53 protein-coding genes (2 of these 53 cut by a window edge) are annotated in these 56,801 nt (G+C 56.1%); 22 read left to right on the top strand and 31 right to left on the bottom strand.

Annotation, left to right across the window (positions count from 1 at the left end; translation table 11 throughout):
• From MCM46_01820 to MCM46_01805, 4 genes are all read right to left on the bottom strand, one after another.
• Positions 1-658, bottom strand: the 5' portion of a protein-coding gene (locus tag MCM46_01820; GenBank protein MCG3110536.1) for a response regulator. The gene continues 446 nt to the left of window position 1, outside the view; the window shows 658 of its 1,104 coding nt (coding positions 1-658); the start codon lies at positions 656-658; its stop codon lies off the left edge, out of view.
• A 2-nt stretch (positions 659-660) separates the two neighbouring features.
• The gene (locus MCM46_01815; GenBank protein MCG3110535.1) at positions 661-1,101 is read right to left on the bottom strand and encodes a response regulator; all 441 of its coding nucleotides are present in this window, start codon (positions 1,099-1,101) and stop codon (positions 661-663) included.
• Between the two features lie 10 nt (positions 1,102-1,111).
• The gene (locus MCM46_01810; protein ID MCG3110534.1) at positions 1,112-4,450 is read right to left on the bottom strand and encodes a PAS domain-containing protein; all 3,339 of its coding nucleotides are present in this window, start codon (positions 4,448-4,450) and stop codon (positions 1,112-1,114) included.
• Positions 4,451-4,588: 138 nt separating this feature from the next.
• Entirely contained in the window at positions 4,589-5,407 is an 819-nt protein-coding gene (locus tag MCM46_01805) for an alpha/beta fold hydrolase (protein ID MCG3110533.1), read from the bottom strand.
• Between the two features lie 139 nt (positions 5,408-5,546).
• Between MCM46_01805 and MCM46_01800 the strand changes: the two genes are divergently transcribed.
• The 5 genes from MCM46_01800 (at position 5,547) to MCM46_01780 (ending at position 10,248) form a co-directional block, all read left to right on the top strand.
• Positions 5,547-5,900 (top strand): hypothetical protein, encoded by a 354-nt coding sequence (locus MCM46_01800; GenBank protein MCG3110532.1) that lies wholly within the window; start codon positions 5,547-5,549, stop codon positions 5,898-5,900.
• Between the two features lie 177 nt (positions 5,901-6,077).
• On the top strand, positions 6,078-6,572 hold the full coding sequence (locus tag MCM46_01795; GenBank protein MCG3110531.1) for a hypothetical protein: 495 nt from the start codon (positions 6,078-6,080) through the stop codon (positions 6,570-6,572).
• A gap of 9 nt (positions 6,573-6,581) precedes the next feature.
• A complete protein-coding gene (locus MCM46_01790) occupies positions 6,582-7,727 on the top strand; it encodes an SPFH domain-containing protein (protein MCG3110530.1) in 1,146 nt (381 codons plus the stop codon).
• Between the two features lie 25 nt (positions 7,728-7,752).
• On the top strand, positions 7,753-9,258 hold the full coding sequence (locus MCM46_01785; GenBank protein MCG3110529.1) for a hypothetical protein: 1,506 nt from the start codon (positions 7,753-7,755) through the stop codon (positions 9,256-9,258).
• Between the two features lie 51 nt (positions 9,259-9,309).
• On the top strand, positions 9,310-10,248 hold the full coding sequence (locus MCM46_01780) for a metal-dependent hydrolase (protein ID MCG3110528.1): 939 nt from the start codon (positions 9,310-9,312) through the stop codon (positions 10,246-10,248).
• Between the two features lie 5 nt (positions 10,249-10,253).
• Here the strand turns inward: MCM46_01780 and MCM46_01775 are convergent, their stop codons facing one another.
• Positions 10,254-11,147: a GGDEF domain-containing protein gene (locus tag MCM46_01775; protein ID MCG3110527.1), complete on the bottom strand. Its 894-nt coding sequence runs from the start codon at positions 11,145-11,147 to the stop codon at positions 10,254-10,256.
• Between the two features lie 169 nt (positions 11,148-11,316).
• On the opposite strand from MCM46_01775, the gene MCM46_01770 reads away from it, so the two are divergent.
• The gene (locus MCM46_01770) at positions 11,317-11,940 is read left to right on the top strand and encodes a hypothetical protein (protein ID MCG3110526.1); all 624 of its coding nucleotides are present in this window, start codon (positions 11,317-11,319) and stop codon (positions 11,938-11,940) included.
• A gap of 142 nt (positions 11,941-12,082) precedes the next feature.
• Here MCM46_01770 and dinB read toward each other — a convergent pair whose 3' ends face one another.
• The gene (gene dinB / locus MCM46_01765; protein ID MCG3110525.1) at positions 12,083-13,312 is read right to left on the bottom strand and encodes a DNA polymerase IV; all 1,230 of its coding nucleotides are present in this window, start codon (positions 13,310-13,312) and stop codon (positions 12,083-12,085) included.
• 168 nt (positions 13,313-13,480) lie between these two features.
• Between dinB and MCM46_01760 the strand changes: the two genes are divergently transcribed.
• On the top strand, positions 13,481-14,251 hold the full coding sequence (locus MCM46_01760) for a glycosyltransferase family 2 protein (GenBank protein MCG3110524.1): 771 nt from the start codon (positions 13,481-13,483) through the stop codon (positions 14,249-14,251).
• On the opposite strand, the gene MCM46_01755 is transcribed toward MCM46_01760, so the two are convergent.
• The gene (locus MCM46_01755; GenBank protein ID MCG3110523.1) at positions 14,226-15,395 is read right to left on the bottom strand and encodes a PAS domain-containing sensor histidine kinase; all 1,170 of its coding nucleotides are present in this window, start codon (positions 15,393-15,395) and stop codon (positions 14,226-14,228) included. The two genes, MCM46_01760 and MCM46_01755, sit on opposite strands and share 26 nt — an antisense overlap.
• 299 nt (positions 15,396-15,694) lie before the next feature.
• On the opposite strand from MCM46_01755, the gene MCM46_01750 reads away from it, so the two are divergent.
• The 3 genes from MCM46_01750 (at position 15,695) to MCM46_01740 (ending at position 20,885) form a co-directional block, all read left to right on the top strand.
• Positions 15,695-17,434, top strand: coding sequence for a radical SAM protein (locus tag MCM46_01750; GenBank protein MCG3110522.1), 1,740 nt, complete (start codon positions 15,695-15,697; stop codon positions 17,432-17,434).
• 1,045 nt (positions 17,435-18,479) lie between these two features.
• The gene (locus MCM46_01745; protein ID MCG3110521.1) at positions 18,480-20,123 is read left to right on the top strand and encodes an amino acid adenylation domain-containing protein; all 1,644 of its coding nucleotides are present in this window, start codon (positions 18,480-18,482) and stop codon (positions 20,121-20,123) included.
• A gap of 135 nt (positions 20,124-20,258) precedes the next feature.
• Entirely contained in the window at positions 20,259-20,885 is a 627-nt protein-coding gene (locus tag MCM46_01740) for an exopolysaccharide biosynthesis protein (GenBank protein ID MCG3110520.1), read from the top strand.
• A gap of 1 nt (position 20,886) precedes the next feature.
• On the opposite strand, the gene MCM46_01735 is transcribed toward MCM46_01740, so the two are convergent.
• Positions 20,887-23,358, bottom strand: a complete 2,472-nt coding sequence (locus tag MCM46_01735; GenBank protein ID MCG3110519.1) for an MMPL family transporter — start codon at positions 23,356-23,358, stop codon at positions 20,887-20,889.
• Between the two features lie 162 nt (positions 23,359-23,520).
• Positions 23,521-24,090 carry a class I SAM-dependent methyltransferase gene (locus tag MCM46_01730; GenBank protein ID MCG3110518.1) on the bottom strand — a complete coding sequence of 190 codons (570 nt, stop codon included), beginning with the start codon at positions 24,088-24,090 and terminating at the stop codon, positions 23,521-23,523.
• A gap of 216 nt (positions 24,091-24,306) precedes the next feature.
• Between MCM46_01730 and MCM46_01725 the strand changes: the two genes are divergently transcribed.
• Positions 24,307-24,708, top strand: coding sequence for a CBS domain-containing protein (locus MCM46_01725; GenBank protein MCG3110517.1), 402 nt, complete (start codon positions 24,307-24,309; stop codon positions 24,706-24,708).
• A gap of 152 nt (positions 24,709-24,860) precedes the next feature.
• The gene (gene mtnB / locus MCM46_01720; protein ID MCG3110516.1) at positions 24,861-25,502 is read left to right on the top strand and encodes a methylthioribulose 1-phosphate dehydratase; all 642 of its coding nucleotides are present in this window, start codon (positions 24,861-24,863) and stop codon (positions 25,500-25,502) included.
• 66 nt (positions 25,503-25,568) lie between these two features.
• Here the strand turns inward: mtnB and MCM46_01715 are convergent, their stop codons facing one another.
• The gene (locus MCM46_01715) at positions 25,569-25,754 is read right to left on the bottom strand and encodes a DUF1059 domain-containing protein (GenBank protein ID MCG3110515.1); all 186 of its coding nucleotides are present in this window, start codon (positions 25,752-25,754) and stop codon (positions 25,569-25,571) included.
• 147 nt (positions 25,755-25,901) lie between these two features.
• On the opposite strand from MCM46_01715, the gene xth reads away from it, so the two are divergent.
• Together xth and MCM46_01705 are read left to right on the top strand one after the other, a co-directional pair.
• A complete protein-coding gene (gene xth, locus MCM46_01710; protein MCG3110514.1) occupies positions 25,902-26,672 on the top strand; it encodes an exodeoxyribonuclease III in 771 nt (256 codons plus the stop codon).
• 116 nt (positions 26,673-26,788) lie between these two features.
• Positions 26,789-27,106, top strand: a complete 318-nt coding sequence (locus MCM46_01705; protein ID MCG3110513.1) for an HNH endonuclease — start codon at positions 26,789-26,791, stop codon at positions 27,104-27,106.
• Here the strand turns inward: MCM46_01705 and MCM46_01700 are convergent, their stop codons facing one another.
• Genes MCM46_01700 through MCM46_01690 form a run of 3 tightly spaced genes read right to left on the bottom strand, consistent with a single transcriptional unit; the run spans position 27,107 to position 34,009 of the window.
• Entirely contained in the window at positions 27,107-28,546 is a 1,440-nt protein-coding gene (locus tag MCM46_01700; GenBank protein ID MCG3110512.1) for a glutamate synthase subunit beta, read from the bottom strand.
• Positions 28,547-28,602: 56 nt separating this feature from the next.
• Complete coding sequence (gene gltB, locus MCM46_01695) at positions 28,603-33,141, bottom strand: glutamate synthase large subunit (GenBank protein MCG3110511.1); 4,539 nt, start codon at positions 33,139-33,141, stop codon at positions 28,603-28,605.
• A 13-nt stretch (positions 33,142-33,154) separates the two neighbouring features.
• Positions 33,155-34,009: a hypothetical protein gene (locus MCM46_01690; GenBank protein MCG3110510.1), complete on the bottom strand. Its 855-nt coding sequence runs from the start codon at positions 34,007-34,009 to the stop codon at positions 33,155-33,157.
• Positions 34,010-34,305: 296 nt separating this feature from the next.
• Here MCM46_01690 and MCM46_01685 point away from each other — a divergent pair, with 296 nt between their 5' ends.
• The 4 genes from MCM46_01685 to MCM46_01670 all read left to right on the top strand — a co-directional run bounded on the left by MCM46_01685 (position 34,306) and on the right by MCM46_01670 (position 36,994).
• On the top strand, positions 34,306-34,542 hold the full coding sequence (locus MCM46_01685; protein ID MCG3110509.1) for a LuxR C-terminal-related transcriptional regulator: 237 nt from the start codon (positions 34,306-34,308) through the stop codon (positions 34,540-34,542).
• Between the two features lie 231 nt (positions 34,543-34,773).
• Entirely contained in the window at positions 34,774-35,397 is a 624-nt protein-coding gene (locus tag MCM46_01680; protein MCG3110508.1) for a hypothetical protein, read from the top strand.
• 67 nt (positions 35,398-35,464) lie between these two features.
• Positions 35,465-36,451 carry a formylglycine-generating enzyme family protein gene (locus MCM46_01675; protein MCG3110507.1) on the top strand — a complete coding sequence of 329 codons (987 nt, stop codon included), beginning with the start codon at positions 35,465-35,467 and terminating at the stop codon, positions 36,449-36,451.
• A gap of 66 nt (positions 36,452-36,517) precedes the next feature.
• Positions 36,518-36,994, top strand: a complete 477-nt coding sequence (locus tag MCM46_01670; protein MCG3110506.1) for a hypothetical protein — start codon at positions 36,518-36,520, stop codon at positions 36,992-36,994.
• Here MCM46_01670 and MCM46_01665 read toward each other — a convergent pair.
• From MCM46_01665 to MCM46_01645, 5 genes are all read right to left on the bottom strand, one after another.
• The gene (locus MCM46_01665) at positions 36,991-37,395 is read right to left on the bottom strand and encodes a DsrE family protein (GenBank protein MCG3110505.1); all 405 of its coding nucleotides are present in this window, start codon (positions 37,393-37,395) and stop codon (positions 36,991-36,993) included. The two genes, MCM46_01670 and MCM46_01665, sit on opposite strands and share 4 nt — an antisense overlap.
• A gap of 5 nt (positions 37,396-37,400) precedes the next feature.
• Entirely contained in the window at positions 37,401-37,553 is a 153-nt protein-coding gene (locus tag MCM46_01660) for a hypothetical protein (protein MCG3110504.1), read from the bottom strand.
• A gap of 122 nt (positions 37,554-37,675) precedes the next feature.
• A complete protein-coding gene (locus MCM46_01655) occupies positions 37,676-38,062 on the bottom strand; it encodes a DsrE family protein (protein ID MCG3110503.1) in 387 nt (128 codons plus the stop codon).
• 11 nt (positions 38,063-38,073) lie between these two features.
• Entirely contained in the window at positions 38,074-38,520 is a 447-nt protein-coding gene (locus tag MCM46_01650) for a DsrE family protein (protein MCG3110502.1), read from the bottom strand.
• Positions 38,521-38,551: 31 nt separating this feature from the next.
• A complete protein-coding gene (locus MCM46_01645; GenBank protein MCG3110501.1) occupies positions 38,552-38,878 on the bottom strand; it encodes a DsrE family protein in 327 nt (108 codons plus the stop codon).
• A gap of 364 nt (positions 38,879-39,242) precedes the next feature.
• Here MCM46_01645 and MCM46_01640 point away from each other — a divergent pair, with 364 nt between their 5' ends.
• On the top strand, positions 39,243-40,340 hold the full coding sequence (locus MCM46_01640; protein MCG3110500.1) for an HDOD domain-containing protein: 1,098 nt from the start codon (positions 39,243-39,245) through the stop codon (positions 40,338-40,340).
• Between the two features lie 5 nt (positions 40,341-40,345).
• On the opposite strand, the gene MCM46_01635 is transcribed toward MCM46_01640, so the two are convergent.
• The 13 genes from MCM46_01635 to MCM46_01575 form a co-directional block, all read right to left on the bottom strand.
• Entirely contained in the window at positions 40,346-40,876 is a 531-nt protein-coding gene (locus tag MCM46_01635; protein MCG3110499.1) for a hypothetical protein, read from the bottom strand.
• Positions 40,873-41,316 (bottom strand): flagellar export protein FliJ, encoded by a 444-nt coding sequence (gene fliJ, locus MCM46_01630; protein ID MCG3110498.1) that lies wholly within the window; start codon positions 41,314-41,316, stop codon positions 40,873-40,875. Before fliJ ends, MCM46_01635 begins: the two co-directional genes overlap by 4 nt.
• Positions 41,317-41,365: 49 nt before the next feature.
• The gene (locus tag MCM46_01625) at positions 41,366-42,682 is read right to left on the bottom strand and encodes a FliI/YscN family ATPase (GenBank protein ID MCG3110497.1); all 1,317 of its coding nucleotides are present in this window, start codon (positions 42,680-42,682) and stop codon (positions 41,366-41,368) included.
• Positions 42,679-43,326, bottom strand: a complete 648-nt coding sequence (locus MCM46_01620) for a hypothetical protein (protein MCG3110496.1) — start codon at positions 43,324-43,326, stop codon at positions 42,679-42,681. Before MCM46_01620 ends, MCM46_01625 begins: the two co-directional genes overlap by 4 nt.
• Entirely contained in the window at positions 43,307-44,308 is a 1,002-nt protein-coding gene (fliG, locus tag MCM46_01615; protein MCG3110495.1) for a flagellar motor switch protein FliG, read from the bottom strand. Before fliG ends, MCM46_01620 begins: the two co-directional genes overlap by 20 nt.
• A 42-nt stretch (positions 44,309-44,350) precedes the next feature.
• Positions 44,351-45,925 (bottom strand): flagellar M-ring protein FliF, encoded by a 1,575-nt coding sequence (fliF, locus tag MCM46_01610; protein MCG3110494.1) that lies wholly within the window; start codon positions 45,923-45,925, stop codon positions 44,351-44,353.
• A 10-nt stretch (positions 45,926-45,935) separates the two neighbouring features.
• Positions 45,936-46,226: a flagellar hook-basal body complex protein FliE gene (gene fliE, locus MCM46_01605; protein MCG3110493.1), complete on the bottom strand. Its 291-nt coding sequence runs from the start codon at positions 46,224-46,226 to the stop codon at positions 45,936-45,938.
• A gap of 13 nt (positions 46,227-46,239) precedes the next feature.
• A complete protein-coding gene (gene flgC / locus MCM46_01600) occupies positions 46,240-46,677 on the bottom strand; it encodes a flagellar basal body rod protein FlgC (GenBank protein ID MCG3110492.1) in 438 nt (145 codons plus the stop codon).
• A gap of 3 nt (positions 46,678-46,680) precedes the next feature.
• A complete protein-coding gene (flgB, locus tag MCM46_01595; protein ID MCG3110491.1) occupies positions 46,681-47,085 on the bottom strand; it encodes a flagellar basal body rod protein FlgB in 405 nt (134 codons plus the stop codon).
• On the bottom strand, positions 47,082-48,491 hold the full coding sequence (locus MCM46_01590; protein MCG3110490.1) for a sigma-54 dependent transcriptional regulator: 1,410 nt from the start codon (positions 48,489-48,491) through the stop codon (positions 47,082-47,084). The genes flgB and MCM46_01590 overlap by 4 nt, the downstream gene beginning before the upstream one ends.
• On the bottom strand, positions 48,488-49,411 hold the full coding sequence (locus MCM46_01585) for an ATP-binding protein (protein MCG3110489.1): 924 nt from the start codon (positions 49,409-49,411) through the stop codon (positions 48,488-48,490). The genes MCM46_01590 and MCM46_01585 overlap by 4 nt, the downstream gene beginning before the upstream one ends.
• A complete protein-coding gene (locus MCM46_01580; GenBank protein ID MCG3110488.1) occupies positions 49,386-51,452 on the bottom strand; it encodes a tetratricopeptide repeat protein in 2,067 nt (688 codons plus the stop codon). Before MCM46_01580 ends, MCM46_01585 begins: the two co-directional genes overlap by 26 nt.
• A 237-nt stretch (positions 51,453-51,689) precedes the next feature.
• The gene (locus tag MCM46_01575) at positions 51,690-53,126 is read right to left on the bottom strand and encodes a sigma-54 dependent transcriptional regulator (GenBank protein MCG3110487.1); all 1,437 of its coding nucleotides are present in this window, start codon (positions 53,124-53,126) and stop codon (positions 51,690-51,692) included.
• A 276-nt stretch (positions 53,127-53,402) separates the two neighbouring features.
• On the opposite strand from MCM46_01575, the gene MCM46_01570 reads away from it, so the two are divergent.
• The 3 genes in view from MCM46_01570 to MCM46_01560 are tightly spaced (at most 57 nt apart) and all read left to right on the top strand, a layout consistent with a single transcriptional unit that may run on beyond the window.
• The gene (locus MCM46_01570; GenBank protein ID MCG3110486.1) at positions 53,403-54,905 is read left to right on the top strand and encodes a flagellar hook-length control protein FliK; all 1,503 of its coding nucleotides are present in this window, start codon (positions 53,403-53,405) and stop codon (positions 54,903-54,905) included.
• A 57-nt stretch (positions 54,906-54,962) separates the two neighbouring features.
• Positions 54,963-55,571, top strand: coding sequence for a hypothetical protein (locus MCM46_01565; GenBank protein ID MCG3110485.1), 609 nt, complete (start codon positions 54,963-54,965; stop codon positions 55,569-55,571).
• 23 nt (positions 55,572-55,594) lie between these two features.
• Positions 55,595-56,801, top strand: the 5' portion of a protein-coding gene (locus MCM46_01560; protein ID MCG3110484.1) for a flagellar hook protein FlgE. It continues 83 nt past the right edge of the window; the window shows 1,207 of its 1,290 coding nt (coding positions 1-1,207); its start codon is at positions 55,595-55,597; its stop codon lies off the right edge, out of view.

Here is a 56,801-nt window from a genome sequence, read left to right as displayed (position 1 = left end):
GGACGGTCTTGATTGCAGTGTCGACCAAGTCCGATGTTGAATTAAGTCGTTCTTCAATGTCCGTACTTATTTCCGAGCGATCCGCTTGTTTGAAGATGCGCTTTCGTAGGAGGGAGAGTTCATATTTGATGCTGGTAAAGAGTTGGCCCAATTCATCATGGATTTCACGCGCGATCCAGGCCCTCTCTTTTTCACGGATGGAATCAAGACGGGCCGCGAGATCACGGAGCTGTTGCCGGGAGTTTCTCAGTTCCTCATCGGCCTGCCGGTGTTCGCGCCGGCGGACGGCCTCCTGCATCTCCCGCTCGATCGCCGGCGTCAGCCTCGATAGATTGTCTTTCATCATATAGTCGTGGGCGCCCGCTTTCATCGCACGGACGGCAATCTCTTCACCGATGCTGCCGGTCACGATGATGAACGGGATGTCGAGCCCGGCCTCTTTAATCAGGCGCATCGCCGCAAGCGCATTGAAGCGCGGCATCGTGTAATCGGAGACGACCACGTCCCAAGGGCTTTGGCGGAGGGCGTCGATCATCTCTTCGGGGGTTTCAACCCGTTTGTAAACCGGGTGAAAGTCCCGCTCTTTCAGCGTTTCCAGAACCAACGCGGTGTCGTCTTCCGAGTCCTCTACGATTAATATCCGAAGCGATTTTTCCATTCCTATCTCCCGGGGGGAGGTTCGTTTAATAGAAGCCAATAGAGGCCGAGTTGCTTCACCGCATCGGTGAACTGGTGAAAATCGACCGGCTTTCGGACATAGCTGTTTGCGCCGAAGCTGTATCCGGCGAGGAGGTCCTGCTCTTCGTTCGATGAGGTGAGAATGACGACCGGAAGGAATTTTGTCCGGTCATCGGCGCGGATAGCGCGAAGGACGTCGAGGCCGTCGAGCTTCGGAAGCTTCAGATCGAGGAGAACCACTTGAGGCTTGTCGTTGAGATCGCGTCCGGCATACCTTCCTCTCCCGAACAGGTAATCGAGGGCTTCGACGCCGTCGTGGGCGACAACGATCTCATTGAGCAGGTTGTTCTCTTGAAGCGCCATTCGGGTTAGCAGCTCATCGTCGGGATTATCTTCCACAAGGAGAATCGTTTTCTTGGGCACGGAAGCTCCTTTATCCAAGGGTGAAGTAGAAAGTGGCTCCCTTCTCCACTTCTCCTTCGGCCCAGACTTTTCCGCCGTGGCGATGGATGATCCGCTGAACGGTGGCGAGGCCGATTCCCGTTCCCGGAAACTCGCTCAGGCTGTGGAGGCGTTGAAAGGGTCCGAAGAGCTTGTCGGCGTATGCCATGTCGAATCCAGCCCCGTCGTCTCGGACGAAATAGGTCGTTTTCCCCTCCCGTTCGATCCGCCCGAATTCGATTGTTGCGACCGGCCGCTTCATGGTGAATTTCCAAGCGTTTCCGAGCAGGTTTTCCAGAGCGATTCTCAGGAGGCGGGGGTCCCCCGATGTCTTCAGATCGTCCCGGATGACAATTGTAACCTTTCGCCCAGGCTCGGAGCGCTGAAGTTCCGAGGCGACGGTTTTGGCAAGGAAGCTCAAGTCAACCGGCTCTTCGCGAATTTCGCTTCGGGTGATACGGGAGAGATTCAGCAGATCTTCGATCAGCTCTCCCATTCGGCGGCTGGCGGCATTCACCCGTTGCAGAAAGTCTTTACCCTCAGGGTCGAGCCGGTCGGCATACCTCAGCAGGAGGACCCGGCTGAAGCCGCTAATCCCCCGAAGCGGCGCCCGCAGATCGTGAGAGACGGAGTAGCTGAACGACTCCAGTTCCTTGTTGGTCGCTTCGAGCTGGGCCGTCCGCTCGGCGACCCGCCGTTCCAGATCCAAGTTCAATTTCTTGATCTCTTCTTCGGCCCGTTTCCGTTCGGTGATATCGAGCATCGCGCCGATCATCCGGACCGGTCTTCCGTTCTCATCGTGAACGATATAGCCCCGGTCGAAAACGGCGACGTAACTCCCGTCTCTCCGATGGAATCGATACTCACCCGACCAAAACTGCTGCCCCTGCTTGATTGCGGCATCGACCTCCGAGAGGATCCACCCTTTGTCTTCGGGATGAATCCGGTTGGTCCAGGACTCGACCCCCGATTCGATCTCCTCGGGTTGATAGCCGAACAGGGTCTGGAACCGTTCGTTCCATCGAACGGCATTTGTCATCAGATCCCAATCCCAGATGGCGTCGTTGGTGGCGCGGGAGGCGAATTGGAAGCGCTCCTCGCTTTTGCGAAGCGCCTCTTCCGCCTGTTTGCGTTCGGTAATATCCATGACCACGCCGATCATCCGCACAGGCTGTCCCGCGTCGTCATAGAAGGGTTCCCCCCGGCCCGCAATCCAATGGACGCTGCCGTCTGGCCAGACGATCCGAAATTCGTTCCGGGCTGCGCGGCGTCCGGCAGCGGCCTGCTCCAAGACGCGGTTAACCCCCTCGCGGTCTTCAGGATGCAAGCGGGCTTCGAACTCTTCGTAGGTCCCTTTGAAGGCGCCTGGCGCCATTCCCCACAACTCCTCGTGACCACGAGACCAAACGATTTTTCCGGTGATCATGTTCCAGTCCCATGTTCCGATCCGGCCCGCTTGCAGCGCGAGCCGAAGCCGGGCTTCCGCCTCTTGCAGCGCCTGCTCCGCCTGTTTGCGATCGGTGATGTCCATGATGGCCCCGACCATCCGGACCGGCCTTCCTTTCTGATCACGAATGACATGGCCGCGATCTAAAACGTTTGCATAGCTTCCGTCTCCCCGACGGAGCCGATACTCTTGCGCCAAGAACTGCTCGCCGCGGTCGATCATCGCTTGAAGCTCCGAGAGAAGGTGCTCTTTGTCTTCCGGATGAATCAGGCTTTCCCAAAATTCGAACCCCGGTTTGATCTCCTCGGTCTTATAGCGGAACGTTTCCTTGAAGGTCTTGTTCCACCAGATTGTGTTCGTGGCCAGATCCCAATCCCAAACGGCATCATGAGTGGCAAGGGCGACGAGTCGGAAACGCTCCTCGCTCTTGCGCAGCGCCTCTTCCGCCTGCTTACGCTCCGTGATGTCGGTTGCAACCCCACCGATACCGTAAACCTTTCCCTGTCGGTCCCGCAGGGGAAACTTAACCGTCATCACGACGCGCGGCTCTCCACCGCTTCTGCGTGCAATGATCTCTTCAAGTTCTAGCGCCGTTGCGGTCTTCATGATCTTTTTATTGGCCGCTTGAAGCCTGTCCGCAATGTGTTTGGGAAAAATATCTTGTTCCGTCTTTCCCAAGATCTCTTTTTTGGAGATTTCAAAGAGCCGGGCCAGCGCATCGTTGGCCAGAATAATACGATGTTGCAGATCCTGCGCGAAGATATAGGAAGGGGAGCTATCGATGATGTTGTTCAACAACTCGCGGCTTGCATGCAGCGCCTCTTCGGCCTGTCGGCGCGCGGTGGTTTCCATGATCACTCCTCGCATCCGGCGGGCCATGCCGTTTTCGTCAAAGGTGAATTCACCGCGGCCGAGCACCCAATGGATGCTGCCGTCGGGCCAGACGACGCGAAACTCGCCTGCCCAGGGCTCGCGGGCCGCGCGGGTGCGGGAGATCTCGGCTTCTATCCCCGGCAGGTCTTCGGCATGGACTCTTTCCGAGAACGCTTCATAAGTGCTGCCGAATTCGCCCGGTGCAAAGCCCCAGAGTTTTTCATGGCCGCGCGACCAGGTGACCCGATTCCGCCGCATGTCCCAATCAAAGGTTCCCATCTGCGCGGCGTCGAGCGCCAGTCGAAGCCGCTCCTCGCTCTCCCTCAGCGTTTCCTCCGCCCGTTTGCGCTCGGTGATATCTTGCAGCAGCGCCACGAAGTGGTCGACCGAGCCGCCCGGACGGCGCACGCATTTCACCGAAATGGTGGAGTCAATGACCTGGCCGTCCTTGCGGATAAATCGTTTGTCCATCGAATAGCCGTCGATCTCTCCCGCCGTGACTCGGTTGAAATGGGCGACATCTGCCGCCAGATCGTCAGGATGGGTTAGCTCCGCCCAAGTCCGTTTCGCCAACTCGTTTCGATCATATCCTAAGATTTCGCAGATCTTGTCGTTGACTTCCAAAATCCCTTTGGTCGGAGAGGTGATCGCCATGCCGATCAGCCCGAGCTCGAAATAGCTCCGAAAGCGTTCTTCGCTCCGGCGCAGCGCCTCCTCGGATTTCTTCATCGAAACAAAAAGAGGGGTGATCGCCGCAATACCGGCCGCCATCAGAATCGAAATGATCATGGAGACGGTCAAGGGGATCGACTCAGTGTAAAGGTCAGAGGGACCCCCATTTGTGAGATGGTGAAACAGGCTGATGGAGCGTCGGACGGCCATCAGGGTGATGGCGGCGGCGATCAGGCTCCAGCCGGTCCATCTTCCCGTAATTCGAATCAGCCTCAGAGCAAGCAACGCCGCGACGAACTGGAGGGTGATCGATATCGTCAGGATCAGCGTTTCCAACATGGATTGTTCAACCCTTGTTGTAGATGTTGAGTATTTCGGAATTGCCCTGGTTTGTTTCGGGTGTTTAGTGCGCGGTTTGAGATTGTTGCATACCTAAGTATACTAAAGTAAAGATCATCATAAGGCAAGGGGGAGCGCTCAGGGATGAGACAGATCGTTGAGGAGAAAGTGGCGGATGGCTTCCGCAACCTCTTTCGGTTTGTCCATCTGAGGAAGATGCCCGCAGTCGGGGAGGGTGGTCAACTGACTGTTCGAAAGCCGCTGTCTCAGTCGGTGCGCATGGTCGATCGGCAGCCAGCGGTCTTTTTCGCCCCAGAGGATGAGGACCGGCTGATGAATTCGAGGAAGGAGCGCATCGATCTCCCGCATCGTTTCGGTGGAGATTCCCTGAAGGAATCGGAAGAGATCTTTCCGCCGGCGCAAAGTCGCGAAGGGGGCGATGACCCGCTCGACCAGGGTATCCGTGAGGAGACGAGGATCGTTAAGAGAACGCGAAAAGAGGGCTCGGGCGCAGTGTTTCAGGACCGGCTTATTCAAAAGATAGGGGAGGAGTGTGCCGAGAATCCGGCTCCGGGCGACTTCCGCGGCGACCGGGGGGGAGGGGAAGCCGTAGGGATTGATTAAAACGATTTTGTCCACTCGCTCCGGATGTCTCCCGGCGACGCCCAGGGCGATGCCCCCCCCCATCGAGCTTCCGACGATCGAGGTCTTCTCGATCCCCTTCGAATCGAGGAAGGCGACGACCGCCTCGATCATCCCCGAAAGACTCTCTTCCCACTCTTCCGGAAGAGGGCTTTTCCCGAACCCCGGCAGATCGATCGCGCAGAGTTTGAATTGATCCGATAGAAGCGGGGTCAACCGCTCCCACGTTTCGAGCAGGTCGAAGAGACCATGAATGAAAAGCAGCGGCGGGCCGGCGCCGGTTTCAAGGCAATGAAGTCGATTGAGTGGGTCCATGGCGTCGTTGACCAGGTGAGTTGTTCTTTTCCGGAACTATATCAGATCAAGGGGATATTTTGAAGGTGACTCCGCCTCCCTTGTGATCCATTCCGGAATTAGCCTAAAATATTAAAAGGGAATGATTGGAGGAAGAACGATGAAGAAGATTAATTCAGGTTGGCTGCTGATCACGCTGGTGATCATCCTTTTCTCAGGGTTCGGATGTGCCTCAATTCGGAAAGAGAAAGCGATCCCCGTCCCCATTTCGGAGATCCAAGGCCATCCGCGCGAATGGGTCGGCAAAACAGTCCAGGTCTCCGGAGAGGTCAAGGAGGCCTTCTCTTTGGTTCTTTATAAATACTTTATTGTGAAAGATAAAACCGGTGAAATCAGGGTGGTCACCTCAAAGCCGCTTCCACGAAAGGGAGAGCAGATCAGGGTGGAAGGAAAAGTAGAGGAGGGCTTCGCGATCGGGAGCGATCCGCAAACCGTTATTAAGGAGAAAGGTTAGGTTTTCAACGGCCCGATCCCCAACCGAATCGGCACTGACCTTGACAGACCCGAAACATCTGGTACCCTTTCATCATAATACTCGGACGGCATGAAGAAGGCCTCGATTCACCGGCCTTCCTCACCTCAGGCCGTCCCACTCCGGACGAAAATCGCACGACAAAACGAGAGAAGCAAGATGAAGCTGGCACAGCATCTGAAGCGCTTTGCGAGGGTTGTTCCCGGCGTCGCCGGATATCAAAATATGGAGGACCTGCGGGAGACCGATCGAATGATTCGCGTACGCCTTGCCGAGGATCTTAGGGAAGGGGAACGTGACATTGAAGGGATCAAACGGCGATTGATAGAGAAAAAAGAGCTTTCCTTTCTCCCCGCGCTCGATTACCTGACGGCAAAAATGGATAAGTTAAGTAACGTGATGAGATATGCCGGCCAAGGTTACCGTGGGTTCTTCGACCCATTTCCGGTCGATCGGGAAAAGCTGGAACAGCTCTATGCGTTTGATCTCACACTGTTTGATGAAGTTCAGGCGATACAAGAGCGGGTCCATGCGTTGGAGGAGATTGTCGATGATCTCTCCGCGCTCAAAGAAGCGATCCATGCCTTTGATGAGGCCCTGGACGGGTTGGAGAAGATCTTCTCAACCCGCTGCAATCTCTACACGATCCATTAGGAGGCGATGATGTCTCAATTCATGGAAGTGATCGAGTGGTTGGATCAGACCGGATCGGAGATTGTCCATCGTTATCCGAAGCAGGGGTCGGCGGAGATCAAATTCGGCGCGCAGCTGGTCGTCCGGGAAAATCAGGCGGCGATCTTCGTTCGAGACGGGAAGGGGCTCGATATCCTCGGCCCGGGACGGCACACCCTCTCGACGATGAATCTTCCGATCCTGACCAAAGTCCTCTCGCTCCCCTGGGGATTCAAGAGCCCCTTCCGGGCGGAGGTCTACTTTGTCAGCCAGAAGATCTTCACGAACATGCGATGGGGAACCAAAGATCCGGTGGCGTTCAAAGACAGCGAGCTGGGGCTGATTCGCTTGCGCGCCTTCGGCGCTTTTACGATGCAGGTGACGCAGCCGCTTCTTTTTGTGAACACCCTGGTCGGCACCCAAGGCTCTTTCCAAACGACCCATATCGAAGATTATCTGCGCGAGGTGATCGTCTCGCGTCTGAACGATTTTCTCGGAGAGATGGTCGATAGCCTGATCCACCTTCCCAAGTATTACGATGAAATGGGGGTGGCGGTGAAGACCCGTCTGACAGAGGATTTCCGGAAATACGGAACCGAGCTGGTCGATTTCTATATCAATCGGATCACCCCTCCCGAAGAGGTCCAGAAGATGATCGACGAGCGGGCCGGAATGGCCGCCGTCGGCGACATCGAAAAATTTATGAAGTACAAAGCGGCAAAGGCGATGGGGGATGCGGCGACCTCCGGAGGAGGGGCGCCCGGGATGGGACTGGGACTTGGCGCGGGGATGGGCGCCGGTATTGGGATGATGATTCCCGGCATGCTCTATCAAACCCTTGGGAAAGAGGGGATCGCTCCGGAGATCTCCTCCAAGGGGACGGTTCATTGTCCGGAGTGTCATGGCGAAGTGAATCTCGACAGCCGGTTTTGCGCCCACTGCGGCCATCAGATGGTGGTGATCAAGAAATGTCCTCAATGCAATAAAAACATTACCGCCAACGCCAAATTCTGCCCCGCCTGCGGGGTCGATCTGAAGAGTAAATTGCAGTGTAAACAGTGCAAGACGAAGCTCCCGCCCGGAACGAAATTCTGCTTCAACTGCGGCGAGCCGATTCCCGCGCCGGCGAAATCATGACCTCTCCCCATCCCGCCTAGGATCGATGAACAGCCGGCTGACCGTTTCCACCGGATGTCCCACCTGCGGGGCGCCTCTTGATTTTACGGAGGGGAGTCACGCGATTCAATGCGGCCACTGCCGCTCCCGCCTCCTCGTCACCGGCCGAAAACAGCTCCTCAGCTATTTTATCTCCCCCAAGCTTGATGTCCATCGCGCGGTGGCAAAAGCGCTCCTGGCTCTAAAGGAAGAAGGGGTTGAATGCCGGGTCATCGAGCCGCGTCTCTACTTTATTCCCTATTATCGGCTGATCGGCCACGATTTTCTCTGGGAGAAATCGGCTCCAAAACCGAAGATCGAGCCGATCGATCTTTCGGCGTTTTCTCCCGACCCTCCGCAGGCCGATCTGACGATGACGCTTCAAGCGGCCTCCGATTTCCTGGGAGATCTCTGGGAAATTGGAAAGAAAATATATCGGGGAGAGGATGAACCCCTTTCTGAGCCCGATGAATCGAAACCGACGGGACCGATCGAGCGCAAGCAACCGGTTGTGGATCTGCGGCGAAAAGGGGCGGCGCCGGCCTCCGAAGAAGAGGAGATGACATTTCGGGATCGGTATGTTGAAAAGAATTTTATCGCCTGCGACTTAAAGGGATGGGGAGCTTATTCGCTCGGTGTCCGGGCGGCTGTTCTCAGGCTGGAGCTGTTCCGGAAAGAGGTCCTGGAGGAGCAGGGGACGATCGTGGGGGTGACGCTTTCCTCCGAGGAGGCGCTCCGTCAGGGAATGAGGAAGGCCGAACCGGAGAATGTTCTCTATCGTCAGGTTCTCGGCCGGGTTTTATCGCTGATCTATTTTCCTTTCTGGGTGATCCGGGTGCAACGCCAGGGAGAAGACCGGTTGGTTTTTCTTGATGCCGTCTCCGAGCGGGCGATTCATTCGGATGCCCCGATCTCTCTTCTCGAATTTTTGGGCCGTCCCGCGTCGGGTGAGGCCACGACGGTCGGCTTTCGACCCCTCACCTGTCCGAATTGCGGATGGGATCTTCCGTTTGATTCAGAGGATATTCTCTTCTTTTGCACCTCCTGTGCCCGAGGATGGCAGATCGAGGGAAGCGCCCTTTCCCCGATTGATTATCAGGTTGCCGCTCTGCCTGATGGAGTAGCCGCCTCTCATTACCTTCCCTTTTGGGTGCTTCAGGCGGAGGTGGAGGGGAATCCCCCCGCCCGCTTCTTTCTCCCGGCGTTCCGTTATCGCCGCTTGAAGCTCCTCGGCGATTTGGCCAAACGGCTCTCCAAGGCACAGCCTGTCTACACGGTTTCAACGGCGCCGTTCGTTCCTTCCCAGGGGGGGTGCTACGATTCGGAAGACGCGGCTTCCCTTGCCCGGTTTACCTGGGCTGGAATGCGGGGGACGCAGGAGATGAAAACGCCGGAGGAAAAGCCATTCTTCGTTCGGCGTGCCACGCTGATCTGGTTTCCGTTCCAGGTAGAGGGGAATGCCCTGCGGGATCCGTTTACGGGGATAAGTCTTCCCCAAAATCTTTTCGTCTGATTTCATCCGTCGGGGATTGTCCACCGCGGAGCCGAATGATATAATCCCGCCGTGGATCCCGTGACACATACTCTGGTCGGCGTCGGAATCGCGAACGCTTTTTTTCGGAAGCGGATCGGAAAGGCCGCCGTCCCGATTCTTGCCCTTGCCTCCAACCTTCCCGACATCGACGGCGCCGTCATGCTGACCGGAGATCCGACCGCCGTCCTGATGCGGCGGACCTTCGGCCATTCCCTCTTTCTCCTTCCAATCTGGATACTGGCGCTCAGCTTTATTTTTCGCCGTTATTATCCGCATCTTCGCTGGGGGACGCTGATCGGTCTTACTTCCATCGGCGCATTGGTTCACCTCTTCTTTGATCTGGTGAACTCTTTCGGCGTGGTCCTCCTCTGGCCATTCAGCGATTGGCGGCCGGAGCTTGGAATTATCTTCATCATCGATCTGATCCTGACCGGATTGCTCGCCGCCCCTTTATTCCTCTCCCGGATTCCATCGATGCGGGAGTCGCTTGTTCCCCTGTCGCGCGGAGCGGTCGCCCTGGTGGCGGTGTATGTTCTTCTTTGTGTCTTCAGCCGGATGCAGGCCGAGCGGCTCTTAAAAGAGGGATCGACACAGCCGGCCGATTTCAGCTATGTCTTCCCGGAGCCGCTCGGACCCCATCGGTGGCGCGGGGTGTGGCGGGAGGGGAATCTCTACCGGGTCTATTTGCTTCACCTCTTCTCCGGGGAAAAGGAGGAGCGCGATCAGGTGGTGACCGAGACCGGCGACCCGCGGGTCGAGAAAGCTCGGGCCACCCCGTTGGCCCGCCGGATTGAGTGGTTCTTCAAGGCGCCGGTCTGGCAAATAGATGAAGAGGTGGAGGGAGGGTCCGCAGATGTGCCGGCCGACGTTTTGGTTTATGATTTGAGGTTTAAGACGCTGGTGGTGGAGCGTTCCGTTCCGTTCGTTTACCGGTTCAGAGTAGATGACGAGGCGCGGGCCGCCGACTGAGTCGGTCAGGGGCCGCTGAGACAGCAGGTCCGGTTTCGGCCTTCCCGTTTTGCCTGGTAGAGGGCTTTGTCGGCGCGGGCGATCAGCGGTTCAATCGTTTGATCGGCGTCGATCCGTTCGGTGACCCCGATGCTGATCGTGACCGGAAGCCGCTGTCCTTCGAAGAGAAACGAGTGATTGGCGATCCGATTGCGAATCCGTTCGGTGGCAATCGGAGCCTCTTTCAATCCGGTGTGGGGGAGAATCAGGCCGAATTCTTCGCCGCCCCATCGGGCGAAAAGATCGGTCGGACGGATCGTCGGTTTAATCAGGTTCGCGAACTCCTTTAAAACAGCGTCGCCCGCAGGGTGCCCCCACTGGTCGTTGATCCTTTTGAAAAAATCGAGATCGATCATGGCGACGGAGAGGGGCTCGCCGAGATCCTTGCAGCGCAGGAGGATCTTCTCCAGACAGGTGTAGAAGGTCTGTTTATTGAACAGCCCCGTCAGCGCGTCGCATTTGGCGCGCTCGGAGAGTTCATCCAGATAAAACTGCTCCACATTGTTCGGCCCCAGGTACTTCAACGTCGCATTTCCGGTCCGGATCAGATCGCCATCCTTTAACTCGATCTCCAGAATTTTGTGGTCGTTGATATAGGTCCCGTTTTTACTTCCCAGATCACGAAGAATGAGGCGGCCCCCTTTTGAGAGGATCTCGGCATGTTTGCGCGACATTGAATCGTCATTAATCCAGACCTCCGCTTCCCGATGACGGCCGATGATGGTCCGCTCTTTGGTGAGCGGGAACTTTTCCCCAAGGGAGGGCCCGGCGACGACCACCAGACAGGGGAAATGGAAATGGACCCGGTCGAGCCGCCTTCTCTCTATTTTGAGTGTATGTGTTTTTGTCTCATCTTCCATCGACACTCCCCAAAGCCATCCTCATCGGAAAATCGTTTTAAGATTACCAGCTTTTGTCCCCGTGTCAATCTCGAAGCATTATCCACTTGGATGAATTGACCGCTCCTTTCAACCGATGTTAGCCTGAGCTTAAATAGACAACAGAACCCGAAATGAAAGGAGGACATTGATGCGATATAAATTGTACGGTGCAGTTTTTCTCGGTCTATTTCTGCTGGCCGGAATTTCTTTTGTGTCGGCGCAGGAAGGGACGACGGAAGATAAAGGAGGGCTGGTCCCAAAACTTTCAGAGAGTGATCAGATCCGGCTTGCGATGAGCGCCGCTCCCGATCGGATTGCAAAAAATGCCGCCATCGTGGCGCTTAACCAAAATGGAACCCTCATGACGGTCAAAGAGGGGACGAACCAATTCACCTGTTTGGCCGATCTTCCGGGCACTCCTAAGGCCGATCCGGTCTGCGCCGATCCGAATGCGATGCAATTTATAACGTCGCTTCTGAAGGGGGAACCGCAGCCGGCAAACAAAGCGCCCGGAATTGCCTACATGGGCAATGGAGGACAACATTGGAACAAGGACGGAAAGATCCTGCTGCAAGAAGAGGAGGGGGCCAAATTGGTGAATGAGCCGCCCCATTGGATGCTCCTCTGGCCGTTCGATGCGGAGACGACCGGTCTTCCGACGGGTGAAAACCCGGGGGGCGTTTACATCATGTGGGAGGGGACGCCATACGCCCACTTGATGATTTATCAAGACCCGAATAAAATACCCGCCGTTCCCAGCGGCACCGGATAATGAGTGCAGGCGCCGGGTTTGCGTGCTTTTTTATATTTTGAGCGGAAGCGAAGTCTCTCTCGTTATTTCGGAAAAGGATACGAACGGGGATGCTTGGCTACGCTCAGCATGACAAGATGATTAATAACGTGACAAGTGACAATTAGAGGTACCGCCGAACCCCGTCGGGCCGCCAGGCGGGGGAGAGGACCCCTTTATGGTTCTGTCGCTCGATCAGGCTGCCCCAGGTGAGGGTCCATTCGCCGAAGCGCTCGTTCACCCGATCGAGTGCTTCATAGAGTTGTTCCGATTTATTCACCTCCGGGAAGAGGGAGGTTTGCGTTCCCCTGGGTACCAGGTCGGCCATGCTCACGCCGACCAAACGAATCGGTTGAGGAAGGGAGATCGATTCGAAAAGGGCTTGCGCCGCCTCATAAATCCTCCGGCTCTCCCAGGCGGGGGAGGGGAGGCGGCGCTGATGGGTGTGGGTGGTGAAGTCGTGATTCCGGAGGGTCAAGCCGACGACCCGTCCGGCCCAGCCGCCCCGCCTCAGCCGGCGGCCGACCTTTTCCGAGAGCTGTAGGAGGAAAACTGAAAGCTGCGTCCGATCCGAGATATCTTGCGCAAGGGTCATCGAGTGGCCGATCGATTTCGGATCGGCCCGGATCTCTTCCGGCACCACCTCTCCCGGATCTTCCCCCCGCCCCATCATTGAAAGCCGCTCCCCCCAGATGCCGAAGGCCCCCCTCAACGTCGAGACCGGCATCCGGCCCAGCTCTCCGCACATTTTGATTCCCATGGAGTTCAACTTTAACTTTAACTTCGGGCCGATTCCGCAAAGCTCTTCGATCGGAATCTCTTCGAGAAGTGCCGGAATGAGAGCTGGTTTCAGAAGGGTCAGGCCGTTCGGTTTCTGAAGTCCGGACGCGAGCTTGGCCATCAGCTTATTGGGAGCGATTCCGACGGAGCAGGCGAGCCCAAGCTCTTTCTGAATCTCCGCTTTGATCAACCGGCCGATCCGCTCCGCTCCTTTGAAGAGGGAGAGGGAGCCGGTGATGTCGAGGAAGGCTTCATCGATCGAGAAGACCTCCACCTCCGGCGTGTACCGCCGAAGGATTTCCATCATCCGGTTGCAGGCGGCGACATAGGCGGCGTTATTCGCCGGGACGCGAATTAATTGGGGACACTTTCGATACGCTTCCGGAACTCTCATCCCGGTCCGGACGCCGAAGGCCCGCGCTTCATACGACGCGGTGAGGATCACCGTCCGCTCCCCCGCGCCGGTCACCGCAATCGGCTTTCCCCGCAGCGCCGGATTGCGCGCCTGCTCGACCGAGGCGAAGAAGGCGTCCATATCGACGTGAAGGATGGTGCGGGGAGCGGATGGATCCATGGGGTTTATCTCAGGTTGGAATGCTTGAGGAAAGGATAATGAAGTGGGGAAGGGAAGTCAATCGATCAGGTTTCCAATGGTCCTGACGGATGATACCCTATCTGTCACTACTTCCATTTTGACCATTAATATATCCTCAGGTATACTCCCATTGTGATGAAGCTCTCCGTGATCATCCCTGTCTATAATGAGGAATCAACCGTCGGCGAGGTGATCGAACAGGTCTTGTCGGTCGAACTCTCCTGCGTCGAAAAGGAAGTGATTGTCGTTGACGACGGCTCCACCGATGGGACGGCGGAAGTCTTAAAGCACGAACAGTCGGAACACGCCGACGTCGTCACGGTCTGCAGCTCGCAAAAAAATTTTGGGAAGGGGAGGGCGGTCCGAATCGGCCTGAAGTATGTCACCGGGGAGATTGTCCTCATCCAAGACGCCGATCTGGAACTCGATCCCAAGGAGTACGGCGTCCTCCTCGCCCCGATCCTCTCCGGCCAAGCCTCGGTGGTCTACGGCTCCCGCTTTCTCAATTCCGCCAATCGAATTCCCTGGAAAAGCCGTCTGGCCCAGCGGATTCTCACCCCTCTGATCCGCATTCTCTACAACGCCCGCCTGACCGATGAAGCGACCGCTTATAAGCTCTTTAAGGCCGACATCCTGAAAAGTCTCGACCTCCGGTGCACCGGTTTTGAGTTCTGCCCGGAAGTGACCGCCAAGCTCTTGAAGCGGGGTTATCGGATCAGAGAGGTTCCGATTTCCTATCAGCCGCGAACCGATGTCGAAGGAAAAAAACTCCGGTTCGTTCGGGACGGGATGATTGCGCTCTATACGCTCATTAAATATCGCTTTACCCGTGAGCAAGCGATGGGATCAAAAGTTGATTTCTCAGTGGAGGAAGCGGGTGGGAAGATTTCTTTCAGGGAATCTCATAGGGGAAGGTAACCGTAAACGTGGAGCCTGTTCCCGGCTCACTCTTTACATCAATCGTTCCTTTTAAAATATCGACAAACTTTTTCACGATGGGCAGTCCCAATCCGACCCCTTCTTCCTCTCCCGGCCGGCCTGACTGGTAGAACGGCTCGAAGATGTGGGAAAGATCTTCTTTGGAAATGCCGTACCCGGTATCTTGAATCGCGACCGAGACCTTCTTTGCCTCGAGGTTGTGGATAATGCGGACGGTAATGGAGCCCTTTTCGGTAAACTTCATTGCATTTGTAATGAGATTGACGAAGATCTGGCGAAGTTTTACACGATCAGAATACATCTTCGGCCCGGTGGGCTCATCGCGCAGGCTGACCTTCAACCCTTTTTCCTCCCATAAAGCTTTGTAGTCCTCTAAAACTTGTTGGACGACTTCCGAAATTGAAATCTCCGTCACCTCTGCGTGGAGGTCGGTTTGTCCGGCTTCAATTTTATTGAGGTCAAGAATTTGATTGATCAGGTCGAGTAGGTTGGTGGTATTTCTGTAAATGTGTCCGTAGATCTCCCGTTGCTTCTCGGCCTCTCTAATCCTTCCTTCTTCTTTTAAAAGACTGGCATACCCGAGGATGGCGTTGAGGGCGTTTCGTATCTCATGGGAAGCGACAGAGAGAAAGTAGCTCTTCAGCCGGTTTGCTTCTTCCAGTTGATTCGTTTTCTGTTTTAGTTTTTCTTCCGTTTCTTTGAGGTAAGTGATATCGACCGAAAGGCCGCGATAGACAATTTCACCCTTATTACGGGCCGCGTGGATCCCGGTATGAAACCAAACGACACGCCCATCCGCTGCAATGAACCGATGATCGGAGTGTTCGTCCTCTCCATCCAACGCTTTCTGAAATTTAGTCATGACCCGGTCCCGGTCCTCCGGGTGAAGGTGCTTCTCCCAGAAATCAGCCTCGCACCACTCATCGAGAGAATAGCCGGTCATCCGCTCGGCCCTCCGGCTCACCATGCAGAACTGGAACGCTTTATTGGCTTCCCAGACGATGCCGTGGTCGATTCCCTCCGCCAGGTCCCGATATCGCTCCACCGCAATCGCCGCATCTTCCTCTTGCGCCTGTTGCCCGGCGGAGGGTTGTGTGTTTTGATTATTTTTTTCTTTATTCATGACTCTTAATTCAAGGGGTAACATTTTCATGCAGTGAAGTCAACCCGATGGGTTCCTTACTTAAGATGGATCGAAATTCCAAAAAAGGTGAGGCTCTGGCTCAGACGGGTCCATCAAAGCTTTTGCAGCGCGACCCGGACAGTTCTAAACAGTAAATTCTGCTGGCATCTCTTTCCAGTAACCTGGTATACTCTTCCCTGCCAGCAAGCGCTATCTGCCTTGCTCTCCACCCTGGTTGCTGGTTTCTTCTACCAGGGAGCACCTGCCCAAAGAAATGACTGTTCGCGTAAGGAGGCCGTTTGAAGCGATCGTTTCGCGTCGTGCTGATCAAGCCGTCCCATTATGATGATGACGGGTATATCATTCGGTGGATGAGGTCCTCCATTCCGAGCAACACGCTTGCCTGTCTCTATACGATCGCGGAAGCGGTCAAAACCTCAGGCAGATTGGGAGAAGGGATCGATCTGTCGATCGACGTCTATGACGAGATCAACCAGCGGATTCCGGTCGAAAAAATCATCCGGCAACTGTCGGCGCAGAATACGTCGGGGGTCATCTGTTTTGCGGGGGTGCAGTCGAATCAGTTTCCGCGCGCGGTCGATTTGGCGCGGCCGTTCCGGGCCGCGGGGCTTCCGGTGATGATCGGCGGGTTTCATGTGAGCGGGTGCCTTTCGATGTTGAAGCGCCTTCCAGAAGATTTGACTTCGGCGATGGACGAAGGGATCACGCTGGTGGCGGGAGAGGTGGAGACACGCTTCGGAGAGTTGTTGGAAGATGCGCTGCACGGCCGCTTAAAGCCGCTCTATAATTTCCTCGATGATCTTCCGTCGCTCGAAGGGCAGCCGATGCCGGTCCTGCCGGCCGACGTCATCTCTCGCAATCTGGGTCGGATGACGACCTTTGATGCCGGACGGGGATGCCCCTTCGAATGCAGCTTTTGCACGATCATCAACGTCCAAGGGAGAAAATCGCGCTGGCGGACGGCGGATGACGTCGAGGGGATCATCCGGGAAAATCACAAGCGCGGGTTGAACTGCTACTTCATCACCGATGATGATTTCGCCCGGAACCGAAACTGGGAAGCGATTTTGGATCGGATCATTCTCCTGCGCGAGCGGGACAAAATCCGGATCTCCCTTCTCATCCAGGTCGACACCGCCTGTCATCGGCTGCCGCGGTTTATTGAAAAGGCCGCAAAGGCCGGCTGCCGGAAGGTCTTCATCGGCCTCGAGAGTGTGAACCGCGACACCCTGAAAGAAACCGGGAAGAAGCAGAATAATGTGGAAGAGTACCGCGCGATGCTTCAGGCATGGCGGAAGGCGAAAGCGGTCACCTACGCCGGATACATCATCGGCTTTCCGAACGACACCTATGAATCGGTGATGCGCGACGTGGAGGTTCTCAAGAAGGAGTTGCCGCTCGACCTGGTCGAGTTCTTCGTCCTGACGCCGCTTCCCGGATCGGAGGACCATCAGATCTTGGTGAACGAGGGGGCGTGGCTTGATCCCGACATGAACAAGTACGATTCCGAACATCCCTGCGCCAACCACCCGAAGATGTCGCATGCAGAGTGGATGCGGGCGTATCAGCACGCATGGAAATCGTTCTACACGTTCGAGCACATCGAGACGATTTTTCGCCGGCGCCTGGCCGACGGGCAGCGCAACGTCGGAAAGATGATCAGCCAGATGATCTGGTTTCGCGGTTCGATATTTGTCGAGGGGGTCCACCCGCTTCAGGCCGGGTTTTTCCGGCGGAAACACCGCTCCGAACGGAGGCCGTCCTTTCCACGCGAGGGCCGGCTGGTCTTTGTCTGGCGCCGTCTGTGGGAGATCGGATCATCGCTGTTCGGTGTGGCCGCATTATACTGGAAGCTCTATCGTATCGCCCGGAAGGTCGAGAGAGATCCCTCTTCAAAGACCTACCGAGACATGGCGCTGGCCCCTCCCGAAGGCAAATCCCATCCGCTGACGGTTCTTTCGGCAGTCCCATCAAGAGCGGCGGAAACGATCGGGATCGGAGAAGCTCCGAACAAATAGGTGCAAGAAAGGGGATGATAAGGGAAATCATCAAAATCCGCCAGGGGCCGCGGCTTCGATGTTCTGATCTTTCTTTGGTCCTGCCTTCTGTCCATCCCGCATTCACTTCCGAGCCTCTCCACACCGTTCCTTTCTTTCACGCCCTTCACGGCATATCAATCTTCATTAAATAAAAATGTCTTCGCCGATTGTCCGTCGCCTCTTCGCATTATTATTCCGAAAATGGCATCAGCCGTTCACTTTTTATGCAAAGGTTTGCGTCCAAAATTCCTTTTTAATCCTCAGATCGTCCCTATTTCAGCTTTTATTGGTTTTTAGAAGGAACAGTCTTTGCAAATTTCCCGCATCGGTCTGCACTTTTGTGATAAGCATCACATTCTTCAGCTTGCATTCCAAACGTAGATTCATTAAGATTCCGGAGAATAACCTAAATAGAGAGGCCGGACAGCATGCAATCTGAACACGTACCTACTCCCTGAAATATAAAACTGGAAAATTCTCATGCAGATCGGAGTGGCTAAGTGGAAGAGATTCGGTCTCTTATAGGCCTTAGAAGTCAGCCGGGGATCCTCGTTTTAAGCCAAAATGGCAAAATACTGTATCAAAACAAGTGTGCATTCAAAATAATTGATTCAATCCGGAAGAAGAAACTTCCGGATAATTTATCGAACCGTTTCCTCCCTTCTCGGGTTCTATCCGAGATTTATCCTGATTTTAAAGAAAGAATGGAGACAAAAAAGGAGGGATGGAAGGAACCGATTCCATTCTTAAAACGGGTTTTCAGCCATGGGAAAGTCCGCTACCACCTCCGATCTATTCCATTACCGGGAGGGGATCGTTATCCCACATATCTGATGATTTTAATTGAACCGGTATCATCGCGTTTCATATGAAGCATTGGAGATACCGATCAAACAACCTCGAAAGAAGAGGGACAGGTCGTCTTTGAACAGTCAAAAGGTAATGAAGAAGCGGCCGCAGCGCGAAGAAAGTCTGTTTACTGAAAGGGTTTTAAAAGGGCGAATAAGAGACGAGAGGATACGAAATGGCAACCTTACTACAGCATTGGTTAACCGAGCAAGCAGCCTGCCAGCCTGATTCGACGGCCGTCGTTTTGGGAGAGGAGAGCCTTACCTATGGGCAATTGGAGGAAGCAGCCAATCAGTTATCTCGCCTCCTTATCGCAGCCGGATGCCGGAAGGGAGATCGGGTCCTCCTTGTCATGCCGAAATCACCGAGCGCTATTATCAGTATTCTGGGGGTTCTCAAGGCCGGCTGCATCTATGTTCCGATCGATCCGACCAGTCCTGCCTCCTGGGCGGCAAAGAAGGTTGATTTGTGTGAATGCCGTATGATCCTTGCGGCAGGGGCTGTGGCCGGGTTACTGGACGAGATCGTCCATGAAAAGAAAACCAATGGCAATCTTTCGATCGGATGGGTGGGGAATCAAAATATCGAAGGAGCCGGATTGAAGACAACTTTCACTCGACAGGACTTTCAAAGTTACTCAGGAAATCCGCTGGATGATCAGGTCCGCCCGGAGGATCCCGCTTATATTCTCTTCACTTCCGGATCGACAGGTGTTCCGAAAGGGGTGGTGATTACCCATGCCAATGTGATTCATTTTGTCGAATGGGCCGTCCGGTATTTTGGGATCAATTCAGCGGATAAAATCTCAGGCCATCCTCCGCATCATTTTGATCTGTCTGTTTTTGATCTATTCGGATCACTGGCGGCAGGGGCATCCCTCCATCTCGTCGCTCCGGAACTCAACTTCTATCCGAATAAATTGGCTGAGTTTATTCTTCACTCCGGCCTCACCCAATGGTTCTCGGTCCCTTCCATCCTCAACTATATGGCCAAGCTTGATGTAGTGAAACAGAATGATTTTCCAACATTGAAACGGGTCCTCTGGTGCGGCGAGGTTTTTCCGACTCCGTCCCTGATCTATTGGATGAAACGGTTGCCCCATGTGACATTCACCAATCTTTATGGGCCGACGGAAGCAACCATTGCGAGCAGCTATTATACCCTTCCAGCGTGTCCACGAAGTGAGAAAGTCCAAATTCCGATCGGCACCGCATGCGAGGGAGAGAAACTCCTTGTGCTGAATGCCAAGATGGAACCGGTTTCCCCGGAAGAGGTCGGCGATCTTTATATCGGCGGGGTCGGTTTGAGTCCGGGGTACTGGAGGGAACCTGAAAAGACGGAGAAAGTCTTCTTGAAGAACCCGCATTCCGCCGATCCTTCCGAGCGGATCTATAAAACGGGGGATTTGGCGAGAGTGGGGAAAGAGGGGTTGGTTTATTTTCATGGGAGGAATGATTTGCAGGTGAAGAGCCGCGGGTACCGGATTGAGCTTGGAGAAATTGAATCGGCCCTGAATACCCTCCCTTTTCTACAAGAGAGTGCTGTTGTTGCCCTTCCTACCGACGGTTTTGAAGGAACCATTCTCTGTTGTACCTATGTTCCGGTGAAAGGAGAGGATGTTCCTCCGCTCCGTATCCGGCAAGAACTTAGCCGGATCCTTCCCCGTTATATGCTCCCCTCCCAGTGGACCGTTTTCAATCAGCTGCCCAAAAATGCCAACGGCAAAATCGATCGGCGCAAGTTAAAAGAATTGCTTGAGCGAGAGAAAACTCAAGATCATCGAAAGGAAACGAAGGAGTCTGTCGCGCGCTTCTCTTAAGGGGATTTGCTCGAAACGTCCTTCTAAAACCGACTTTAAAGAAAAAGGGGTTGTTCCACTTCTCATCCTCCGATATAATGGTCCGGTTCTGCGAATGATCGGATGGCCGGAGGATTGTCGGATGGGAGAGTGGATGTGAAGAAGTCGAAAACGAGCCATCGTCCCACGCGTCTTTCCGAAGACCTCCGGCGGATCTTGGACCAGGCGGACGGCAAGGGGGTGACGATTGGAAAGATCATCGAAATCCTCCACGGCCGCGGCTTCGATGTCCTCATTATTATCTTGGTTCTTCCTTTTTGCACGCCGATTCCGCTTCCCGGCCTCTCGACCCCCTTCGGGCTGATCTTGATGTTCTTCGGCCTTCGCATCGCGCTCCGACAGCGTCCCTGGCTCCCGAAACGACTGCTCAACATGGAGATTCCCTATCCGACCCTCGCGAAGGTCGTCAAGGGGGCACTGGCCGTCTCCACCCGCCTGGAAAAGGTTCTCCATCCACGGTTTCGTTTCTTCAAAGATTGGCCTTCCTTCAATTTTCTGAACGGGCTCGCCATCCTCTTGAGCGGGTTGGTCTTGAGTCTCCCCCTTCCGATCCCCTTTACCAATACCATCCCGGCCTGGTCGATTCTATTGATCGCGGCGGGGATGATGGAAAACGACGGCGCCGTCATCGTCGCCGGCTATCTGATGGCCGGCATGACCTGGGTCTATCTGGCTTCGTTGGTGTGGGTTGGAAAAGCGGGACTCACCTGGATGGGATTCTAATCTACTTCTTCGGTTTTTTCAAAACGTCCCCCTCCACATTGAACTTCTGAGCATCGCCCCGGGTGTACAATTCGATCCACTCGGAGGGGATGACTCTGAAGATAAAGTGGGGTCGGAAGGTCATGATGGCGGCGGGGATGAAGATCACCGCCGCAGCGGCGCTCGTCAGCATGGCGAGCGGCATCAGGATCCCTTCCATGTGAAGGTAGTAGCCGGTGAAGGTAACCAGGAAAGTGCCGGCGGCGAAGGCGACGGCGATCAGGAGAATCGCCTTTCCGGCGGTGGCGAGGGTGACCTGGACGACCCGGTCGAGGTGGCGGTTGAGGGAGAGCTCCTCGCGTAATCGATAGAGAATGTAGATCGCGTAATCGGCTCCCATTCCGACCGCCATCGCGGAGACCGCCGCCGTCGAGATGCCGAGCGGAATGCCGGTCAATCCCATGAAACCGAAATTCCAAAGGACGGCAAAGAGGAGGGGAATCGTCACAACCACCCCTCCCCAGAACGAACGGAAGATCACCGAGGAGAGGATAAAGGTAATCGCGATCATCTGCACCACGTTCAAAAGCTTGCCGTGGATGATCACATCGTTGAGCGCCAGGGTGACCGGGACGCTTCCCGCGATCCCGACCGTCACATCGGGGGGGAAATGGGCCGCCTTGTATTCATCGATCGTCCGGATCAACTGCTCGGCCAGTTCTGTCGCATCCGATTTTAGAAAGGTGAGGATCACGGCATTCTGATAACCGACGTCGGCCAGCCGCTTGAAGTCGTCGGGATTGCCGGAGACCGAATAGAGGAAGAGAAACTGCGCTGCCTCTTCCGGGCTGTCGGGAACCTGCTCCGAGCGGGGATCGTCCTGGTAAAAGGTCCGCCGCATCCGCTTCACGTAATCGACGTACGATTCGGTCCGGCCGACCGCCGGGTTCTCCTTCAGCCGCGTTTGAAGACCTTCGATCGCCCGCATGATGTTCGGGTCTTTCAGGCCGTCCGGCGCGGGTGTGCTGATCAGGATGTTCAAGGTCGAAGTCCCGCCGAACTTTTGGTTCAAGACCCGATCATCTTTTCGCAGATCGGTCTGCTCAAAGAAGAGATCGCGAAGGGAGTTGGTCAGGACGATCCGGTTGGCGAAGATCAGGGCGACCAATACGACGACCACCCCTCCCGCGAGAATCCATTTCTGCTCCGGACCGAGGATCGATCGGCTGATCTTGGTGAGAAACCGGTCGGCGAAGGTCTTGCGCAGGACCACCTCCAACTCCTCGCCGCTCGGCGGGGGGATCAGCGAGCGGAGGGCGGGGATGAAGGTCATCTCCAGAACCAGCGCGCTGACGATCCCGAAGGCGGTCATCAATCCGAACGATCGGAAGGTCGCGAGCTGAAAAGTCACCAGCGAAGCGAAGCTCGCCGCGGCGACCAGTCCCGCGGTCAGAAGAACCGGCGCCATCTTGGCGCCCGCCTGAACCACGGCGGTTTTCTGCGCCGGCTCCGGAACATCCATTCCGATCGCATATTCGAGCTCGTCGTAAAAACGGCGGAGGATCTGGACCGAGTGGCCTGCCGCCATCGCGACGATCAAAATCGGCGTCAGCCCCTTCGTCCAGAGATCGAGCTTCATCCCCGTCAAACTGATAAATCCCAAGGCCCAGACCACGCTCAACAGCGCGGTCAGTGGGGGAATCAACATCCCCTGGAAGGTCCGGAAAGAGAGATAGTGGATCACCATGATCAGGACGAACGCGATCGGGAAGACCCACCGGTTCATGACGGCGGTGTCCATCTCCAGGAAGGCGAGGGAGACCGGAAGGCCGCCGAGATGGATGGTCGTGTTGGCGTCGCTCTCCTTGTCGGCGATCGCCTTGAGCTGGCGATAAATTGCAAGATCGCTGATCGGCTCCGGCGCTTCCCCCTCGATCACCGCCGCGGTGGCTTTTCGGATCGCCTCGGCCGCTTCGGTGTCCTGGACGTCGATGACGATCGCGGCCGCGGTCGCATCGGACGAAACGAGGGAGCCGACATAGAGCGGGTTGGCGAAGAGGCGCTTCCGGACCGCCTCGGCCCCTTCCGGCGTGGTCGGAACCTCCGGCATCAGCCGCTCGACGTTAAAGCCCTGATCGTTGATCTGAAGGTGTTTGACTTTCCGGGAGGCGAGGCTGAGGACATTGTCGGCGTAGATCCCGGGGATCTTCTCGATCGCCTGGGCCATCCGATCGATCTTGGCGAGGGTGGAAGGGGTGAAGACGCTCCCTTCTTTGGAGACGACGCCGACCACCACCACCCGGCCGCCGCCGAAGCGCTGCTCGATCTGATTGTTCATCTGTATGTAGGGGTGGTCTTGCGGGAGGATCCGTTTTGGATCGAGTTCCGTTTTCAGGAAAGGGAGTCGAAAGAGACAGAACAGGGTAATCAGCAAGACGCCCGCCATCACGGCGTAAGCGTGATCGGTCACGAACTCAAAATACTTTCGGGCCATTGATCTCCTAACCCCCCATCAGAGTGCGGCTTTTATTGCGATCATCGCCTGTTATTGGGGGGGGACGAAAAAGTTCCCAAAGGATACCATTTTATCGATCAGAGTGCAAACGGTTGACAGGGAGAACAGAGGCCGGTCGGGTTTAAGCAAAGCGGTATCATCCTACTTTTCGAAGGAATCGGTCCGGACCGCCAGGAGAGAGGCCACCGCCGAGTGGCTGGTCGTTCCTTGCAGAGGAGATTCATGATAGTAGAGGGTTCTCAGCGCTTTAAAAGCATGAAGAAGTTCATTTTGCTTCAAACACCACTCCCCCGGAAAGGTCGGATTGATCTTTAACTCCTCTATCGTAACGCTTTGATAAACAATGGCGCCGCCGGGTCGGAGGCCTTCCTTCATCGCGGTAAAGAGGGGCCGGGCCAGGAAGAAAAAGCAGCAGATCAGATCGTAGCGGTTTGGGGGGATTTGATAATGATCGAGGTCGGCGACGATCCCGTTGATCGAAACGCCGCGCGAACGGGCAAGCGCGGTTCCTTTTCGGACCGCTTTTTCGGAAATGTCGACGGCATCGACGGTGAATCCTTGCTCCGCCAGATAAACGGCGTTGCGTCCCTCTCCCATCGCCAGGTCGAGCGCCCGTCCCTTCCGAAGCCGCGGAAGCTGCTCCACGAGAAACGGGACCGGCTTGTCCCAGTAGTACTCTTTAATATCTTTGAGGATCAGTGAATCGCTCACGCATTTCCCCTTTTGCTGTCGGAGTATAGACCGGTTTGCCGATATGGTCAAGGCAGGCGATTGCATTGCATACGGCAAAAGGAATATCATTTTTACATATGACGAGGAAATCGGACCGGTCTGCTTTTCCGCCGATCCGGAGAGCGGGGGAGGGTCTCTCCTCTGATGCGGGTTCGCATGAGGGGTTCGTCTGGATGATGATGACAGGAGGTATTCATGAGACCCAAGTATCAAACCGTCGGAGAAATTAAAAAGGGAAACACCCTCTTCACGAGGGAAGGAAGCTCGGCCTTTGATGTATCGAGCCTACTTCTCGACAGCCATGAAAGCGGCATGCCGGTGGTCAGCGAGGATGACCGGGTGGTCGGCTTTATCAGCGAGCAGGATATCCTCATGGCGCTTCGGGGAACGCGCCGTTTGGAAGAGATTGCCGTTCGAGAGATCATGAACCCCGTCGTGGTGGTCGCGGAGGAAGATGCGACCCTCGAGGAGGCAAGTCAGGCGATGGAAGATCTCCACATCCACCGCCTGCCGGTCGTCCGGGGCGAGCGATTGATCGGGACGATTACACGAAACGATCTGATCCGCGCCTGGCTCGGCATGAACGTCGAAGTGTAAATGTGGCGTGTAGGGGCGTATGCCCATACGCCCCTACATTGCATGTTCCCCGGTATTTCCTCACGGTTTGGCTGATCACAAATCCTATTGATCGAACCGACTGAAGCGTGGTATTCTCTCGGACGTTTTCGACGAACAGAGAGAGGAGAATCATGCCGACACCACGCGCCACGGAAGCGACCACCCGCGCCCTGATCTCCGAGATGCTTTCCCTCTTTTATGAAAAGGGATGGGTCGCGGGGACCGGCGGCGGGATCTGCGCCGGGCTGGATGCCGATCGATTCCTGATGGCGCCGACCGGCGTTCACAAAGAGCGGGTCCAGCCCGCCGATCTCTTCATCGTCGATCGGCGCGGCGGGGAGATCCTCCGTACGCCGAAAAACAAAACATTGCGCCTGTCCGAATGTTCTACCATCTTCTGCCTCTTGATTAATCAGCGGGGGGCCGGATCGGTCATGCACAGCCATGGGCTTTCTTCCGTATTGGCCGGTGATCTGGCGGTGAAGTCCGACCGGGTCGTCTTTCACGGTCTCGAGATGTTGAAAGGGATTCGCGGATTAAGCAACATCGATCGGCATGCCGTCCCGGTCATTCAGAATACGCCGCGCGAGCCGGAGCTGGTCGGGCAGATTAAGACGGCGATCGAGCATCCCGACTTCGCGAAGGCGCACTGCATTTTGGTGAAGGACCATGGGGCCTATATCTGGGGGGCCGATCTCTGGGAGACGAAGCGGCACGCGGAGGTCTACCACTTTTTGTTTGAAGCGATGGTCGCGCGCGCGGACAGGAGATGACGAAGTTTCATCGGAAAAAGCGAATATAAAAAGGGCCGCCTCTTTGATTCGGAGGCGGCCCTTTTATTAAACCGCTTGTTTTTCCTCGCGGATGAGGGAGCGCATTTTCTGTTGAAGGTCGGGAGGAATATTGGTCATGCCATGTTTCTGTCGGCCATGTTCCGCGGCGGCTTTCATGACTTCATCCGCGGTGTTGCCCCGTGCAACGAAGTCACAATCGATTCCGGCGTCTCTACAGCTGATCGTTTTCATGTCACACCTCCTCGTTTGATGGTGAATCATGCTTAGGGTAGCAAATCCAGGAGACGGGATACAAGGGTCAGTTTGAGCCGGGGCGGATTGAAAATCGGGGTCCGAAGTGATATGACAAAGACATAAGCATCGGATTGCGGAGGAAATGTGATCAAGATTGCCACCTGGAACGTGAACTCGGTTCGCACCCGGCAGGAGTCCGTTTTAAGCTGGCTTCGGAAGCACGAGCCCGATCTTCTCTGCCTTCAGGAGACGAAGGTGGAGGATGAGAAATTCCCGATGGAAGCCTTTCGGTCGGCGGGGTATGAGCCGGCGGTCGCCGGGCAGAAGAGCTACAACGGGGTGGCGATGTTGTCGAAGCGGCCATTGACCGACGTGAGGATCGGCTTTCCCGATCTGCCGCTCGATGAACAGAAACGGCTGATGGCGGCGACGATCGACGGTGTCCGTGTGATCAACGTCTACATGCCGAACGGCCAATCGGTCGGCTCTGAGAAGTTTATCTATAAGCTCGGTTTTATCGCGCGGCTTCGGACCTATCTCGATCAATGCCACAAGCCCGAGGAGCCGCTTGTGATGGTCGGCGACTTCAATGTCGCGCCGGAGCCGATCGACGTCCATGATCCAGCGGCATGGGTGGGGGAGGTCCTCTTCCATCCCGAAGCGCGGGCGGCGCTGGCGCATCTCAAATCGTGGGGACTGGAAGATCTCTTCCGGCTCCATCACGCGGAGGCGGGGGTGTACAGTTGGTGGGATTATCGGATCGCCGCCTTCCGCCGGAACCTCGGTCTTCGGATCGACCACATCTGGGGAACACCCGCCGTGGCGGCGCGCTGCCGTGCGTGCGAGATCGATAAAGATCCCCGCGCCGAAGAGCGACCGTCGGACCACGCGCCGGTGATGGCGGTGATTGAATAATCAGACAGGCCGTTCTTAATTTAAGTTTCTCATTGCGTCATGCTCGCGAAAGCGGGCATCCAGGAAGCGGCATTGGTCTGGATTCCCGCGTGCGCGGGAATGACATGAAAGAAAAGATGACAGAGCCCTTTTACACGGATGTGGACGATGATGACATCAAACGCGAGAAGGCGAAGGCGCGCGAGCTTCGGAACAGCCAGTGGTGGAAGCGCCGCCGGAGCACCGGCGTTTGCTATTACTGCGGCCGGACGTTCAAGCCGGCCGAGCTGACGATGGACCACATCGTCCCGATCGGGCGGGGAGGGAAGAGCACCAAAGGAAATGTGGTGCCTTCCTGCAAAGAGTGCAATACCAAGAAAAAGTATATGCTGCTGATTGAGTGGGAGGAGTATTTGAAGTCGGTGAAGGAGGAAGGGTCAAACCCCTCGTCCTGATCAGACGGACTGCTGTTTCCGCAGGTACCGATCGATTCCCTTGGCCGCGTCTCGTCCTTCCCGGATCGCCCAGACGATCAGCGACGCCCCGCGCTTCATGTCGCCGGCGGCGAAGACCCCTTCCACGCTGGTGCGGTGGTAGGTGTCGACCGCCACGTTGCCGCGCGGGTCGAGTTTTACGCCAAGATCGGCCAGCAGGCCTTTTTTCACCGGGCCGGTAAAGCCCATCGCCAGCAGGACGAGATCGACCTGCAGCTCGAAGTCGCTTCCGGGGACCTCGACGAATTGAGTCCGGCCCTCCGAATCGGTCTTCAACTCGACATGAACCGCCTGGAGCTTCTCGACCCGCCCGTTCTTCCCGACGAAGGCTTTGGTGGAAACGGACCATTCCCGTTTGCACCCTTCCTCGTGGGCATGCGAAGAGCGAAGCTGCATCGGCCAAAGGGGCCAGGGGGTGGACGCCGCGCGATGGGGGGGCGGTTCGGGGAGGAGCTCGAATTGGTAGATCTCTTCGGCTCCCTGGCGGTGCGCGGTGCCGAGACAGTCGGAGCCGGTGTCGCCGCCGCCGATGATGACGACCCGCTTCCCTTTGGCATCGATCCGTTGCGCCGAATTGATGGTGTCGCCCGCGTTTATCTTGTTTTGCTGGGTCAAGTAATCCATCGCGAGGTGGATTCCGGCCAGCTCGCGTCCCGGGACGGGAAGTTCCCTCGCCTGCATCGCCCCGCCGGTGAGAAGGACGGCGTCGAATTCCCGCCGGAGCTGGTCCACCGGGAGATCTTTTCCGACCTCGACGCTCGTTTTGAAGATCACCCCCTCCGCCGTCATCTGTTCCAGACGCCGATCGAGAACCGACTTTTCCATCTTGAAGTCGGGGATGCCGTAGCGGAGCAATCCGCCGATTCGATCGTCCCTTTCAAAGACCGTGACGGAGTGTCCCAACCGGCGGAGCTGTTGCGCCGCGGCCAGGCCGGCCGGTCCGGAGCCGACGACGGCGACCCTCTGGCCGGTCTCCTGCTCCGGGGTGAGCGGGGAGATCCACCCTTCGTTAAATCCTTTATCGATGATGTTCCACTCGATCACCCGGATCGAAACCGGATTGTCGATAATTCCCAAGACGCAGGCCGATTCGCAGGGGGCGGGGCAGAGCCGTCCGGTAAATTCAGGGAAGTTGTTCGTCGAGTGAAGCATCTTAAGCGCGTCCCGCCAGCGCCCCCGATGGACGAGGTCATTCCAGTCGGGAATCATGTTCTGAACCGGGCAGCCGGTAGTTCCCTGGCAGAAAGGGGTTCCGCAATCCATGCAGCGGGCTCCCTGAACCTGGAGCGCATCTTCGGAGATCGGCTCGTAAAATTCCTTCCAGTCCTTGACTCGTTCCGGAACCGGACGCCGCTTCGGCCCTTCCCGCTTAAACTTTAAGAACCCTTTGATGTCAGACATGCAAGACTCCAAAAAACGGGAGGCGGGAGGTGTCTTCCGCCTCCCCCTCCCATTCCTTAATGTACCATCGTTTTTTGCCGCGCCCGCTGTTCCAGCACTTTTTTGTATTCGACCGACATGACCCGAACGAATTTGGGGAGGGCCCACTCCCATTGGGCGAGGATCTTCTTCGCTTTTTCACTTCCGGTATAGGCAAGGTGTTTTTCGATGAGTCCCTTCAGGAGGAGCTGATCCTTCTTATCGCGAACCGGGTCGAGCTCCACCATGCTCAAGTTGCATCGCCGTTCGAAGGCGCCGTCTTCGTTGTAGACGAAAGCGACCCCGCCGCTCATGCCGGCCGCGAAGTTCCGTCCGGTTTTCCCGAGAACCACCACGATCCCCCCCGTCATGTACTCGCACCCGTGGTCGCCGACCCCTTCGATCACGGCGCGCGCCCCCGAATTGCGGACGGCGAAGCGCTCTCCCGCCATCCCGTAGAGGTAACATTCTCCCCCGGTGGCGCCGTAGAGGACGGTGTTGCCGACCAAGATGGTTTCTTCCGGGGGATAGGTTGCCGTTTTGGGAGGATAAACGACGATCCGTCCACCGGCCATTCCTTTGCCGAGGTAGTCGTTCGACTCTCCCTCCAGCGTGAGCGAGAGGCCGTTGACGCACCAGGCGCCGAAGCTCTGGCCGGCCGAGCCGGTGAACTTGAAGTGGACCGTATCGGGAGGGAGCCCTTCCGCGCCATAACGCTTCGTGATCTCACCCGAGAGCATCGCTCCGACCGTTCGATAAATGTTTCGGATCGGACGGGAGAGCTCCACCCTTTGCTTCGATTCCAGCGCCGGTCGGGCGAGTTTGATGAGCTCATGGTCCAGCGCCTTCTCCAAACCATGCTCTTGCGGCATTACGCAGTAGGTCGCGATCTCGGGGCCGACCTCCGGCCGCTTCAGCAGCGGGGAGAGATCGAGGCCATGGGCCTTCCAATGATCGAGCGCCCTTTGCGCCTTGATTTTATCGACCCGTCCGATCATCTCCTTAAATGTGCGGAAGCCGAGTTTCGCCATGAACTCCCGGATCTCTTCGGCGACATAGAAGAAGTAGTTGACGACATGTTCCGGCTTGCCGGTAAATTTCTTTCGGAGCACCGGATCTTGTGTGGCGATCCCGACGGGGCAGGTGTTCAGGTGGCACTTGCGCATCATGATACATCCCTCAACGATCAACGGCGCTGTCGAGAAGCCGAACTCTTCGGCTCCGAGCAGGGCGGCGATGACGACATCCCGGCCGGTTTTCAACTGCCCGTCGGTTTCAACCCGGACCCGTCCGCGCAGATCGTTCAGAACCAGCGTTTGCTGCGTTTCGGCCAGCCCCAACTCCCAGGGAATGCCGGCATGTTTGATGGAGCCCCAAGGGGAGGCGCCGGTTCCGCCGGAGTCGCCTGAGATCAAGATTTTGTCGGCGTGGGCCTTGGCGACGCCGGCCGCGACCGTTCCGACGCCGACCTCGGAGACAAGTTTCACCGAGACCGCCGCGTTCGGATTCACATTCTTCAAATCATAAATCAGCTGCGCCAAATCTTCGATCGAGTAGATGTCGTGGTGCGGCGGCGGCGAGATCAATTGGACCCCCGGCGTCGCGTAGCGCATCCGGGCGATCACCTCATCGACCTTATGGCCGGGCAACTGTCCCCCTTCTCCCGGTTTCGCTCCCTGCGCCATTTTGATCTGAAGCTCGCGGGCGTTAATCAAATAGTTCGTCGTCACGCCGAACCGGGCGGAGGCGACCTGTTTGATCGCGCTCGATTTCGAGTCTCCGTTCGGCAAAGGAATAAATCGTTCGGGGTCTTCCCCTCCCTCGCCGGTGTTGCTTTTCCCGCCGATCCGGTTCATCGCAACGGCCAGCATCTCATGGGCCTCTTTGCTGATCGATCCGTACGACATTGCCCCGGTGTTGAAGCGTTTGACGATCGCAGAAGCCGGCTCGACCTCTGCGAGAGGAATCGGTTCGGGGAGAAGGCGAAGGTCCAAAAGCCCCCGGAGGTTGGCCCGGGCGCGGCTTTCGTCATCGACCGCCTGGCTGAACTCTTTGAAGGTCGCATAACTTTCGTTCTGCGTTGCATGCTGGAGCTTCATGATCGTTTCGGGGTTCCAGTTGTGGTGTTCCGTCTGGATCCGATAGTGGTATTCCCCACCGTAGTCGAGCTGTTTGTTCGGGGTGAGCTCATGGGCCTGCGAATGGCGGCGGAGGACCTCTTCAGCCAGCGCTCCGATTCCGATCCCTTCGATCCGAGAGGGGGTCCCGGTAAAGTAGCGGTCGATCAACTCCGAGTTCAATCCGATCGCTTCGAAAATCTGCGCCCCGCAGTAGCTCTGGACGGTCGAGATCCCCATCTTCGAGAAGATCTTCAGAAGTCCCTTATTGATCGATTTGATGTATTTCCCCTCGGCGGTCGGCTCATCGATCGTCTCCGGGAAGTAGCCTTCCCGCGCCATGTCGGTGAGGGTCTCGAAGGCGAGATAGGGATTGATCGATCCGGCGCCGTAGCCGATGAGACAAGCATAGTGGTGGACCTCACGCGGCTCGCCGCTTTCGATGATCAATCCGACCTCGGTCCGGGTGCACTCCCGGATCAGGTGGTGGTGAACGGCCGAAATCGCCAACAGGGAGGGGATCGGCGCCCACTCCGCATTAACCCCCCGGTCGCTCAGGATGATGAATTTGTATCCGGCCCGGATCGCTTCGGAGGCCTCCTTGCAAAGCCGCTCCAGCGCTGGGGCGAGTCCGGTCGGCCCTTCGGCCGCCGGGAAGAGCATCCGCAACGTTTGTGTTTTGAAGTGGCCGTCTGCGATCGTCCGAATCTTCTCCAGATCGGCATTTGTGAGGATCGGCTGCTGCACCCGGATTCGGCGGGCATGCTCCGGGGTCTCTCCCAAAAGATTCGACTTGGGGCCGATGTTGGTCACCAGCGACATCACCAACTGCTCCCGGATCGGATCGATCGGCGGGTTGGTCACCTGGGCGAAGAGCTGTTTGAAATATTTGAAGAGGAGCTGTGGCCGGTCCGAAAGGACGGCGAGAGGGGTGTCGGTTCCCATCGATCCGATCGGCTCCTCTCCGTTGACCGCCATCGGGGTCATGATCATTTTTAAATCTTCAAGACTGTAGCCGAAGGTCTGCTGCCGCTGCCGCAGGGTGATATGATCGGGCTGGAGGAGGTTGAGCGGCTCCGGGAGATCTTCGACGTTGATCCGGTTGGCCATGATCCAGAACCGATACGGCTTTCTCCCGCAGATATCGGCTTTGATTTCTTTATCGTCGATGATCCGCCCCTGGACCGTATCGACCAGAAACATCTTTCCCGGCTGAAGTCTTCCTTTGGTCCGGATCTCTTCCGGTGGAAATGAGAGGACCCCCGCTTCCGACGCAAGAACCACCAGGTCACCCTTTGTGACCAGGTAGCGGGCGGGGCGGAGGCCGTTTCGGTCGAGCGTCGCCCCAATCAGCTTCCCATCGGTGAAAGCGACGGCGGCCGGGCCGTCCCACGGCTCCATCATGGAGGCGTGGTATTCGTAGAAGCCGCGCCGGTCGAGATCCATATCGGGGTTGCCGGCCCACGCCTCGGGGATCAACATCATCATCGCATGCGGCAGAGATCGGCCTCCCATGATCAGAAACTCCAGCGCATTGTCGAAGCAGGCGGAGTCGCTCTGGTCTTCACCGATGATCGGGAAGAGCTTTTCGATCTCTTCACCGAAGAGCTCGGAGGAGAGGCGGCCTTGACGCGCCCGCATCCAATTGACGTTTCCCTTCAGTGTATTGATCTCGCCATTATGGCAGATATAGCGGTAGGGGTGGGCCAACGGCCACGATGGAAAGGTATTCGTCGAGAAGCGGGAGTGGACCAGCGCCAAGGCGCTCACGACTTGCGCATCGGCGAGATCGGGATAGAAAAGTGGAATCTGAGAGGGGAGGAGGAGCCCCTTGTAAATGATCGTGTTGCATGAGAGACTGGGAATATAGAAATATTTTCGCTCCGTGATGGCAGACTGGTGAACGGCGTTCTCCACCCGCCTTCGGATGACATACAGTTTCCGTTCAAACTCGGTCTCATTTAAGCTGTTGCGGGCGATGAAGATCTGGCGGATCGCAGGGACGGTCTGGCGCGCGACCTCTCCGATATGGTCCTCTTTGGTCGGCACGTCTCGCCAGCCGAGAAAACGCTGACCTTCCTCAGTGATGACCTTCTCAAAAAGGGTTTCGCAGGCGCGGCGATCGGTGGAGGAGGGGGGAAGGAAGACCATTCCGACCCCGTACTGTCCCGGTTCCGGCAGCGTCATGCCGACCTCACCGCAGGCCCGTTTGAGAAAGGCCTGCGGCACTTGAATCAGAATTCCGGCGCCGTCCCCCGTGCAGGGGTCGCAGCCGACGGCGCCCCGATGGGAAAGGTTCTCGAGCACCTGCAGCCCTTTTTGAATAATATCGTGCGAGCGGCGGCCCTTGATGTCGGCGACGAAGCCGATGCCGCAGGAATCTTTCTCGAACTGCGGATCGTAAAGGCCTTGTTTTGCGGGGAAGCCGGGTCGATTCTCTGACGCGCCGTGTTTCTTCATGGGGATCGGACTCCTAAGAAAGGACTTCATCTTCAAAAACATTGCGAAGTGTGACGTACTTTTCACCGAACTTTTGGATCAGCTCTTTTTCGAACCGGTTGATGATTTTGGCGATATAAATATCGTGCTTCACATAATCTTCCGCAATCATCGTGAATCCTCTGTTCTTGCTCCAGGCTCCTTCGGTTTTTCCTTCTCGGCTGATGTTCCCCATCAACACTTCCTGTGAATCGACCACAATCACCAGCGCGCGTCCCTGTTTTTCGGCATAGAGGGTATCTTCGATCGGGTGGTAGTAGACCTGCCCCACGCGGATCTTGGGAGGGCCGAAGTGAACCAGGGCAATCTGCACCCCGCGCTGCTCGGCGGCGCGGAGGGGACCTTCGAGTGCGGCGAGCTCTTCGTTCCAGAGAGAAAGCAGAATGATTTTTTTAGCCGATTCGATCATCTGGAAGGCCTTCTCGACCAGACGGTCATGATCGACGATGTTCCAGACATAGCTTGCCTCTTTGTTCCCATTCAACCCGCTGAAGACGCCGCGCAGCGATTGAAGCGTCTTCTGAACCCCATGTTGGTATTGGGAGAGAAACTCGTCCGGATGCTGGGGAATATAACGCTTGGCCCGTGCGTCTTCCTCGTCGATCGACACGATCATCCCTTTTTCTTTGAGCTTGTTGAGGACCTCATAGATTTTTGAGGAAGGGACGCCCGATTCCTTGCCGATTTCGTAGGCGGTCGACGGGTTTTTCTGAACGAGGGCAAGATACGATTTCGCCTCATATTCCGAAAAACCGATTTCGGAGAATTGGTTGATGATTTCTTTGATCTTTAATGTTTTCAAGAAGGGGGTGACCTCTGGAAAAGCCATCCTCACTACTAGGGTAGTGACTAGGCTGATAATTCCTCTAACTAACATGCAGTTGATACGCTTGTCAAGAAGAAAAAGGGAATCGAGCTTGTGTGAAGCAAGAGCAGATGAGAGACGGAAAAAATGCTGATTTGTGTCGGCGCGCCATTGAAGCGCTCCGGATCGCGTTTGCTTTTAGTGATGATTAGGATTTGATACCTATTCACCATTAGTATTGAATTCGATTGAGAGCATTCGTTAAGATCTAAATCCGAAGCGGTATTTACCCATTAACCAGAGGATGATCAAAAGTCTCAATGCAGAAGGACAAGAAGAACGAACGCAGACCGTTGACTCCGCGAGAGATAGAAGTCATTCGTTACGTGGCCGAAGGCTATAAAAACAAAGATATCGCCGAGAAGCTGGGGATCCAAATCAAAACGGTGGAAACCCATCGGACGAACATCAACAACAAGCTCGGTTTCAACCACGTTTCTCAGCTGATTATCTATGCCATCCAGAAAAAGTTGATTAAGATAGAGATAGAAGAGTAGTTCGAAGTCATTGCTCCATTTCCCGATACCGAACAGTCCCTCTCAATTTAATCTTAGGTCCTTACCGGTTTCAATTCTGTAGAAATTTCTATAGGTCTCATCGCGCTTAAAGACAAGAGATCAATTAAAAATTGCCTTTCAGCCGCAGTTCAGGTATATCCAGACCGTTTGACGTTCAGAGGGGAGACACGTCTGGATCGGATCATTCGGCTCGTATTGATTTTCTTGCTATTGTTATTCGCAGAGGGAAAAACGGCGGCTGCGGAGGAATGGAACCCTTCCGATTATGGGTGGTTTCTTGCGGGAGCGTCGGCCGGGTTTATCTTACACGAAGGGGCCCATGCCCTAGTGGCCGAGTCGCTCGGCTTTGATGCGCGGCTCGAATCGCGGGGGAACCCGATTCCGTTTGTCGTCGTCCGTTATGACCTCGTCTCGACCAGAGATGAGAACGGAAATATCCGGTATACAGATGAGGCGGGAAGGCCGGTCTCCAACGGGGCGCAGAAGCAGTATGCGATCGCCTCGGCCGGAATCAACAGCCAAAATATCACCTCCGAGCTCATCCTGACGCTGCATCCGAATCTGCGTGAGGAGCGCAGGCCCTTCTTGAAGGGGGTCCTCGCCTTCGACATTATTGTCTCGGTTGGCTATGCTCTCATCGGCCGGAAAGACCCCGACGGCGATCTGCGCGGGATGTCGGAGGCGCTTGACGTGAGCGATAAATGGATGGCGACCCTCATTTTTTTTCCGGCGGCGGTGGACACCTACCGTTACTTTTATCCGGAGTCCCGCTGGGCCCCCTGGGTCAGTCGGGGATCAAAAGCCTATCTCTTGGGACTGGCGTTCCGATGGTAACGATCTTCTCCTCGGATGGCGCCGGAGCCCTACACACGCCTTTTGAAATGTGTTAAGATCTCACCCCATGAAACGGAAGTGGCTGGGTTTTCTTTTTCTATTGTTTCTGATTTCCGGAGCGGGTCTTCTTTTCTTCGGATCGACGTCGGGCCAGACGATCGAACCGAATTTGGCCGACCCCGCTGCGCGAAAAGAGTGCCGCCTCTGTCACAAGGGGCCGGCCCGGCATCAGATCGACGATTCCCGCGACCCCTGGTGCGTGAACTGCCACCGGCTTCACAACCTGGGCGATATCTTGGGGCTGGAGGCCTACTTCCAACGGGCGGTCCGGGCCATTGAGCCGAAAAAAGGGGAGGAGATCATCGAACAGAAGATGGTCTTGATTCCGGCCGGCGAGTTTATCATGGGGGAGGACTTTTTTAAAAAGAACGCCAGTCCGCGTCATAAAGTTTACCTGGATGATTACCATATCGATCTTTATGATGTGACCAACGCGCACTATAAGCGGTTTGTCGATGCGACCCGACGATTTCCCCCTTCCCACTGGAATCGGGATCAGTATCCGGCGGGAAGGGGGGACCATCCGGTGACCTTCGTCAGCTGGTTCGATGCCGATGCTTATTGCAAATGGGAAGGAAAGCGTCTTCCGACGGAGGCCGAATGGGAGAAGGCGGCGCGGGGCACCGATGGAAGAATGTTTCCTTGGGGAGCGCGATTCGAGGCCAAGCGGGCGAATGTTCCCCCGGAGGGGATTAAGGATACGACGCCGGTAAACGCCTTTCCCGAGGGGAGGAGTCCTTATGGACTTTATGACATGTCCGGAAACGTCTTTCAGTGGACCGCCGACTGGTTCCTTCCTTATCCGGGAAACAAGGTGCCGCATCCGAACTACGGTGAGAAGTTGAGGGTTCTCCGGGGAGGCTCCTTCTTCGACTGCAGCTATTATAACTGCGGCCTCTCCTTCCAAACTTTCAACCGAATTTCCCTGTCCCCGGCGACCAAGGCGATCTCCGCCGGATTCCGCTGCGCCAAGTCGGAAGCAAAGAATCCATGAGGCGTGAAAGGTGAGGCGTAAGGGGTAAATTAACGTTACCCGCCTCCCGTCATTTCAGGTTTTAGAATGGTCCGGAGGGGAATCGATCTTGTTGCGCTTTTCTATCTCGCCACGGCGCTGATCTGTTTTGTTCCCTATTTTCAATTCGACCATCCGCTCTTGATTGCAACCGGCCTCATCTATGCCGTTCCTTCATTCGTTATCGCAGGAGGGGTGGCGTTGAGACGGGCGTGGGGCCGGAAGCTGGCGATGATCCTCTCGCCGCTGCTCGTCTTGGTTGTTCTTCCCTTGATGGTTAAAAAACAGCCGACCTTCGTTTTTTCGTTTCCCTTCAGGATCGCAGTCACCTATCCCCCCTCTTCGGCCGTCGCCTTCAAATGGTTTTTCGGCCTTCTGCTGATGGGGCATCTTGTCTCGATGTTTTATCTTTTGCGGGGAAGGGTGAAGGAAGAATTTCAACAGAAAAGTGCCGGGGAAGAAGATCCAAAAGAGGGGGATCAAGCGCTCGATCCGAATGTAGGGGAAGAGGGGAACGGCGACTAGAAGCTAAGGATCATATCGGCATCATCCATCTCTTCCAAGAGGAAGGAGGTCAAGCCGCGCGGCTCGTCGATTTCCGGAATCAGCTCTTCTTGCGTCAGGCCGACGAGCGCCATGGAAGAGGTGCAGCTATAAAGCTTCACATCGCCCTGTGATTTGACATCCTGAATCACTTTCTGAAGGTCGACCATTCCGGTTGCTTCATAGTTTTTCTTTAACTCATTTTCGACCCCGCGGTAGACCTCCGAAAGGTTCAGCTCGGAGATTTTTTTACGGGAGAGTTTATAGACCGCCTCGTCCCGGAAGAAGATACGAACAGACATCTCGCAGACGGCGGCGGCCATCACCATTGTAAAAACGGTCACAAAGTTATTGTGCGTCCCCCGGGTGACGATGATCGCCATCTTCTTCACTTCAGCCCGCCCTTCTCGATGAATATCTTCACAAGCCCGTCGACATCCTCGATCTTCACGATCGGATGTTTGAATTTATTCGTCCAGGCGGTGATTTCCCGTTGTTGAAACCGGTTTCCGTGGACTTCCAGGATCTCTCCTTTTTCCATCGGCGCCAGGGTCGTCCGGATGACGCCGAGACTTCGGCAGTCGATCGGGTTGAAATACTCGGTAACATTTAAAACTTTTGTGACGTTCAGACTCAGAAAATTACTCCGTGAAGTCCGGTCGGTTACCAGACCATGACACTGTCGTGCTCTTCCAATAAACGGATCGAATCATCCTCGCTGATGATCTCGACCCCCTGAACCATGTCTTCTTTATTGATGCCACGGATTTTCATGTCTTCCGCCACCGCGCGGACCTTGGCCCCATGTTCAATCATGAAGGTCATCACCTTTTCAGGAGAGGTTTCATGGAGCATGATGTCCTGGCCGGCGATCTTGACGTTGACCTGCTGATTCTTGACGCCGTAGGTCACGGCCGAATCGCGCAAAAGAACGTTGACCTCCACCGGGGTGTCGGAAACGCCGAGGGCGGTGGCGAAGACATGCGGATCGACCGGTTCAAAACTCAGGTAGATCGGTTTTTCGAAAATAACCAGCACCTTGTTTGCCATTTTTATCTCCGTTATCGGTAGGTGGGAATGCAGATCACCCGGTCGGCCGCCTTGATGAATTTCCAGAGATCACCGAGGGTCCCGACGATTGATCCACCCATCTGGTGTTTCTCGACCCCCCGCTCTTGCACGCAGAGAATGCAGGAGACCCAGTCGAGCTTGGCGCCGTGAAGACCGGCGCGGATCAATTGATCGATGAATCGGCCGATGTTCGGGTGTTTCTCGCCCAAGACTTTCTGCAGCGAACCGGGCTCGTTGTGATCGATTTGATCTTTGTTGGTCAGGGTGACCGCTTCCTCGAAGGCCCAGACGTTCACATCGACCCCCCGCTGGAGAAGTTTCTCGACCAGCCGGAGAACGGTGGTCGGCGCCTCGCGTTGGTAGGAGCCGGTTGCCAGGACGATCGCAACCCTTTTTACCTTTGCCGGTGCCGCAGTCGGTGCGGTTGCAGTAGCCATTGTTTCCTCCTAAAGTTTTGAAGAATTCGTTTTAATACCAAATGACCTTATCCGATCCCTCCGTGATCAGGTCCGCCAACTGATCGACGTTCGACTGGGTCACTCCATCGGCAAGCTGTGCGACGCCGCGGGCCTTGCACGAGATATCGTCGACCATGACTTTGGCGCCTCGCTTCGAGAGGTCGGTCAGATTCTTCCCGATATCCCCCCCTTTTCGAGCGGCGATGACGCCGTTTTCGATCAGGAAAAGGGTCACCTCATTTCCATCCTCTTTTAATTTGGAGGCCACCTTCTGGATATAGCGGCCGTTCGTATATTCCGTCAAATCACGGCTATCGACGATGAGATAACGAGCCATGTTCTCTCCTCCTACTCTGTATGAACGACACTTTTCCGATTTGAGCTTGCGAACTTCCGGACGTGATAAAAAACGCGAACGCATCCATTCAATAACTGTAAGGACGCTGAAAAAATATTCCGATAGGCTTTTGACTATAACGAAGGGTTTCCGGGCTTGTCAAGGCCTTTATCGGGTTGATCCTTAGGCGATTGGAACCTTTTCCCGTAAGTTTCAAAGATGACAGGAGAGTTCACGGCATTTCGGTATGCTATACTTTTACTCGGAAGTTGTCCTCATGCAGTTTATTTCGTAAGTACGAAGGGAGCAGTGAGCGGCTGAAATGGATCAAAGTGACCGGCCCCCTCTCGAATCAGGAGAGTCGATGAATACGGAGCAGCCCCCACAGGCAATCATTGTCTGTCCCCACTGCCGTCATGAAATCGCGCTTCAGGTCAATAAAGTACCGACCGCGCCGCCTGCCGTCGGAACCTCCTCCAATGAAAAGCGAGACGAAAAAGCGGTTCCTGCCGAGCCGGTTCTTACTGTGAAAAAGGTGATTGATGAGCTGATCGAGAAACGTCCGAGTCCGGCCGAAGCCCAACCGGTTGTAAAAAGCGAAGATGCAAAACGGGGAGAGGAGCGACTCAGGACGCTTGTCGCCGAAAAAATGAGCGACAGCAACTTCCAGGTTCCGCCGATCCCCCAGGTGGCCGACCGAATCCTGCTCATGGGCTACAACGCCAGCTCAATGGATCTCGCCAAGATCATCGCCAATGATCAAGCGATTACTTCCAATATTATTCGGATTGCGAACTCGACCTATTATGGAGGGGCTTACAAGTTCGATTCTCTTCCGACGGCGATCACGCGAATCGGGCTCGATCAGGTTCGAATCTTGGTGCTCGGATTTTCCATGCTCTCGAAGGAGTTTGTCGGAGGGTTTTATCGAGAGGAGTGCCGCCGGCTCAATCAGCATGCCGTCGCTTGCGCCTACCTCGCAGCCTTGCTCGCCGAGTTAACAGGCCTGAAGGAGAGGGAGGATGCCTTCATGGGGGGACTGCTGCATGATATTGGAAAGCTGATCATCTACACGGCGTTGAATGAAGAGGCTCAAAAACAGAAGAAGCGGGCATGGTTGGATCGGGAGTGGAATGATAAGGATCTGGAAGTGGTTCTCACTGATTATCATTGTAACGCGGGCAGCTTTGTTGCCGCCACCTGGAAGCTGCAGTCCTGGTTAAGGGAAGTGATCCGTCATCACCACACGTTTCATCAGGCGACCGAACGGCCGCAACTGGTGGCGTTGGTCGCTCTGGCCAACCGGTACTGTCACCGTCTCGGTTTAGGGTGTCCTGCAGAGGAAATTGATGTGTTTGCGGAGGGGCTGGGGGAGGCGGCGCACTTCTCAAAAGAAAACGAGAGCCGTCTCCTTGAGCGTCTCGATAGAATCCAAGACCTTTTAAAACAAATCTCTTTATGAGCGGATTATCGGCGGGGCCTTGCCAGTTTTTCCGTCAGCTTGGCCGCCTTGACCGGGCTTAAGTTGGTCAAGATTTGAGCGGCGCTCTTTTCCTTAATTTTCCCCAAAAGATTCAGCGCAAGCGATTCATCCATTTTTTCGATCCGCGCGGCCGCCTCTTCCGGCGGCATCACCGCATACATCTTTGCGAGCCGTCCGAGCTGTTCATCTTCGGTCAGCTTCCGTTTCTTCTCTTTTTCTTCCAATGCCTCTCGGATTTCGGAGTATTTTTTCAGCATCTGACCGACCTCTTGCTCCATCAGCCGAAGCCGTTCTTCTTTTTGATCGAGCTCTTGAGATCTTTTTTCGAGCTCGTTTTTTCTCTGCTCGATCGCCTGGATCATCGCGGCGGGGGCGGACAAATCGGGGAGAGGGGAGGGAGGGGGGGTGTCGGTGATCATCTCCCCCGCCTTCACCGGCTCTGTTTGGGCATAGAGGGGAGAGATCGCTGAAAAGAAGAAGAAAGCGAGCAGGAGGGCCTTTTGCAGAGAGATCATGGCGACTCCCGCTTCGGCCGCCCGGCCAATTCATCGAGAAGATTCCTTTCTTTTTTCTCGAGCTCTTTTAAATAGAGATCTTTTCTTTTTTCCTCTATTTTTTCCACCACTTTTTTCTCGCGGGTTGCTTCAAGCAGGTCCTCCCGTTTTTTCTCGCATCGATCGGCGAGATGCTGGAGGGCTTTCCGCCGCTCTTCCAGCCGATCGTGCTGATGCTTGATGAGGCGATAATAAAGATCGAGCTCGCCGGGAGCGATCCCCTTTACCTGCTGCTCTGCCAGATCTTTCAGAGCCGATTCCAATTCCCTGTGAAGGCGATGGAGCTGATCTTGCGCCGTGTCGAGGTCGTGTTTCATTTCAATGAACTCTTCTTGAACCTCTCCCTCGCGACGCTTCCGCTGTCGAAGAACGGCGTCTAATTTTGACTGGTATCGGGGCATGGCTCCTCTTTAAGTAACGTGACGGGGGCGACCCTTCTCACTTCTTCCTTCACTCTCTGACGACTTTCCGCAGCGCCTGAAGGCTTTCCTGGAAATCGACCTTTTCATTGATTTGTTGACGAAGATACGCCTGGATCCGATCCCATCGGGCCAGCGCCTGATCGACTTTCGGATTGCTTCCCGGTTTATAGGCGCCGATGTTGATGAGATCTTCTACCTTTTTGTAATTCGCCATCAGATCGGAGAAACTCCGCGCCAGCTCCAGATGATCCGGATTGATCAAATCGATCATCACGCGGCTGGTGCTGTTGAGAAGATCGATCGCCGGGTATTGGTTTTGCGCCGCCAGTTCACGCGAGAGAACGATGTGCCCGTCCAGAATCGCGCGGACGGCGTCGGGGATCGGATCGTTCAGGTCGTCCCCTTCGACCAGGACGGTGAAGAGACCGGTGATTGTTCCGGTGCCGGTGCCGGTGCCGGCCCGTTCAAGAAATTTCGGGAGAAGGGCGAAAACGGAGGGGGTATACCCCTTCGTCGTCGGCGGCTCCCCGATCGCGAGACCGATTTCCCGCTGCGCGTGGGCGAGGCGGGTGAGCGAATCCATCATCAGGAGAACCTGACCCCCCCGGTTTCGAAAATATTCGGCGATCGTCATGGAGAGGAACGCCCCCCGGCGGCGGACAAGCGGGGGTTGGTCGGAGGTGGCAACCACAACGACCGAACGCCGAAGCCCCTCTTCTCCAAGGTCTTTCTCGATGAACTCTTTGACCTCTCGGCTGCGCTCGCCGATCAATGCAATGACGTTCACGTCGGCGGCGGTGAATCGGGCGATCATTCCCATCAGGACACTCTTTCCGACGCCGCTGCCGGCGAAGATCCCCATCCGCTGCCCGCTCCCGCAGGTAAGCAGTCCGTTGATGGCTCGGATTCCGAGGTCCAGCGGGCGGGTAATCCGTTGCCGTTCGAGGGGGTTGGGCGGGGAGAGGTAAAGCGGGTGTGTTTCGGTCTCCTTCAAAGGACCCTTTCCGTCGATCGGGTTTCCGAGACCATCGATGACCCTTCCCAACAGACTTTCCCCGACCGCCGCGGTCGCTTGATGCCCGCGGCTGACGATGGAGCTTCCCGGACCGATCCCGGCGAGCTCTCCGAGGGGCATCAATAAAACCTTGTTCTCGCGAAAGCCGACCACCTCCGCCAGGAGACGTGTTCCGATCCCGAGGGAGGAGATCTCGCACACTTCGCCGATGGCGGAGATCGAGGCATGCCCTTCGAGAACCAGACCGATCGCCTGAGAAACCCGTCCATAGGGAGGGGCCGGATCGATTCCTTGGAGCTGGTCGAGGTATTTTGCCGTCGCCGGTTTCATTTCGAGTTGTCTGTTTTTAGAAGTTCTTCTTCAATCACCGAGAGTTGGCTGTCGATCCTCAGATCGACGATCTGATCATTGCTCTCCACGAGGCACTCTCCCTGGAGAAGGCTTGCATCGGGCTCCAGCCGGAACCACTGCACGTTTCCGATCAATTCTACCACTTTATTCCGCTCCTTCCGGAGGCGTTCCAGATCGTGCGGATGGAGACGGATCACCAACGATTCGATCTGACCCATCTTTTGGAGAACGGCGCGAATCGCCCCAAGAAGATGCTCCGGATTGTGGCCGAATTCCTGCCGGAGAATGCGGCGGGCGACGGCGACGGCGATCTGGAGGATCTCCTTTTCGGCGCTTTCTAAAAGAGTCGGCTTGACCTTCTGGAGCGCTTCGATCAGGCGTGTGACGAGTTGGTGCGAGGCCTCGACCTGTTTGAGACCCAACTCCTTTCCGGCCCGCTCCCCCGATGCGAATCCACGCTCATAAGCGTCGCGTTCGATCGCCGAGAGTCTTCCCCCGATTTGGTCGGGGAGGGAGGATGAAGGGTGCGACAGCGCAGGGGAGACCTCCCGCAATGTATAAGCCGACACTCCCTTTTCATTCGTCTCTCCGGAACGGACCACTTTAGACAAGTGCGTCTCCATCTCCCTTTCCTCCGAGTGCGATTTTCCCTTCGTCGATCAACCGCCGGACAATCTTGAGGATCGCCTGCTGCGTCTTTTCCACTTCGCTGACCTTGACCGGTCCGCGCACTTCCATATCTTCGGTGAGGAGCGACACCGCCCGCTCGGACATGTTCCGGAAGATCTTCTGCTTGACCTCTTCTTTGACCGCCTTCAATGCAACGGCGAGAGAATCCTTGTTGACCTCTTTGAGCATCTCTTGGATGCCCCGGTCGTCGAGCTGAATCAGGTCGTCGAAAGTAAACATCAATTGGTTTATTTTTTCGGCCAGCTCCGGGTTGTTTTGGGAGATCGAGGCCAAAATCGCTTGCTCGGTGGCTTGATCGACCTGATTCAAGAGATCGGCGACCAGCTTCACCCCCGAGATCTTCTTTCCGGGAGGGGCGCTGACCAGTTTCAATTCCCCCTGAAGGGCTTCCGTAATTTCCTTCATGATTCCCTGCGGGATCTCTTCCAGCGTCGCCATCCGGAGGACGATGTCGGCGCGAAGCGCTTCCGGGAATTGGCTGAGGATTTGGCTTCCTTGGGTGGAATCGAGGTGGGTGAGGATGAGGGCCACCGTCTGCGGGTGCTCGGCGAGAAGGAGGTCGGCCAATGCCTTCGGCTCGGTCCACTTCAATTCCTCCAGCCCGGCCTCTTCGGCGGCGGGGAAGCCTTCCATCACCTTGGCCGCCTTTTCTTGGCCCAGTGCTCGCGTCAAGACCCGTTGCAGATAATCTCTTCCCCCCAGCTTCGGGCCCCCCCCCGCCCCCGCCTGTTCTGCAAATTCACCCAAGACCGAATCGACCTCCTCCTGGGAGATGTCGGAGAGTTTCGCAATGGTCCCGCTGATCTTCCGGATCTCTTTCGGATCGAGATGCTTCAAGACCTCCGAGGCAAGGTCCTCCCCCAGGGTCATCAGGAGAATCGCGGTTTTATCGGCGCCGGTCAACTTCCGCATCATTCCCTCATCCGACGCTGTTCAAAGAAGAGGCCGACAATCGCATTATTTCTCTTTGAGCCATTGCTTGACCACCTTCGTTGCAGCCTGAGGATTTTGTCTCGCCATCTGAACCATCTGCTCCGCCCCGGGCGCACCTGGCAGTTCTCCGAAGGGAGCTGACATCTGTCCCCGGACGGGAGGGTAAGCGACCGGCGTCGGCGATGGTGCGAGGAGCGCCTTGAGGACGGGGCGAACCACAAAAATAAAGCCGATCAACCCGACGACCACGCCGATCCCGTAGCGGACGAAGGGAAGCCACTGGGCGAACGCGTTTCCGGCCGGCTCCTCGGCGGCGGTTTCTTCATCCAGGAGGGCGTTGGATTCAAAAGGAACATTGACCACCTCGACCTGATCCTGCCGCTCCGCGGAGAAGCCCATTGCTTTTTTGACCAGCTCCTCCAGCTTGGCCATCTCTTCCGCGTTCCTCGGGAGATACTTCCGGGGGGTGTCGCCCTCGGCGGCTTCATAGGTGCCGTCGACCAATGCCGCGACCGAGAGCTTTTGGATTGTTCCGAACGGCTCGATGATCCGGCTGACCGTTTTGCTGATTTCGTAGTTGATCACTTCATTCTTCTTTTGCGAGTTATTGGTGCTGGTGGCCCCGGCCGGGGACCCCGCCTGCGTCCCGGGAGGAACGTTGGACAAAACACCGGGGACGCCGGACGAACCGGCGGAGGCGGAGCTCCCGCTCAACTCTTCCTGCGCGCGCTGTTCGCTTCGCACCACCTGTGTATCGGGGTCGAATTTTTCTTCAGTGTGTTCGACCTGGCGAAGGTCCAGAAGACTGGTCACCCGCACCACCGCCTTCCCGGTCCCGACGACCGTCTCAAGCATGCTCTGAATTTTCCCTTCGATTTCTTTTTCAAGATGCTTCTGGTAATCGAGCTGAGCGGAGGTCATCTGGACGGGGGACGATCCGTCGCCCGGTCTCGAGAGGATCTGGCCGTGACTGTCGACCACCGTAACGGTTTGAGGGCTCAATCCCTCCACACTGCTCGAAACGAGGTGGATGATCCCCTGAACCTGCCCTTCGGAAAGCCGTTTTCCGGCGCGAAGGGTGATGACGACCGAGGCGCGCGACGGCTCTTTCCGTTCGGAGAAGAGGGTTCGCTCCGGAACGACGAGATGAACCCGCGCTTTGCTCACCTCGGCGAGCTGGCCGATGGTTCGGCTCAGTTCTCCCTGAAGCGCCCTCCGATAGTTCAGCTTTTGAACGAATTCGGTTGTCCCGAAGCTGTTCCGGTCGAAGATCTCAAACCCGACCCCTCCTCCCTGCGGAAGTCCCTGGCCCGCCATTTGAAGGCGAAGCTCATGGACCCGCTCCGTCGGAACCGACACGGCGGTGCTGTCGGCCGAAAGCTCATAGGGGATGCGCCCTTCCTTCAGCTTGGCCACCACGGAAGCGGCGTCCTCCGAAGAGAGGTTGGTATAGAGGATTTGAAACTCCGGTTTTTGCACCCAAAGCCAGAGGACGACCCCGCCTGCAACCGTCGCCGCCAGAACCAGCAAGAGGGCGATCTTTCTGGCCAGCGGGGTGGTGGTCATCTGTTCGTTGAACTGCTGAAACATATCCGCCATGGTTTACCTCTTAGATTTGCATTCGGGAGATTTCTTCATAGGCCGAGACGATCTTGTTCCGGACCTGCATCATCAATTCAAATGAGAGGCTTGCCTTTTCGATGGCGATCATCGTCTGATGAAGGTCTTGCTGCTTGCCGGTCGTCAGATCGGTGATCGCCTGATCGGCTTGCAGCTGGGCATCATTCACCTGGCGAATCGACTCCTTCAGCGTGTCTACGAATGAAGCGTCGGTTTTTTCAGAACCCCCCGCTGCAGGCGTCGGATGAATTTGATTGGGTCCGATCGGTTGTATCGCCATTGTTTTCTCCTCGCTATCTTCCGATTTCCAATGCTTTCATCGCCATGCTTTTTGTCGCGTTCAGCGCGGTGACGTTTGCCTCGTAAGAGCGGAGGGCCGAGATCATATTGACCATCTCCTCCATCGCATTGATATTCGGATAGAGGACGAAGCCGTCCGGGTCGGCGTCGGGATGTTGCGGTTCGTAGAGCCGCTTAAAGGGGCGGTCATCTTGGATCACCTGCGTGACCGACACCCCCGGTTGGCTTCCTTCCAGATTCGATCGAAGGGCCTCTTCAAAAGAGCTTCCGGCCGGCGCGGCGGAGAAGACGACATCTTTTCTTCGATAGGGTCCCCCCTCCGCTGTTTTTGTCGATTCCACATTCGCGAGATTGCTGGAAATGACGTTTAATCTCGCCCGTTGTGCATCGAGGGCCGAAGCCGAAATGGCGAATGCCTGTTCAATGTCCATCGATTATCTCCCTTCTCTGATTGCGTTTCGAATGCCTCTGAGTTTTCCGCTTAATATCTGCGTCGTCGCCGTATAGAAGAGGGTATTTTCGGCGAGTTTGGCCATCTCCTGCTCCCCGTTGACAGTGTTCCCGTCGAGCCGCTGAGAAGCGCCGGGGGAGACGGCCGCATGAGAAGAAGCCGACACGCTTCCGCCTGAAGAAAGATGCGCCGCGTCGGTCCGATCGAGCGATAGCGGAAGAGATCCCGAGGCGGAACCGAGCGCCTCCTTGAAATTCACCTCCATCGCTTTGTAGCCGGGGGTATCCTGATTTGCGATATTGGCTGTGATCACCCGATGCCGTTCACTCCGCAGATCGAGGGCCTGCCCCAGCAGGCCGATGGTTTTGCTAAACAAGCTCGAGATCATAAGGTGCCTCCTTCATCCGCGCGCCCAGGGGCGGCGGTCTGTTGCGGGTCTGTTGATCCGGCGGTCCGGTACTCTCTTAGTTTGTTCCGAAGGGTTCGAATGCTGATCCCCAGGTGCCGGGCGGCATGGGTCCGGTTTCCCCCGACCCGTTCGAGCGTCTCCAAAATCAGCTCCCGCTCGGCTTCCCAAACAGTGGTCGATCGCGGGGGCGGGGGGGCTGCCTTTGCCTCAGAAGACGCTTCGAAGAGGAGATGATCGGGGGTGATGACCCCCCGGTCGCAGAGGAGGACCGCCCGCTCGATAACATTCGCGAATTCACGGATATTTCCACGCCATTCCCGGCCCATTAAGTGAGAGAGCGCCTCCGGCGAGACAGAGAGGACCGACTTTTGATTTTTGGCCGATCCCTTTTTGATGAAGTGATCGGCGAGCAGGGGAATATCAACCACGCGATGGCGGAGGGGAGGGAGGCGCAACGGAAAGACATTGAGGCGATAGTAGAGGTCTTCGCGGAAACGTCCGGCGTTGACCTCTTCCCACAACGGACGATTGGTTGTGGCGATGACCCGGATGTCGAGCGAGATCGGCCCCTTCCCCCCGAGAAGATCGACTTCGCGCTCTTGCAGAACCCGGAGCAGCTTGGCCTGGAGCGACAGGTGCATTTCGCTCACTTCATCGAGAAGGAGGGTTCCGGTGTGAGCGAGCTCGAACCGGCCCGGCTTTCTTGCGGCGGCCCCGGTGAAGGCCCCCTTTTCGTAGCCGAAGAGCTCGCTTTCCAGCAACGCCTCCGGCACCGCGGCGCAGTTGATCGCGATAAAGGGGCGATGGGCGCGCGGGCTCTGTTCGTGAATAAAGCGGGCCAGGAGCTCTTTCCCCGTTCCGCTTTCCCCTTCGATAAGGATCGAGGTTTGGCTTGCGGCGACCACTTCGGCCGTTTTGAGCAGGCGCAACATTCCCGGGTCCTGAGTCAGTAAAGCCCGTCCGGCGGGAGCGGTCGGGAGAGGGGGCGGTTTGGCGGCGGGGAGCTCCTGCGAGCAGAGCGCCCTCTGAATAACCATCTCCAGCGCTTCTTGGGAAAAGGGCTTCACAAGATAGTCGAACGCTCCCGACTTCATCGCCTCGACGGCGGCTTGAATCGTTCCAAATGCCGACATGATGATGATGGGGAGGGAAGGTATCAGCTTCTTCGCTTCCTGAAAAAGGTCCATTCCGCTCATCCCGGGCATCCGGATATCGGTCATCATCAAACCGATCGCCTGTTCCCGGCAGTGACGCAACGCTTCTTCTCCGTTCGAAGCAATCACCACCGGATGCCCCGACTGCCGAAGGCTTTCCGAGAGGGCCAGTCTCATGGCGGGGTCGTCATCGACAACCAGGATTGGTCTGGAAGGGGAGGGATATATCATTCAATCGGCTCCGTCAGATCAAGTCGGGGCGGGAGGGTCAACGTAAAGGTCGATCCTCGATTGATCTCGCTTTGAACCTGAATCGTTCCCCCCAAGGCGGTCACGGCGTGATGAACGATCGCCAGTCCGAGACCGGTTCCTCTCGACTTGGTGGTAAAAAAGGGATCGAAGATCTTGGGGAGAATTTCCGGCGGAATCCCGTCTCCCGTATCGCTGATCGTGATCTTCACCCCATCGTTCGGCATGACGGCGCCTCGATCGGAGCCGGACGGTCCATCTCTTTCCTGAGGAGCGACCGTGACGCGGAGTTCGCCTCCCTGCGGCATCGCTTCGACCGCGTTCAAGATCAGGTTCAGGAGGATCTGTCGCAGGAGATCTTCATCGCACCGGACCGGATCGGAAAGAGTCTCGATCGATTCGATCCAGCCGATCCGATTTTGCCGGATCAGCGGAAGGGCAAAGAGCCGTGCCTCTTCGATCATTCTCCGCAGGTCGGTCTTGCGGAAGAAAGGGGCCGGTGTTCGGGTAAAGAGAAGAAGATTCGAGAGGGCATAATCCATCGCGCCGACGGCGGCGGAGATGTGATCGGCGTATTGCCGCAAAGAGGGATCGGCCACCCTTTTCTTCAAAAGAGAGGAGAAGAGCTCGATGCTGCCGAGGGGGTTTCTCAACTCATGCGCCATCCGGGCCGACATTTCACCGACAGCGGCCAGGCGATGATTTCGCTCCGCCTGCTCCCGAAGCGCCTCCCTCTGCTGGAGGCTTTCCTCCAGCGCGCGATTCTTCGCCTCCAGCTCGGATTTGAGTTGTGCGACCTGTTCTTGAAGGAGACGGTAGTATTTCTCCAGGTCGAGGGAAGTTTCATTAAAGCGACTGAACGCTTCCCGAAGAAGCTCAGCCTTTTTTTCTTCGATTGCCATCGATGGCGGACCTCAAGTTTAACGTGGCCATGGCCTCCGCGGCCATCTGGCGGACCAACGGATCTTTCGCGTTCCGGGCAAGCTGATCGAAAAGGGAGCGTCCGCGGTTTTTTTGGCCGAGGGCGGCGTAACTCTTCCCTATTTGTAGGTGAATCCAATCCCCCTGCGGGGTTTCAGATTTTTCTTTCAGCGCCGTTTGATACGCTTGAATCGCCTTTTGATATTCCCGCAGCCGGTAGTAGGCGTCCCCCAATGGGAATGAGAGCTCGACCGCGTTCTCCGGGCGGTGATCGATCCACTTTAGGTAAATCGCGGCCTCTTTCCGATAATCACCCTTCTTCCGGAAGGCCTTGGCGAGAAGGAGGGAAACCTTCTCTTGGTCTGCATGTTTGGGATTTTTGAGAAGCCATTCGGCATAGATCTTAATCGCGCGAGGATGTTTTCCTTGATGATCGAGGGCCGCTCCAAGATCGATGAGAAGAGCGGAAAGATGCCGGCTCTTCGGATAACGTTTGAGAAAGGTATTCATTTTATGCTCCGCTTGGGGGTACTCTCCCTTTTCCAGCAAGCTTTTTCCGAGAAGGAAAAGGGCCTCCTCCGCGAATCGGCTCGATAGGCTTGCCGAAATCGGCGCATAGAGATCGATCGCTTGTGTATGAAGACCGAGGCGGGCATGGCTTTTCCCGACCTGAAGACCGGTCGGACCGGTCAGCATCGGCGGGGTGAAATTGGAGGAGAGGGCGTGAAAGAGGGCGACGATCTTCAGATGATCTTCTTCCTTTGCAAGCCGGCCGACCTCCTCGCCGATCGTTTTGCGATGGATAGCGACCAGACGGAGCCGGAACAAGGAGGAGGGGAGAAGGGTGAGAAAACGGCTTTGCAGCTCCAGCGCGACGGAGTGCGAGCCGTAAATTCGAAATTGCTCGATCCCCTCCAGAAGCACCTCTTGAGCGAAACCGTCGAGCGGCGCGGCCTGCAACACGGTTTTCACTTGGTTTTCCATCAACCCCAATGCCCGGCGAATTTCTTCGCGATTCTCCTCCTGACAATGGGAAGGGCGTTTTTGTTCGGCGGCGGCGCACTCCTGCATCGCGAGCTGACCGATCGATGCCATTATTTTTTCGAGGCCGCTGTTTGGATCGGCGGCCGGCGCGGATTGTATTTGTGCGTAGATGAAGCCTGCTTCGTCAACCTTTCCTTCCCGCCGCCAGGTGTCTCCCGTCCTTGCCAGGGCAATCGAAGCGAGGGAATGGGTTGGAAAGATGTTAAAGAGATTGGTGAAGAGATTTCGTGCTTGACCCATGTGGCCGGTGCGATAAGCCGATTCGGCATGTTGGAACAAGACGATCGGTGAGATCGCTCTTCCCGGATGGCTCGATAAGGCGTCTCCGCGTTCATATTTCTGGTAGGCGATTTTGAAGTCGGCTTGCTGATAAAGACTGTCGGCATGACCGAGCAGGACCGAGACTTGATCTTCTTGCGAGAGGGAACGGAGGTCGATCTGTTCGTATGCGTCGGCCGCTTCCTTCCATTTTTTCCACCCTCGGTAGGTTTCGGCGATTCCGATCCGGGCGAGCAGGGCGAAGCGGCTGTTCGGATGCCGAAGGAGGATCCTCTTGAAGCTCCCGATTGCTTCATAATAGAACCCAATTTTTTCATAGACTTGACCCATTCTCCAGAAGCTGCGGACGGCATTTTCCGAGTCAGGGTGCATCAGCTGCGCCTCTTTAAAGGCGGCCAGCGCATCATCGAGATGGTGAGCCCCTCCCGTCTCGGCCCATTTCAAATGGAGATCTCCACGGAGAAAAGAAGCCGTTTCGGAGAGAGGTCCTTTTGGGACCTGCTGCAAGAGGCGATCTGTTTCCGAAAGGGCGAGGGCAAATTGACCCTCTTGATATGCTTGCAAAATCGCTTTAAAGGGATCGGCGCCTTCGGCCGAATGGTTTTCCGGGAAGAGGGGAAGGTCCCGGTCCTCCGCCCGGATGTCCGGCGCTAAAACGATCGAGTTCAACAGGAGTATGATGAAAACCACGCGTTTCATTGCAATCCAATAGTAATGAATGGTTTGACCCCAATCCGGTATAAGCAAGAAGGGTGCCGATCCAGCCGGAGAATCTTGGGTCCGATCAAGCGATGGGTGAAGGGATGAAATGGTTTTAAAGGGGATGGAAAAAGGTGAATGAAGGTGAATGAAAGAGAGGGAGAGGAAAGGGCCGTCAACAGGTTGACAGGAAGAGTCAAGAATATCGTCGAGAAGAAACGATTCGGCCCCCGCCGGTCAGTCCGTATTCGCGGCGGGAAGCGGTTCCCGGTTTGCTCCGGTATCGGCGGGAGAGGGAGTGGGATGTGCCCAGCGCCGCTTGAGTTTTTCGACGAGGGTGGTCCGGTTCATCTTCAAAAGCTGGGCGGCGCGATTCTTGACGCCATTGGCCTTCGACAGTGCTTGCTGTAGGAGCTGGTTTTCAAATTCGGAGACCAGTTCTGAAAAATTGGCCCCTTCTTCGGGAAGCTCGAATTGAAAGAGGAGCCGACGCTCGTGAGATTTGGTGAGCTTGTCGGGCAGATCCGACGGCTGGATGAACCCCTCCTGTTTCAGGGTCACCAGCCGCTCGATGAGATTCTCAAGCTCCCGAATGTTTCCCGGCCAGGGATATTCCAATAGGAGCTTCTCCGCATCGGGCACGACGCCCTGGATCTTACGCTGCTTTTTCTCGTTAAAGCGGCTGATGAAGTGGTCGATCAGCAGGGGAACATCCTCCTTCCTCTCGCGAAGAGGAGGGATCATCATCGGAATGACGTTCAGCCGGTAGAAGAGATCTTTCCGGAAGCGCTTTTCATCAACGGCCTGTTCGAGGTCTTGATTGGTGGCGGCGATGATGCGGACGTCGACGTGGATCGTTTTGTTTCCGCCGACCCGTTCGAAGGAGCGTTCCTGCAACACGCGGAGCAGTTTTACCTGCAAGGGGAGCGGGAGCTCGCTGATCTCGTCCAGAAAGAGGGTTCCCCCGTGGGCCAGCTCGAATCGGCCGATCCGGGAGGTGACGGCGCCGGTGAAAGCCCCCTTTTCATGACCGAAGAGCTCGCTTTCCAGAAGCGCTTCCGGAATGGCGCCGCAGTTCACCGGAATCAACGGCTTGTCTCGTCGCGGGCTGTTAAAATGAATCGTTTTTGCGACGACCTCTTTCCCCGTTCCGCTTTCACCTTGGATAAGGATGGTGCTGTCGCTGTCGGCCACACGCTCGATCAATTCGTAAACCCCTTGCATGAGGGGGCTTTGTCCGACCATATTTTCAAATTGATATTTTTCGCGAACCATTTTTTGCAATAAGAGGTTCTCATGTTTGAGACGATGATATTCCAATGCGTTTTTCAAGAGACCCAGGACGACGTCGACCTGAAACGGTTTTGAAACAAAGTCGAATGCGCCCGACTTCATCGCCTTCACCGAAAGCTCAATGGTCCCAAAGCCGGTAAGGAGGATGCAAACCGCATGCGAGTGGACCCGTTTGATCTCCCTCATGAGGTCGATCCCGTTCATGCCCGGGAGCTCGTAATCGATCAGGTGGAGTTGGAAAGAGATATTCTTTGCCAAGGCGAGCGCTTCGGCGCCGTCCGCGGCGGTTTCAACCCGATATCCCGTTCGCTCCAAAAGTTCTGACAACACCGTCCGGACGGAAGGATCGTCTTCGACAACAAGAATCCGGTCACCGCTCATAGCGTTCTCCGATCACGTTATTTCTAAAATGGAATATTCCGAGAAGGGGATAGTCAGAGCATAACAGACTTTTTCCATCTGTCAACGATTTGACTGATGATTTCTCGCCGACCCTTCCCGGCAGAAAATTCCCACCGGTAGGCAAAGAGGTCCGGAAAAAGAGGCGGCGTTTCGGTGAAAACGGTACAAAATTCCGGAAATCATGCTGGTACGCATCTTGCTCTATCCGAACCCGATGACAAACGGCAGCCCCAACGTTCAACCGGAAAACAAGCGATGAGTGATCTACTCGATCTGCAATCGATCAACGGCCTCGCACCCGCCGCGGGATCTCAGGGCGAAAAGCTCGCTTCGAAACAAGGAGAGAGCCCGGAAGGATTCCTGAAGGTCCTGAATGGGCTTGCGGCCGAAACGAGGGCCGTCGGGACCCCCAATGCGGAAGGTCTTCTCGCTTCCTTGACGGAGGAGGGCCATCCCTTATTGGCATTTCTCGGACGCTCCTTGCTGGACGGGAACCAGATTGTCCGTATCGGCGTTCTCGATGAGGGAGAGGAAGGAACCGAAGGGGGGGCCTCTCCGATCGATTCGACGCTCAATCCTCCTGCCGGGCTGACTCCGTTACAAGTTGGACTTGTACAGGGTCCTCCGCCGGAAGGATCTTCATCCCTTCCGCTCGCTTCTCCGGGGAGAGAGGCACAACCGGATGGACCGGAACAGACACGGGGAAACGGCCCACAGGTCCGTTTGTTTTCGAAACCAGATCTGCCGATTGCAGAAGCGGCTACACCCGGCCCGATCGTTTCCACAGATCTGGAAACGGAGGTCGGAATATTTCCCGAACAGGGAGGCTTAACAGGGGAGCCCGCTCCGCAAGGAGAGAAAGAACTTCAGGGGACAGGACCTTTTAAAGGAACGGAGCCGGTTAAAGGAACGGAGCCGATCGCTTCCCATGATCCGCTCCGTCCGATGACCTTGCCGGAAAAGGGTCTTCATCAAAAAGCGGGAGAGAATCCAGATCGAATCGCTTCTTCCAACGTACGACCCAAGGGAAATGAATCCAGTGAGACAAGCTTTTTCGAGACCGAAGCAATCGGTGGGATCGAAAAAGAGAAATCCGTTCTTTCTGTCCTCGCCGGTGGCGATCAAAATAACTCTGAAGAAGCCGGGGGGAGAACTGGATCGGAACGGCCAAACCCGATGGAGATGGTTGCCAATGAAACGGCTGGAATGAGCGCATCCGATATCGGTCCCTCCCGCCTAAAAGATGACTTCATGAAGAGGGAGATAGGATCGTCCAATCCAATTCAGTCAAATATAACGGGCGATACCTTGTCCGGAATGCCTGAGGAGAGACACCTTCTCCATCAAATATCCGAAAAGTGGAGCTTATCCCACTTTAAGAACGAACCTTCCTTCCGCCTTCAATTGGAACCGGAGAGGCTCGGTGAGCTTCAAATCGATATCTCAATGCATCAAGAGGGGATCGTCGCCGAGATCGTGACAAAACATCCTTTCGTGAAGGAACTCCTGGAGGGGAATCAGGAATTGCTGAGGGGAACGCTGGCCGAACAGGGGATGAAAATCGATCGGTTCTCGGTCAGCATCGGCGATCCCGGCCAGGCCGCCCTCGGCTGGGAAGATCACCTGCGAAAACAGGGAACGGACGCTCCCTATTACGTTTCGCAATCCTCTCTGCTGCCGGCTGAAGAGGGGGAGATTTCTCCCGAGCAGCGGTGGATGAAGGAGGGGGCTTGGAGCGCGATTAGTATTTACGTATAAGGCGGGCACCGATCTTCTCGCCGGAGTCAAATCGCATTTTTGTGGAGGAGACGATAGATGGATGCAATCGGTCAATTAGGCGCAGATACTTTTTTGAATTTACTATCGGTCCAATTACAATACCAGGACCCGCTCCAACCGATGGACAGCATGCAGTTTGTTACGCAGCTGGCTCAATTCACTCAGGTGGAAAAGTCGGTGAATATGGACAAAACCTTGGGAACGCTCACGCAATACATGGCCTCCATGAACAATTACAACGCGGCCGGCTTGATCGGAAAAGACGTTCAGGTCGAGGGGAGGAGCTTTCCTCTGCGGGAGGATGTCCCCGCGACATTGAACTATCAATTGGAAGGGGACGCCAGGGAGGTGATGATTCAAATCTCGGATGAGACGGGGAATGTCGTTCGGAACATTCGCGCAGGAGTCCAGCCGGCGGGAATGCGGAATGTGACCTGGAACGGCTTGGATGAACATGGAAACAACTTGCCGGAGGGGACGTACACCTATGACGTTTCCGCGGTGGATGTCACCGGGGCGCCTGTTCGGGCGCAAACCTACACGCAAGGACGGGTGACCGGCGTGACCTTTGAGAACAGCATCGCTTATCTCATGGTCAACGGCGCACGGGTTCCGGCATCGGGCGTATTGCGGATCCATCAATAAGATAAACAGGGAGGGAAGATCAGATGGCGATTTTAACTTCGCTTTTTTCAAGTGTCAGCGGGATCAACGCATTCGGTAACGGGCTTTCCGTTATCAGCAACAATATCGCGAACATGGCAACCATCGGTTTTAAGGACAGCAGCGTGGCGTTTTCCGATATTATCGGGGAAGGCTCCGCCGGCAATCAAATCGGGCATGGCGTTTTCGTCAGCGGCATCCGGACGCAATTCACCCAAGGATCGTTCGAGACAACCGGAAACGGACTCGACATGGCGCTCGAGGGAGACGGGTTTTTTCTCTTGAGAACGCCGGAGGGAACGGAGTCGTATACCCGCGCCGGCCTTTTCAGTGTGGACCAGGACGGACTCATCGCCAATCCGGAAGGCCTGTTGCTTCAAGGCTATCAAGCCGACCCGACCGGCGCTCTGACCGGACAGATCGGCAATCTCAATGTGGCGTCCACTTCTTTTCCGCCGCAGGCGACCACCCGGATGGATGTGGTGGCGAATATCGATTCCAGGGCGACCATTCCAGCCGCTTTTGATGTGACCGATCCGACGGGGACCTCGAATTTCTCGACCAGTTTGTCGATGTTCGACTCCCTCGGAAACAGCCACCTCGTCTCGGTTTTCTTTAGAAAGAGCGCGACGGCCCCAGGCGGAAACACCTGGCAGTGGTTCGCGGTTGTCGAGGGGGCGGACGCGACCAGCGGCGTCACGGAGATCCAGGCGCAGGGAACGTTGACCTTCACCACCGCCGGAGAGCTCGATACGGAGAGCGTCATTACCTATCCGACCGGCGGCTTCGACTTTTCCGGCGGGGCGACGCAGAATCAGATCATCGACTTTGGTTTCGGGGAGAGCATTACCACGGACGGCGGAACCGGTTTGAATGGGCTCACCCAATTCGGATCGAACTCGGGGGTTCTCAACCAATTGCAAGATGGCTATGCCTCCGGATCGCTTCAGCGGGTCTCCGTCAACAATGAGGGGCTGATCACCGGGCTCTTCACCAACGGGAAGAGCCGGACCCTCGGGGGGGTCACGCTCGGGCGATTTAACAATCCCCAGGGCTTGGTCAAGCTCGGAAATAATCTTTATGCCGTCTCTTCCGATTCGGGACAACCGATTTTCGGCTCGCCCGATTCGGCCGGAATGGGAAGGATTCTGGCGAGCTCGCTGGAGTTGTCGAGCGTCGATCTGGCGGGGCAGTTCGTGAAGATGATCGAAT

Origin of the sequence: Candidatus Manganitrophus morganii, assembly GCA_021651055.1 — a bacterium.
GTDB lineage: Bacteria > Nitrospirota > Nitrospiria > SBBL01 > Manganitrophaceae > Manganitrophus > Manganitrophus morganii.
The sequence above is the reverse complement of the archived record's forward strand: the minus strand, read 5'-3'. Positions and strand labels throughout refer to the sequence as shown.

Excerpts from the sequence above, each read along its gene's own strand:
- MCM46_01810 (MCG3110534.1), bottom strand. The coding sequence starts at position 4,450 with ATGTTGGAAACGCTGATCCTGACGATATCGATCACCCTCCAGTTCGTC.
- MCM46_01805 (MCG3110533.1), bottom strand. The coding sequence starts at position 5,407 with ATGGACCCACTCAATCGACTTCATTGCCTTGAAACCGGCGCCGGCCCG.
- MCM46_01800 (MCG3110532.1), top strand. The coding sequence starts at position 5,547 with ATGAAGAAGATTAATTCAGGTTGGCTGCTGATCACGCTGGTGATCATC.
- MCM46_01795 (MCG3110531.1), top strand. The coding sequence starts at position 6,078 with ATGAAGCTGGCACAGCATCTGAAGCGCTTTGCGAGGGTTGTTCCCGGC.
- MCM46_01790 (MCG3110530.1), top strand. The coding sequence starts at position 6,582 with ATGTCTCAATTCATGGAAGTGATCGAGTGGTTGGATCAGACCGGATCG.
- MCM46_01785 (MCG3110529.1), top strand. The coding sequence starts at position 7,753 with ATGAACAGCCGGCTGACCGTTTCCACCGGATGTCCCACCTGCGGGGCG.
- MCM46_01775 (MCG3110527.1), bottom strand. The coding sequence starts at position 11,147 with ATGGAAGATGAGACAAAAACACATACACTCAAAATAGAGAGAAGGCGG.
- MCM46_01770 (MCG3110526.1), top strand. The coding sequence starts at position 11,317 with ATGCGATATAAATTGTACGGTGCAGTTTTTCTCGGTCTATTTCTGCTG.
- dinB (MCG3110525.1), bottom strand. The coding sequence starts at position 13,312 with ATGGATCCATCCGCTCCCCGCACCATCCTTCACGTCGATATGGACGCC.
- MCM46_01755 (MCG3110523.1), bottom strand. The coding sequence starts at position 15,395 with ATGAATAAAGAAAAAAATAATCAAAACACACAACCCTCCGCCGGGCAA.
- MCM46_01745 (MCG3110521.1), top strand. The coding sequence starts at position 18,480 with ATGGCAACCTTACTACAGCATTGGTTAACCGAGCAAGCAGCCTGCCAG.
- MCM46_01735 (MCG3110519.1), bottom strand. The coding sequence starts at position 23,358 with ATGGCCCGAAAGTATTTTGAGTTCGTGACCGATCACGCTTACGCCGTG.
- MCM46_01725 (MCG3110517.1), top strand. The coding sequence starts at position 24,307 with ATGAGACCCAAGTATCAAACCGTCGGAGAAATTAAAAAGGGAAACACC.
- mtnB (MCG3110516.1), top strand. The coding sequence starts at position 24,861 with ATGCCGACACCACGCGCCACGGAAGCGACCACCCGCGCCCTGATCTCC.
- MCM46_01715 (MCG3110515.1), bottom strand. The coding sequence starts at position 25,754 with ATGAAAACGATCAGCTGTAGAGACGCCGGAATCGATTGTGACTTCGTT.
- MCM46_01705 (MCG3110513.1), top strand. The coding sequence starts at position 26,789 with ATGACAGAGCCCTTTTACACGGATGTGGACGATGATGACATCAAACGC.
- MCM46_01700 (MCG3110512.1), bottom strand. The coding sequence starts at position 28,546 with ATGTCTGACATCAAAGGGTTCTTAAAGTTTAAGCGGGAAGGGCCGAAG.
- gltB (MCG3110511.1), bottom strand. The coding sequence starts at position 33,141 with ATGAAGAAACACGGCGCGTCAGAGAATCGACCCGGCTTCCCCGCAAAA.
- MCM46_01690 (MCG3110510.1), bottom strand. The coding sequence starts at position 34,009 with ATGGCTTTTCCAGAGGTCACCCCCTTCTTGAAAACATTAAAGATCAAA.
- MCM46_01685 (MCG3110509.1), top strand. The coding sequence starts at position 34,306 with ATGCAGAAGGACAAGAAGAACGAACGCAGACCGTTGACTCCGCGAGAG.
- MCM46_01675 (MCG3110507.1), top strand. The coding sequence starts at position 35,465 with ATGAAACGGAAGTGGCTGGGTTTTCTTTTTCTATTGTTTCTGATTTCC.
- MCM46_01670 (MCG3110506.1), top strand. The coding sequence starts at position 36,518 with ATGGTCCGGAGGGGAATCGATCTTGTTGCGCTTTTCTATCTCGCCACG.
- MCM46_01665 (MCG3110505.1), bottom strand. The coding sequence starts at position 37,395 with ATGGCGATCATCGTCACCCGGGGGACGCACAATAACTTTGTGACCGTT.
- MCM46_01660 (MCG3110504.1), bottom strand. The coding sequence starts at position 37,553 with ATGGAAAAAGGAGAGATCCTGGAAGTCCACGGAAACCGGTTTCAACAA.
- MCM46_01655 (MCG3110503.1), bottom strand. The coding sequence starts at position 38,062 with ATGGCAAACAAGGTGCTGGTTATTTTCGAAAAACCGATCTACCTGAGT.
- MCM46_01650 (MCG3110502.1), bottom strand. The coding sequence starts at position 38,520 with ATGGCTACTGCAACCGCACCGACTGCGGCACCGGCAAAGGTAAAAAGG.
- MCM46_01645 (MCG3110501.1), bottom strand. The coding sequence starts at position 38,878 with ATGGCTCGTTATCTCATCGTCGATAGCCGTGATTTGACGGAATATACG.
- MCM46_01640 (MCG3110500.1), top strand. The coding sequence starts at position 39,243 with ATGAATACGGAGCAGCCCCCACAGGCAATCATTGTCTGTCCCCACTGC.
- MCM46_01635 (MCG3110499.1), bottom strand. The coding sequence starts at position 40,876 with ATGATCTCTCTGCAAAAGGCCCTCCTGCTCGCTTTCTTCTTCTTTTCA.
- fliJ (MCG3110498.1), bottom strand. The coding sequence starts at position 41,316 with ATGCCCCGATACCAGTCAAAATTAGACGCCGTTCTTCGACAGCGGAAG.
- MCM46_01625 (MCG3110497.1), bottom strand. The coding sequence starts at position 42,682 with ATGAAACCGGCGACGGCAAAATACCTCGACCAGCTCCAAGGAATCGAT.
- MCM46_01620 (MCG3110496.1), bottom strand. The coding sequence starts at position 43,326 with ATGGAGACGCACTTGTCTAAAGTGGTCCGTTCCGGAGAGACGAATGAA.
- fliG (MCG3110495.1), bottom strand. The coding sequence starts at position 44,308 with ATGATGCGGAAGTTGACCGGCGCCGATAAAACCGCGATTCTCCTGATG.
- fliF (MCG3110494.1), bottom strand. The coding sequence starts at position 45,925 with ATGGCGGATATGTTTCAGCAGTTCAACGAACAGATGACCACCACCCCG.
- fliE (MCG3110493.1), bottom strand. The coding sequence starts at position 46,226 with ATGGCGATACAACCGATCGGACCCAATCAAATTCATCCGACGCCTGCA.
- flgC (MCG3110492.1), bottom strand. The coding sequence starts at position 46,677 with ATGGACATTGAACAGGCATTCGCCATTTCGGCTTCGGCCCTCGATGCA.
- flgB (MCG3110491.1), bottom strand. The coding sequence starts at position 47,085 with ATGATCTCGAGCTTGTTTAGCAAAACCATCGGCCTGCTGGGGCAGGCC.
- MCM46_01590 (MCG3110490.1), bottom strand. The coding sequence starts at position 48,491 with ATGATATATCCCTCCCCTTCCAGACCAATCCTGGTTGTCGATGACGAC.
- MCM46_01585 (MCG3110489.1), bottom strand. The coding sequence starts at position 49,411 with ATGGCAATCGAAGAAAAAAAGGCTGAGCTTCTTCGGGAAGCGTTCAGT.
- MCM46_01580 (MCG3110488.1), bottom strand. The coding sequence starts at position 51,452 with ATGAAACGCGTGGTTTTCATCATACTCCTGTTGAACTCGATCGTTTTA.
- MCM46_01575 (MCG3110487.1), bottom strand. The coding sequence starts at position 53,126 with ATGAGCGGTGACCGGATTCTTGTTGTCGAAGACGATCCTTCCGTCCGG.
- MCM46_01570 (MCG3110486.1), top strand. The coding sequence starts at position 53,403 with ATGAGTGATCTACTCGATCTGCAATCGATCAACGGCCTCGCACCCGCC.
- MCM46_01565 (MCG3110485.1), top strand. The coding sequence starts at position 54,963 with ATGGATGCAATCGGTCAATTAGGCGCAGATACTTTTTTGAATTTACTA.